The organism is Asticcacaulis sp. MM231 (assembly GCF_964186625.1).
Classification (GTDB): domain Bacteria; phylum Pseudomonadota; class Alphaproteobacteria; order Caulobacterales; family Caulobacteraceae; genus Asticcacaulis.
Window position 1 is genome coordinate 230,686 of record NZ_OZ075110.1, and the last position, 57,671, is coordinate 288,356.

Consider the following 57,671-nt stretch of genomic DNA (forward strand, 5'->3'; position numbering starts at 1 on the left):
GCCACACAAGATCCCGCCAAGGGTAATATCGGCCCCAATACCTACAGGCGCGTTTTCGAACTGATGTGGCGGCTGAAGGCCAATACGCTCTGGCCGGCTATGCACACCGTCTCGACGCCCTTTTACAGCGACCCTGCCAATCCGAAACTGGCCCATGACTATGCCATCGTCATGGGTACATCACACGCCGAACCAATGATGCGCAATAATTTGCGCGAGTGGGATGAATCCAAAAGCGGCGCTTTTGATTTCACACGCAATGGCAAAAAAATAGCCACCTACTGGAAAGACCGCATCAAGCAGAGCGCGCCCTATGAGAGCATCTACACTGTGGGGCTGCGCGGCATTCACGACGGGCCCATGCAGGGCGCCTCCACCACGCAGGAACGCAGTCAGGTTCTTGAACATGTCACCGACATCCAGCGCGACCTCCTGACCCAAACGCTCAGGCGTCCGGCCGCGACAACGCCCCAGGTCTATGTGGCCTATCATGAGCTTCAGGAAGCTTACGATTCCGGCCTTAAAATTCCGGACGATATCACCCTGATGTGGGCCGATGACAACTATGGCTATCTGAGACGCCTGTCCGGTCCGGCCGAACAGACAAGATCAGGCGGCGCCGGCGTATATTACCATCTCTCCTATTGGGGGCGCCCGCATGACTATCTCTGGCTCGGCACTACCCATCCCGGCCTGATCCGCGAGGAAATGGGGCGCGCCTTTGATACCAATGCCCGCAGGATGTGGATCGTCAATGTCGGCGATATCAAGCCGATCGAGTATCTGTCGCAGTATTTCCTCGACCTGGCCTTTGATGCCGACCTGCTCACCCAGCCGGCGGATGCGCATCTGCGTGAGTTTATGCGCGAACAGTTTGGCGAGACGCAGGCCAGGGCGTTGGCCAGCCTCATGAGGCGCTATTACGACCTGGCGTTCGAGCGCAAGCCGGAGTTCATGGGCTTCGGGCAGGCCGAGTGGGTCACGCCCAACCGCCCGACGGACTATGTCAGTTTCGATGGGCAGGAAGCCGAGGATCGCGTGAAGGCCTATCGTGATCTGACCGCAGAGGCCGAAGCGATCGGCGCCACCCTGCCTGCAGATCGGCAGGCGGCCTTTTATGAGCTTGTTCTCTATCCCGTCAGGGCGAGTGCCAACCTGAACGCGCGCATCCTCAACCTCGATCTCGCCGATCTTTATGCCCGCGAGCAACGCGCCTCTGTGAACAGCTACGTCGATAACGCCCGGACTGCCCACGCCGGTCTCGTCGAAGACACTGAGCGCTACAATGCGCTTTTAGGCGGCAAATGGCGGGGTATCATGGATATGGCGCCGCGACGCCTGCCGGTCTTTGACGAACCCGTTTGGCCTAACTGGAGCGTCTCACCCAAGACGGGCTGCGAGCTGTCGCTTTCCGGCCAATGGATCCATGATCACAACACCCTGACCTTTGTCGCAGGACGCCCCCAAACCCGACCGGTGACCCTGTTCTCGCATCAGCCCGTATCTCAGGACTGGTCGCTTCAGAGGCCCATGGCCGGCCTGACCCTTTCCAGCCAATACGGCACCTTGAACGCTCAAAACCATTATCAGACACAGCTGAGCCTCAGCTATGACGGCGCGTCGCCCCCCGGCGACAAAGAACTGAAGCTTATGTGCGGCGGGGCTGAGCACACAGTCTATGTGCGCATATTGCCGGCCATGTCGATGACGATGACGGCCGAAGATAACCGCCGTGTCACCCTGCGCCCGGATCTGGCCACGGTAAGCAATGACTGGGAACGCATCGATGAGCTGGGTAGCCTGGGCAGCGTGCTGCGCATCCGGCCGAACCTGACGTCCGCCGCCCCCGACGAGGCTTTGAAACGCGCGCCCCTCACCTATCGCTTCGCAACCTCTTCGGAATCGGGCGGGACGGTTAAACTCGTCGCCCTGCCCACCCATCCGGCGACGCCCGATCAAGCCCTAAGGGCGCTTGTCCGGCTTGACGACGGTCCCCTTCAAATGCTTGACGTTTCGACCGTCGGACGCAGCGATCCATGGCGGGCCAATGTGCTGTCGAACACGGCGATCAAAACGTTTGATTTCAGGCCTATGCTGGCGGGCGAACACACTTTGAGCGTATACGCCGTCGACCCAGGCCTGATGATTGATCGCATAGAGATTGACCTTGACGGCGCGCGCCCCCACTACGGCGTGATACGAACCGATCCCTCAGGTCCGTGAGCAAGGGCTCCCGCTCGCGTTGGCCTTAGCTTCCACCTTAGCAGAAAATCACTATGGATACGATCGCACCACCTTTGAATGAACCTGACCCGTCAGGCGGGGGAAAAGCAGCGAAAGAACGCAGGGCCTATCAGGATATCGGCCATCACCTTGTTCAAAGAATAAGAGCCGGTGAGTTTCGCACCACGGGGCGTCTGCCGCCGGAAAGAGACCTCGCCCTGTGGTACGATGTGGGGCGCACGGTGATCAGGGACGCCCTGGTCATGCTCGATGTCAAAGGCCTTGTTGAGCCGCGTCAGGGCTCAGGCATTTACATTACGCGGAAGGCCTATCAATCCGCGCTATCGGAAGAGACGCTTTTTGAAACCCAGGCTGAACTGGACTCAAAACCCGCCGCAGCGCCGTTCGAACTGCTCGAAGCCCGTCAGGTCATTGAAAGTCTTATCGCGAAAATAGCCGCCGAGAACGCCACTGACGCCGATCTCGTCGTCATTGAAGAGGCCTTGGCCAATCATCGCAATGCACGATACGGCGAACCAAAAGAGACCTTCGATATTCTGTTCCATATGGCCATAGCCCAGGCGACCCAGAACAAGGAACTGGCCCTGCTGGTCAATCAGTTGTGGCACAGACGCGACGACAATCCGATGTGGCGAACCCTGCACAAGCGCGTCAAAGACACCAACTATCGTGACAACTGGATCATCGATCACGAAATGATCCTGAAAGCCCTGAAGAGTCGCGACGGCAATGCCGCCTATGTGGCCATGTGGCAACATATCGAGAATGTCAAAACCTTCCTGGCGGAGCAAAATGCCGCGTTTGATGAGAAGGGATAAGGTCCAGCCCTCTCCGACCCGACCTGGCTTTCAAGGAAGATGGCTGTAGTGGAGTTGCGACCGTGAAACCGTCCGGCACGCCATGTCCGGCCTACACGACACGCACCTTATCAATACAACCCAGAAGATCAGTGACACCCTCGATTCAATCATGTAACGCTTCGCGACCAGGCCTCTTAACCGATGCCGAAATTGTAAATCCAGCTGCGCACAACGGCCCGACACCGGCCAATGAAAATTGCAGGCCAAGCCAGGTAGCCTGCGCGAGGAGTTCTTGGATGACGATCAAAAAAATCCTCTTCGCCATCCTGGGCTCACTCGGCCTTGTCCTGCTCCTCGCCTTAAGCATCATCCTGTTTACCAGCATCGCCCGCTTGCAGGAGGCGACCGTGGCAAAGCAGTCGAACCAGATCACCGATCTGATTTTATCCTCCGCCGGAACCTGGGCGCAGGAACGCGGTTTGACAAATCTTGAGCTCAACGCGCCGCTTCCCGCCTCCCCAGCCTCCCTCGCGCGCATCCGACGACTGCGTGCAAAAGCCGATGGTGATTTTCGCAAAGCCTTGGCCCTTATGCCGAAGAGCGGCCTGAAGGCCGATCCGGTCCAGCATATTGCCTTCGAGAGCGCCTTCGTCCACCTGGAGGCGTCGCGCGCGCAGGTTGACCAGGACCTCAGCCTGCCCTTGGGCCAGCGCGATCCCGCTCTGAGACGCGACTGGTTCCCGTCGATTTCCGCCGTGATCGAACGCTCCCAAATGTTCGCTCTGCACTATACCAGTCAGGCGCTCATCGCGACCTCCGCCATTTCCAAGGATTCCATAGCGCGCCATAATCTTTCGCTGATGAGCGAATATGCCGGGCGCGAACGCGGACTGATGGCCGGCATCATCGCTTCGGGTCGGCCCATCACCCGCGATCAGATGAACGCCCTGGCGGAATATCGTGCCTATGTCGTTGAAGGCTGGAGGGTTTTCACTAACCTCGAAATGCGTCCCGACGAAAAGGCGGTCTTCGGATCACCCATGGCCAGGGTACGGACCGGATTCTTCGGCACCTATGAAACGACACGGGCTCGACTGATAAGGGAAGGCATGGAGGGGCGCCCATACAGCCTGACCGCTCAGGCCTGGTTCGACGAAGCCACGTCCGCCATCAATGACATACTCGCCCTCGAAAAGGCCAGTACCACCTATGTTGACGATCGCCTCGAGCTCCAGACACATGCCCAGGTCATTGTGTTATGGCTTTGTGCTGCCTTTCTTGTTCTGGGCATTGTCGCCGTGGGCGGTGCTTTTTGGCTCGTAAACCGTCATGTCCTCTATACCGTTGCCAAGCTCGATGCGATCTTCGAGAACGCGGGCGAAGGGCTCATGACCATCGACAGCCATGGTACGATCACGAGTTTCAACCCCGCGTGTGAACGGATTTTTATGACCACAGCGCATGAGGCCGTCGGCAGCAACGTCAACGCCTTCATGCCCGAACCCTTTCAGAGCGAGCATGATAGCTACCTCGCACACTACGCCAAGACCGGCGAGGCTAAGCTCATCGGTGAGGCGGGTCGCGAATTTACCGGTGTGCGCCGCGGCGGGGAGTCGTTCCCTATGGCGCTGTCGGTCAGCCAGTTCGAACTGGAGGACGGTACGCACTTCTGCGGTGTGATACGTGACGTCACGACCACCAGGATGGCAGAGCAGGACCGCCAGGCACTTCTCAAAAAGCTCATAGAATCCAATACCGAACTTGAGCGCTTCGCCTATGTTGCCTCGCATGACATGCAAGAGCCGATCCGCATGGTGATGAACTTTAGTCAGGTTCTGGTGCACGACTACGGCGCTCAAATGGACGACAAGGGGCGGGAATATCTTCAGGTGCTCAGTGACTCATCTCACCGCATGCTGACCATGATCAGCGACTTGCTGCAATACGCCCGCCTGGGCGCGGACGGTATGACCTGGTCCGAAGTCGACATGATGGAGGAACTGAAACAGGTCAAACTCAACCTCGGAGAGCTCATAGCAGAAACGGCTGCAGTCATAGACAGCGTCCCTCTGCCAAAAGTATACGGCAATGCCATACAGTTACACCGCGTGTTGCAGAACCTGATTTCCAACGCCATAAAGTATAAGGCGCAAGGCCGCCACCCGCACATTTTCATTGGGGTGCAGGATGAGGGCACACACTGGCTGTTCTCGGTCACCGACAATGGAATGGGTATCGAAGAGGCCTACCTGCAACAGATCTTCGAACCCTTCCGCAGACTGCATACGCAAGATCAAATCAAAGGGGCCGGCTTTGGCCTGTCGATCGTGAAGAAAATCGTTGAAAGCCATGGCGGCGAGGTCCTGGTCACATCGACACCGGGTGACGGTACAACCTTTTCGTTCACCCTGCCGAAGAGGCGGCCGGATACGGCCTGAAGACGCCCTTTCCAGCGCTTGACGACCCACCATCCCAAAACCCGTCAACAACTTCACAACGCGACTCTCTGGTGCGATATCCATTTGTCTGGTTAATCTGTCGTCACTGGTGAGTCGGAGGCGAAAAAGAAACATGCCGTTCATGAAGGTCGACCGGAAAGATCACGCCCGACTTGTCTTTGACGCCTATGGATCTGTGCTACTTCGACGGCACGGGATAGTGACGCTGATCATCATCCGATGCGCCGGTTCGGTCGCGCTCGCGCCCTATCGGGTGGGGTAACCCATGGCTCCCAGAAAGACCGGCTTAGATGCCCTCTCCGACCGCCAAAAAGAAATCCTGATCCTGATTGCCCAGGGTTATCAGCAGAAAGAAATCGCTGGCCTGTTGGGGATCGAGCCGTCGACCATCCGCGGCCACACCGAAGAGGTGCGACAGAAGCTGAATGTGTCATCGACACGGGCCGCCGCGCGCCTGTACGCGACGTCTCTGGGGGTGGTTCCCCCCCGTCATTTTAACGGGGGGGAAGAAAGCCGGGTATCTCCCCCTCCCTCTGCTGCCCCAGTGTCAGGGCATGAGCATAACGTCCCACATCACGAACGAACCCACCCTGACCATCCTCAAGAGCGATCTGGAGGACGCCATCCGGACCTTAACACCTCCGGGGAAGCGTCAGAACATCTCAGCGACCCTGGACACCATCTTCCAGGTCAAGGAGACACAAGGGGAGGCAGCCGCCATCACCTTGCTGATGTTCGCGATGATCGAGTTCGCCGCTACCTAGCCGTCACCGGCTGGCTACGGTCGTTAAATCTCATACAATGGGCTGGTCTTACCCTCCTCACCACCCTGGCCGTGATCCTTCTTACCGGGAGCGCTGTCATCGTGTTGTTAGGAATTTTCCAGGCCATAACCCAAATCAGTGGCCAGACGGGATGACAGAGGTCACCGGTCGGTCTCAGCGGCCGGAAAGTCGGCCAGAAAGAAGGAGAAACCTTTTGAAACGTTCCGAAGTTGTTCTCGCCGGCGCCGAGAAAATGCGCGATACAGAAGTCGCCATCGATCTTGCGCTTTGCGAAGCCGGAGAACTGCTCTCCACCCTCACACGTTTGCGGGTCACAAGCGGCATGTCTGGCGTGTGGGGCCGAAACGAACTCGCCCTGCTTGGCCAGGGCATCAGCGGGATGATTGCCGCCCGCGAAAACATCATCGACTTTCATCACGGCCTGAAAAATATTCAGGGCCAGTGGGCGCCAAACGTCACCCTGACCGGCAACGACCTCGACAAGCCAGCGCCGAAGGCTCCGGGTGGCAGCGCCAGCGTGACGCAAACACCCCGTATGACGGCGTAATGCTACACACGCTCTGGGTTGGGTTTGGATATGTGCTGGTGGTCACCTTCGGTGGCCTGGCACTGTGGCGAGGCGGCTGGGCCGAAAGGTCCGCCGCTGCGCTCATTCTGTGCGCCTGGTTCCTGACGCCACACCTGCAGCGTGGCTTTGGTCCCGGTCTTTATCTGACTTTGCTCGATTGTACCGTAACGCTCAGCCTGTTTGTCATTTCCTATTACTCACGGCGTATCTGGACTTTATTGATCACGTCCTGTCACCTGGGCGGAACGTTGACGCATCTGGCCGCCATCATGGCCCTTCAATCGCAATCCTATGCCTACATCACGACCCTTGGCCTTCTCGGCGGCATCGGCGTTGCCCTGTCTCTGGGTTTCGGCGTTCTGGAGCATGAATTCATCCGTCGACATCTGCCACCAGAAGCGTCTTCCGAGTGAGTCTCGAACACCCGCTTGACGTTTCTCTTTTTAGACGTAAAACTCTGGTTGCATATCGCGTGCTGTCCGCCTAACATTTTCCTTCGGGTTCAAGGAGAACGAATTGAGGAACAGCACTGGGCTACCGCACGGCGTGGATGTACACGTGGGTATGCGTATACGGCAAAAACGCAAAGACCTGGGCCTGAGCCAGAGCGCTCTGGCGACCGCGCTCGACCTCACCTTCCAGCAGGTCCAGAAATACGAACGCGGCACCAACCGGGTCAGTGCGTCAAAACTCCACGACATTGCTCTTAAGTTCAACACGCCTATCGGCTACTTCTTTGCCGGCTATGGCGACGAGATATCTGCCGATCCATTCATAGAATCAGCGTCCGAGCGCACAGTCAACGGGTTCCTGACCACACGCGAAGGCCTTGAACTGGCAGAATGGTTTCCAAAGGTGAAGAACTCCAAACTCCGCCGCCGCGTTGTCGAACTCGCTAAAGCGCTTGCCGAGGAGCCGGACGAAGCAACTTGAGAGAAAGCGTGATTGCATAGGCCCAATAACGTGTTTAAATAAGGCTTACTTCCATCGTGAATGGCCCTACTTTTGTTGAACGAGGCGACGATGTCCAGATTGACAGAACAACTAGGTAGACTATTCCCGCCCGCCGACCCAATCCCTGTCAAGTTTTTTACCCGGCAGGAGGTTGTTGAGGCTTTCGAAGGCCGCCTTGCCCATGATAGTCGTTTCTGGAAATACGCCAGACAGTGGCACAAGGGGATGAAATGGCAAACCTCCGAACCCGATTGTGTGGAAAGCGCGCTCTTTCCTGAAACACCGTTTTGGAACGAGGTGCGCGGCTACTGGAAGACCATAGACGGTAAAATAATAAAATATCCCGAGATAAAAAAGTTGTTTGCGGAAGGCGTTTTCGAAGAACACTATATTTTGGAAGTGCAACTTTTGACCAGGAATCATGCGAGCTGGCACGAGGGCAAGTTTACCGACGCTGCGTGGAAACAGTTTCACAGCCTTTCCAAAACCTATTTAGCCCAGACTCTCAACAAACCCGGCATCACCACCTTGATGTCTAAGGTTCAGAGCCGCATTTTCAGTTTTGCCGGACGGCCTTAGGCGCCAAAACCACGTCGAGATCCTTGAGACACATCATACCCGTCCGAGGGGTGATGTCGCTTGGTGGGCTTGGCCTGCCTTGTGTTTGCAGGCAGGCCTCCCGGACAGGGCAAGCCGATCTTCAAGATTTTAGAAGGCTCCGCCCGCACCTATTTTGCAAAACGCGACGCGCGGAGGACTGTATCGCCATCTATGATCGCGCCGTGCATAAATTGACGCCCCCCGCAGCTATGGATTTGGCTGCTCTGCCCACGCTGTCAACGAGCCATTCCGAATTGGAAATCCAAGTGTTTCGGCTTTGATCTGGCGAAATACATAAAACACGATAGTCGAATTATATAAAACACCTTTTCTGATTTCAAACTGAAGCTACACCTTGGAAATCCATCCACCTTCAAGAGGCGACGCGTGAAAACCCTTGTCCTGCCATAGGGGCTGCTCTTGGTGAGGATATCCCCGATAAGGGCGGAATGATCCTTGCATATCCCTATTATCTCGGTTAGCAGGCGGCCGGGAAAACACCAAAATCAGCCATGGGCATTTTGGGAAACGGGGGAACAAGCACATGCCAAAAATTCTATTCGTCGGCAGATCTAACAGACCGTCCCTGTCCAGGCTGCCCCAGCGTGCCCGACCCGTATGCGGCAATCTGACGATTTTGTGTTCGAGAGGGGATTTTCTCGATTCTACCGGCTTCTTCGATCGCAAACTCTATTGGTTTGAAACCGAAAAGTACGGGAAATTGTTATGGCGTGCGACATCGTTGCTGAAACTATGTCTGGTTTTGATGGACCAGCGTCCGGAGGTCATCGTCTTTGGCGATGAAGCAAGTCTTAAACTCGCCAGCGTCATCAACACGCTAGGTTTAACCCATCTGTTACCCTTGCCACCCGGGACAAAGAAAGCGCTTAGGTTGGCGCTCCCTCCAAAAAAGCACTATCGTCAATATTTCAATCGGGTGGAAAACCACAGTCTTGTCGACTCTCTGGGCCTAAGGTGCCCCCGCGGCCGAGCTCTACATGCGGTCGAGGACGGGCTCTCCTTTCTTTCGGAGTCGCCATCCGGAATGGTTATAAAATTGGATAGCACGGTTGCAGGCGAAGGCGTCTATATGTGCCATTCTCCCGCTGATGTGGTGACCGTGTTTGAAACTCTGGACGTGGGCCATGGGCCCATCCTGGCGCAAGATTGGCTCAATGGTCCGTTAGGCTTTTATACGTTTTCTGCTTTCGAAGGGAAGCTCTTGAGCGGCCACGCTGCCATCAAACGTGAAGGGCATATGGGCTGCACAGGCCCCAGCTCACTCATAGAGATCATAAACTATCCTGAGATGAGCCTCGCCGCCGAAAGACTGGCCGAAGCGCTTCACCTGAGCGGCCTCTATGGCATTGATTTCATCCTGGACGAAACAACAAAGGCGGCGTTCGTCATTGAGTTCAATCCCCGCCCGACCCAGACAAGCCATCTGGATTCAGCCCTAACCGATTATGTAAGGGCCATGGTCAAGGGCTCATCAAAGGTGAGTGAGGCAGAGGCGGTGCCAGAACTGGAACCAGGTGCCAAGGTGGCGCTCTATCCGCAGGAATGGCAACGCTTGGGTCGAGCCCCGCAGGCGTGCGATATCATTCTCGATATTCCCTTAGAAGACCCAAGCTTAATTGCCGCCTTTGAAGATGTCTGGCGCGCAGGGGCGCCCGGCAAGCCCGCCTGGGGGCTGGGCGTATGAGACGTCAGGTCAAGACCTCAGGTCCGGCGTCGCTTGACTGGCAGGTCACAACCGCCCCTGAGGCGCTTGAGGTGATGCAACGGGAATGGGGAGATCTCTGGCGAAGAGCCCAACAACCCTATTTCAGCCAGAGCTTTGATTGGTGTAAACTGGCCTGGGACTCTCTGGCGCAGGCGCGTGGCCGTAAACTCTTGCTCGTGAGCTATCGTCATGCCGGTCGGCTGGATTTCATTTGGCCACTTGTAACCTATGAGCTTAAAGGGTTCCGCCTCATTCGACCGCTAGGGCCGGAGGGAAGTGAGTACGCGCTACCGCTCTGTAACCCTGGCATCGACGTGGAGCGGGTGTCAAATCAGGTAATCGAGGCTATCAGACGGGACCGAAACGTCGATATCATTCGACTACCCTTCCTTCTGAAAAGCCAGGCGATCAATCAGAACCTGCTCGAGCGTCGTTTCCGGTTCGATGAAACCCTAACCGCCAGCTCTGTAGATTGGGCCTCAGTCCAAGATTGGAGCAGCTATTTTCGAAACAGGGTCAGTTCGAAGCACAGAAAAAACCACGAGAGGTTAAGGCGTCTCTTAGCGACGGGGGGCAGGCTCCAGTTCAGGCTCATCGATGATATCGCCGAACGTCAGGAAAAATTCGACTGGCTCATGCAGACCAAGCTGGCATGGATGAAGACGACAGGTCACTCAAATGCCTGGCTTATCCAAGCGGGCTATCGTGATTTCTTGCGGCATTTGCTCAGCTGTGACACCCATATGGGGCGACTTGCCATCGTAGACCTTGAGCTCGACGGCAAGATCGTGTCCGGCCTGCTTGTCGCTCTAACCGGCAGCCGTATGGAAGTCCTGATAACCGCCTTCGATCCGGCTTTTGCTAAATATTCCCCAGGTCAGCTTCTTTGGGAAGACGCTTTGCGGTTCGCCTATGAGCGCAAACTTGAATTTGATCTGCGTATCGGCGACGATCCGTACAAAAAGGCCTGGTGCAACCAATATGGTGAAGTTGTTTGCAGCGACATCGCCGTCTCCCTGCGCGGGGCCTTGTTCGTGCTGGCACGAAAGGCCCAGGCGACCTTGCGAGGCTTACGTCCCCAAAACCGGCGCTAAGGCGGCGCCGACACACAATCTGCTGGCCCCAGGCGCCCACCTTGCAAGCCAAGCAGGCATTTAACGAGCACAAGACCCGAAAGACTAAAGGTCAGCGCAAATGATTGCACCGTGTTCGCCATCTTGTGGTCTTACGACGCAGACCCGTCCACCCTTGCCCGCCCGACACCAGGCCCCCGACAATGCAGCAAGGCTGTGACGATAGCAAAGGACCATCAACGTCCTCGCGCGCCCAAACCCTGCCCTTCTGAATCACCCAAACCCTGCCCTTCTGAATCAAGTGTGTAGCGATGATCTCGGCGACCTGCTGGCGCGCGTGGTATCTCGGCGTAAGCTTGGTGCTTTTATCGATGACATCGCCTACGAAGAAAGACTTTTGTTTCAAAACTTGACTGCTGATCATCACGACACCTAACCCTCCACCTAAGACACAGACACTTACAAGAGTATCATAGATATAGGCCTGATACCCGCACAGGGCCTTTGTCACTCTAAGCCATGAACGTGCTCATCAAGCCAAGGCAATGGTTCGGGTGACACGATGAAGGTTTCGCCTTTGCTGCCTTGCTGCCACACGAAGGCATAGCCGAAGTCGTTTTCCATCGGGAGCCAGAAAACACGGGTCGCCTCGGTCATGTCGCCGTCGCAGCCGCAAGCGACGGCAAGTTTCAGCGCGTCCAGATATCCGACGAGGAAGTCATTCACCGGGTTCGACATGGCGTCCTGGGACTCATACCCCCCCATGACGCGCTCTGCATGGAGGCCTGCAATGCGAGCGGCGGTTTCCTTAAGGTCGGGCAGCGCGTCCCACCCAAAGTCGGCAGGGTCGATGGGGTATACCTTCCATTGGATCATGGTGGGTCTCCTATATGCCCGAAAGGGTATTTTGATGCCAACGCGTTGAGGGGGCACAAGGGGATCGCCTCAGCACAGCTCTTTCACCCTGCGGTCAAGGGACAGGCATAACCCACCGGCGTCGCTGAACGTCAGAACGATGCCAGCATCGCGAATGGCCAAAAGAAAGGTCGCAACGCTCTTAGCTTTGAAAATACCAGACAAGGGCGCGACCGTACTGGCGAAGCGCGATATCGTGACTTTGGAGAGCCCAGAGTGGTGTGCGGCCTCCCGGTGAGACCAGCCAAGCAGCCCGCACGCTGCGCGGACCTCTGCGCCTGTCAAGTTCGGTAGAATCGCCGCGACCGTGTCTCCTTCATGCCCCCGCTCTGATTTGGAAATTTTTGTCATCGCGCCGCACCATTCGACGGTCTTGCCGGAGGCCCCCTTAACCGGAATAGCCGACAGATTATAGGGTCGAACGACGGTATCGGAACAGATAATATTGACTCGCACGGAAAACCGTGAATTGGTCTCTATCAATGCATCGAGCGATTTATGTAGCCCGGCGCGATCGTCTGCGGGCACATGATCTATCCAGCTTAACCCCTGCTCGGCACCTGCAAAGTTTAGCCGCCCTCTCCCGACAGAATCAAACGTCGCGCCTTTAAGATCACCGCGCCAGAGGCACTCCACATCCAAGGTCTCCATGGCAACATCCAGCCGACGCCCAGCATCGGCGAACGCCTGTGAAACGGCGTGTTCCGCCGTCACGTCACGCGCAAATAGAAGATAGATGGGGTGCCCGCCGCTATCGGTCAGTTCCTGATAATGAAACAGCGCCCGACCGTTCCCCCTGATGCGCCGTGCAATGCGGAATGTCTGCGCTGGCGGCATTATGCCTCGGAACATCAGGGCAAGGCATTCTTTAAAGCGCGATCGATCCTCTGAATGGATCGATCGCAAAACGAGCGCCTGCGAACCAGGATGGCTGGCGGGAGCATCCAGAAGTCGCAACATCCCCTGCGACAGACGCCAGTCTTCGGTCTCAGAAGACACAGTGATCCATCCAATGTTCAGCGCAAGCTCTACCGCACTCAAAAGGTGAAGTGAGGAAAGGCGTTTCTTCGAAAACATACTCATAACCTGATACTCACGCGCCTTCCCACGCGACGACATAGACAGTGTTAAACGCTCTCCCCGCCCCGTTAAAGCGTCGCGAAACAGGAGGGGTGTCGAAGCCCAAGACCTGGGCCACCCAGTTAACAGACGACACACGCCGGACCTCACAAGACATTGCTGGGGGATCGTTCTGACCCGAAAATCAAGATTTCCGACAAGGCGCCCCGTGACATTTCAAAGTGACTTTGTCGTCATCTTCAACGTGATGATGCCATATCAAGGGAGGCAAGGCCTGGTCGCTGCGGGGCTATTCTCCAGACGTCTTCGCCTCATGAACGCATGGCATAGAACTTTCGAACAACCAGACACGCGCACCACGCTTAGGAACCCGACTTTCAAACTGCGGCGATTATTCCCGTTGCCGGCTAACAAAACGATAACAAATTACCTTACCAAAAGCGTTGCAATAGGCAACTTTGAGGATAGTTTTCAAACGCTTAGCTTCGTTCTTCCAGGTCCAGATCAGCGTCCGTGCGGATGAGGCGGTGCCGCCGTCAAACCCCCGGCAGCAGGGGGCCTGCCTTACAGCCTGCATCGCGGGAACGCTCAGGATAAGACCTGTCACGCGCGGCGGCGCAAGACGAGACCACGGGCCTGCACCAGGAGCGAGACGATCAGCGCCGGCGGCCTATGAACGGGCGCCGCGCGGTAAAGGCGGCACGACCCTCCCCCCATTTAGCCAAGCGACTTTTGTCTCCATTTCTCGCGGCTCGGCGCCGGAAATGATAAAAAAGGCATAAAAAAGCGTTAAAACATTTCATGAATTAACTGTTGCTGTTGAATGGCCGTTCACGCTGATTTTTTAGTCTTTGGCCCGATCCACCGAGCGGATACCGCGCCAGGGACAAGGGAATTTCGACCATGCATTTTTATGAAAATCAGTTACGCGAGGCACTGCGATTTCAAGATCCGATACGACAGGTCCTGCGACAAGCCGCGCAAGCCGCAATTGAAGCCGATGACATCCGCGCGCAAAAACGGCGACGGCGTCTCATGCTCATCGCAACGCTTTACAGTCTTTCAGCCTGCGTCTGTGTGGCCAGTCTGATGAGCCTATGGATCGCAGGGTCCCAGTCACTCACATGTACGACGAAACGCGCAGATCGGCCCCACATGGTCACACGCCCTTAATTCGGCGCCGCAGCCATGCGGCGAAAGGCCCCCGGCCGTCTAGCACCTAACCTTTAACCACAAAAGAGGATGACATGAGAACGCGACGCGACCGCCGTCACACTCGAGCCTGGCTAGGGAATGGTCTCGCCCTCCTGGCAGGCTTGAGCATTCTTTTGCTCATGCTACCGCTGTCGCCGCTCTATTTCACAGTCGTTTGGCTGGCCCGTTCGAAGGAGGATAAACCCTCGCGTTCGGGAGGGCCACCTGTGGAAAGCTGAACAGTTTACCTATCTCGCGGTCAGCGGATATCATCGACAGAAACCGTCTTAACAAAATCTCTTGGTACGTTAAGACAATAGCGGCGCCACTTGTTGGATCGTCTTGGGTCCAGAAGTCCCACCTTCACAAGCCCCGCCAGATCTCGCGTGGCCGTGGGGACGGTCGTTTTACAGACCCGGATATGGTCCGCTGCACTGGATCCCTGCCAAGCGCCTTGCCGCTCGGCCTCGAACATCCGGCCCAGCGTTAGGAGTTGCCGGGAATTCAACCGCGTTCTTACGGTGCTCAGACGCGCAAAGACCGCGATCTGAAACTCAACCTTTGCCAGGTGTCGCTTTTGTGCTTCGATAAGCTTGGCGCAAAACCACAGCAGTGCCTCAGTGACGTCGCGACCCGCAGGCCCCGCCCGCATCTGATGCATAAACTCATCCCGACACCCCATAAAGACCGTGGCGAGTCCTGTTTGAAGGCAATCCCCCCCCCTGCCCGGTCAAAATCTGCAGGGCGGCCATATGCGCGACGCCCCTGCGCGCGCGCCCCAAAGGCAGGTAATTGAGAATCCATAGGTAAGCTAGTCCCGCACGCGTGACGACGGGCAGGATGAGTTCGCCGCGTGTGTCGCAAGCGTGAAGCTCTGCAAAGACGCGGGCAAGGGCATGGATAGGGAGATCGTAAGCCCGGCTTGCCGCCGTCTCGGCCGGTGAGGCGCTTAAGTCCTGGTCGTCGTCCGGAGGGGCAGATGAAACTCCATCTGTGGCGTAGCCGCCCGTTTCAAGCCCAAAGCGCCAAAAGTCATAGGCGGAGTCATGCGAGGAAAACATCATCTCGGTCCGGCAATCTGCCAGGCGGTCAGCCATGCTGCGGACGGCGGCATGGCGCTCGTCACGCGCCGTATCGTTTAGCGTTTTCCGCCCAGAACCCACAGGGTTTGACGCCCTGACATGCCCATCGTCAAGAAGGTTCAAAAGATCAACACCCTCGACCGCAAGGCGCGTCATTTCGTGGTAAAAACGCTCGGCCCCGCTCAGCGTTGTCAGGGTGTGGAGGAGCGTCTGACGGCCCTTTACAAACAGCCCCTCCCCCCTGGCATGAGATGCTGGCTCCCACCTAAAACCAATGGCCAGGCCCTCCCTCGTGCTCTCAGTCATACCATCAATGTTACTTTCGCAAAGCCAAACCCAATCGTTCACAAAAAAAGGACAAGGCCTGTAAACTATAAACTTGGACGCCGGAGAAAACGGCCGGCGTCTCATCAGGGATGAGACAGGCATTTGACGCCCCAGGAAGCGGACGCAGCCAGACGCCGCAAATCGCATGTGCGAAGGAAAAATTTTGAACCTTGAAGACATCCGGTTTGCGCAAATAATATATAAATCAATTGCTTGTCGAATTTCTTAAATTGCCCTTTGCGAGGAGGCACCTGGAAATCATTGCTATGCACAAAACTTGTGATACGACTGTGGCATCCGTATTGCAGGACGGCGGGCGCGCAGAGAACTGATGCGTGGTCGTGACGTCACCGGTCTATTTGTGTCGAATAGAAACGAAATATGAAGACATTTAGACAATAGAAGAAGGGTGACGCACACACTTGCTTTATTTTGGGAATAAAACATGAGCCTTGTTGGCCAGATCTACGGTAGCGCTAAGAAGGTCTTCAAGGACCGGGAGCGTCAGTCGAACCTTCGCGACACGTACAAATTTGTCGATCGCAAAAAGGACAGCGACACCGTGGTCATTGTCCTGGCCGGCTATAAGCAACCGCTCTACCCTTTTGTTTTCCCCAGGCTGCACGCGGCCATGCCCGAAGGCGTTGATGTGTGCGTGATGTCAGCGGGAAAGCACGACCCTGATCTCGAAGACCTTTGCCAGAGACATAGCTGGAGCTACCTCGCCACCTCGACCAATGACGTATCTCTTGTGCAGAACGTCGCGACCTCCCTGCACCCCAAGGCCACCCAGATCGTAAAAATTGACGAAGATATGTTCGTCACACGAGACACGATACGCGACTGCATAGCCTATTATGCTGAGGTCAAAGCCTCCGGTATCGCCAATCCCGCCTTTGTGGCCCCCATGATCAACATCAATGGTGTGTGCTATCGCCCCCTGTTGAAGCAGCTAGGTTTGCTCGAAGAGTTTGAGGCCAAGTTCGGTGTCGCACGCATCACCACGCTGGGGGCCCCCCTGACCGACAGTGCCGAGGCGGCGCGATGGATGTGGGAAAAAACAGCACCGCTTGAAAAGACGGTGCAAAGGCTCAAACATACCGCTGAGCCCGAGCTGATGGCGCCCGTCCAGTTTAGTATTGGCATGATCGTTATGGAGCGCGCCTTCTGGGAAGAGATTGGCTTCTATCCGGTCAGGCGTCATATGCTGATGATGAAAAAATCGACCCTCGGCGCTGACGAAGAATATTTGTGCCGGATGGCGACGTTCCACGCTCGCCCCGTTGTCATCTGTCAGCATGCCTTGGCCGGTCACTTCTCGTTTGGCCGTCAGTACGCTGGCATGCTCGACCTCCTCACCGAACACCCTGAATATTTCTAACACCGGAGACCATCCGTCGATGGACAAGACAATACTGATCGTAGGCGCGGGCTTCGCTGGCGCCTGTTACGCACGCGTCCTGGCCGAAGCGGGCTTTCGGGTCGAGGTTATAGACCAGCGCGACCATATTGCGGGAAATGCGTTCGACTTTGTCGACGAGAACGGGGTGCGCCGCCATCGCTACGGCCCCCATCTTTTTCATACCAGCAATGAGCGCGTCACCACATGGCTTCAGGGTTTCGGGGAATGGGTCCCTTACGATCACCGTGTCCGCGGGCGCCTGGACGACGGCCGTTTCGTGCCTATCCCGGTCAATCTGGAGACCATCAACACGATTTTCGGCAAGAGCTTCACCACGGCTGAAGAGGTTCAGGCGCACCTGGCCTCGATCGCCATCCAGATTGAAGAGCCAAAGAATGCTGCAGAGCATCTGTACTCGCAAATCGGCACACAACTGACCGACCTCTTCTTCCGCCCCTATACCAAGAAGATGTGGGCGATGGATTTGGAAGATATGGATGCTGCCGTCGTCAAGCGCATTCCTTTGCGTTTTGACCTAGAGGACCGCTACTTCCCAAACGACGCCTTCCAACTCATGCCTCGGGACGGTTATACCGCGATCTTCACCCGAATTTTCGATCACAAGAACATAACGGTGCGTCTGGGTGTCGTGTTCGACAAGGCGATGGAAGCCGAGTACCGCCACGTCTTCAATTCCATGCCGATTGATGAGTATTACGATTTTAAGTTGGGCGAACTGCCTTACCGTTCGATCCGGTTTCACCATCGCACGGAGACAACCCGGGTTGACTATCCGTGGGCAACAACCAATTTTACAGATACCGGCCCGTTCACGCGCGAAACCTATTGGCATCTCTTGCCAAACCACCTCGTCAACGACAGCGGTCGCTACACCTATACCATGGAAGAGCCTTGCGATTACCGCGACAACAACCTCGAGCGCTATTATCCTGTCAAAACGGCCGACGGCCGCTACGACAAAATCTATAATGAGTACAAGGCGCTGGCTGGCAAGGAGGCCCGTACCACCTTTATTGGTCGATGCGGCACCTACCAGTATCTCGATATGCACCAGGTAATCAATCAGTCCCTTATGGGGGCTGAAGCATGGCTAAAGGAAAGCCTCGATCGAGAGACGCTGAGGTAACCAGAAGCACGGGGGATGGTTTCAGGCGCCGGCCAAGGGGGGAATAGGCGCTATAGAGTTTAGGTTTGGGCCAGGCAGAGCTGTGCAAGGCCAAGGAATTTTACAATGATTTGGTCAATGTTTAAGTCGCGCAAAGTGTCAGCGCCAAAGGCCATGGACCCCGCGGCCGCGTCTAAAATTGACCGCCTGACCTATGCCATCGGCGACATCCATGGTCGACATGACCTTTTCACGACCTTAATTGACGCCATTCGTAAGGACGCCAGCGCGCTCCAGCAGAGGCCGCAGATTGTTCTGCTGGGCGACTACATTGATCGAGGCCCCGATTCCGCCAAGGTCCTCACCTCAATTATTGAGCTCACCGAAGAAAGCTGGTGTGACACCGAAGTCCTGCTTGGCAATCATGAGCTCTTCATGATCAAATTTATTCTCGATATCGCCGATGGGCCGCCATGGCTCAACTTCGGTGGTATAGCGACCCTGTCCTCCTATGGCATTGCCTCACCCGGCAATCGGACGGACGCCCAGGATTGGCAGGATCTGCAGGACGAACTTCTTGAAAAGATCCCAAGATCGCACCTACAAATGCTGTCGCATGCCAAAATTTTTTATGTCTCAGGGGACTATCTCTTTGTGCATGGCGGCGTGGCGCCAGGCGTTCCGATCGAAGATCAGACGGTCGATACGATGCTTTGGATACGTGACGCGTTTCTGATGTCGCCAAAGGCCAGCGACTATGTGGTTGTGCATGGCCATTCCGCAAAGGCGACAGCCGATAACCTGCCATGGCGCATCGGCATCGATACGGGGGCCTATGCGACAGGTATTCTTTCGGCAATAAGGCTTCACAAGGCCGAACGCAGGATCCTTCAGGTCAGAACGAGCGGTCTGATAGACGCTGATGCCGTTAACCTGTCCTGACTGTACCCAGGTCAAGGTCGAATCCTTCGCGTGACGGACGCGGCGCTTGCCAACGTAAGTCAGCCCCAATAGCGGATAAACCTTCGTCCGCCGCGCAAAAGCGCCTCGTCGACTCGACAGACTAAAGGAGCAACGCCAGCAGGCCGTACCAAACGGTTGCAGAAAACGCGCTTGCGCCCAGAATGACAAGCCCGAGCGGGTATTTTTCAGTACAGAGCGACGCAGACGGAGCGTGCGGTTGGCAGATGATGACCCGTCCGTGGATCTCACGCAGATGGGAACCGCCGCTTATGAAAGGGTCAAGGTTGTGATGGGACATGAAACCTGTAACGTTCATAGTTTCCTCCTATTACGTACAAGCGCCTATTAGGCCCGAAACCTCGTCAAAAAGAAGCAGGTTAGGAGGCGCAGGATATAAAAAGACCATGGGCGCGACGCCAGGTGTAGGGAGAGCCAAGGCGTCCCAAGGCGCTCATTCATAGAATCTCATGATCGTGGTAAAGGGTTATGCCTATGCTTGGACAGCCATCTGCCCGAATACGGTATGCAATGGAACATCTCAAGCGTCCTCCTGCTCAGCCGAAAGCGTCATAGAAATGGCCGTCTGAACAAAGCTGAGACACGTGTTGCCGGCTCAGCAAGTCTTTCGTGATGGTAAAAGGTAGAGGGCACATCACTTAATAGCCGTAATTCCGTATATTGCACCACAGCATACGGAATATCGCATACCCCTTGACTGACGTTAAAATATCCTACATTCCGTATATTTATAAGAATTATACGGAATTACGCATGAAATATGACATATTTCCCAGCTTGGGCGCTCAGTTGCGCCAGGCTCGTAAGAACCGAAAGATGACCCAGCCCGATCTGGCCTTGCGTCTTGGACGTACACAGGCTCGAATCTCGGAGTTGGAGCGAGATCTGCTTAACAATCGCCTCGGGCGTGATCGGCTGACATTACTGGTTGAAGTTTTAGATGCCCTTGATTTGGTCCCGGTCCTGGTGCCTCGGTCTGCCGCTAGCACGATGTCTATTCCCAACCCTGACAGGCCCGTTACCCGGTTGGCGTCAAAAGGTACAGTCTTTGACGAGGTTTTCGTTGATCTGTCTGACGACGAGGATAAGTGATGTCGCCCAAAGCTGCCATTCTTGGCGTTCATCTCTTAGGTCCAGATCAAGAGGTCACACGGTTAGGTACGCTGACCCGCGATGCAGAGGCCGCCACTGCTTTTGTGGTTGACGAGGCCTATTTGCGTGATCCCCATCGCCCGCTGTTGAGTTTAAGCTGGTTCCTGCCAGACGACGATGTACAAACAAAAGCCAGACTCGCGGCCAGAGGCGATTAGATCGGGCTACATGGATACCTCCGGCCATGGTTCGCCGGCTTACTCCCCGAGGGGGCCCTACGCGACCTGGTCATTGCTGAGATGGGAACCGGCAATCACGACCAGTTCGACCTGATCGCAAGGCTCGGGGCCGATTTGCCGGGGGCCATCATGATCGTACCGGAAACGGAAGTGCCGGAATCAGCTGGGCCTTTGCACTTTGAACAGATACGGGGCTTTCGTGCGGCGGTACCGGATGGACGGGTGAAGTTCTCCTTGGCGGGCGTTCAGCTCAAGTTCACGGCACATACGACCGGTGATTGCCTGACCGTTCCCGGACATGCCGGCGAGAGCCGTTCCATTCTCAAGCTTGCCTCAGAGCGCTATCCGGGCTTACCCGAAGCAGAATTCGCCGCCATGACCGTGGCGCGACTGTCGGGCGTCAACGCTGCGGCTTGTCAACTCATCTCGACAGATCGCATCGATGGCATACCGGCAGAGTTTCTGAGCCACGGCGCCACCGCGCTGGCCGTCGAACGGTTCGACCGCGCCAAAGGCGGTCAACGCATTCAGATCGAAGATTTGGCGCAAGTGATAGGGGCGGTGGGCGAGCGAAAATACACCATGGCGAATTACGAAAGTATCCTCAATACCGTTAAGCGCTTCAGTACAGACTGGCATCTGGATGTCATCGAAGGGTTTCGCCGTTGCGTTATTGATGTTCTAATCGGCAATGGGGACAACCATCTTAAGAACTGGTCGTTCATCTTTCCCGAAACCGGCTCTATACGTTTGTCACCCGCCTACGACCTTGTCCCCACGGTTCTATACGTTCCTGACGACACCCTCGCGCTGGAGTTCGCGGGAACCCGTTCCTTTCAGAACGTAAACTTCAGGCGTATCGGCCGTATTGCCCGGTTCCTTAAAATTGATGCGGATCGTATCGAGGCTGAATTGAAACTCATGGTCCGGGAAGCGGTTGCCGTTTGGCCCGGGCAGTTGGAAACCCTCCTCGGGACTGAAAAGGCAAAGCGGCTCGTACAGAGATTTGATACACTTGGTCTTGTCGAAGAGGCTTTGGCCTGACCTCGCCCACCACCATCATTTTTCTACACCCTCCCGACAATCCCCGTCCGGCGACAGCTTAAGAGTGTCCTCAATCCAGGCGAAGGCCGCGACAATGAAGGTGACAATGATGGACTCCACATCGTCGTAGCGCTCTAAGGATGCGATACTTCCCCGTAGCGTGCGGTCAGGAAAAGGCCAGTCGACCTCTCCGGCCTGCCCCAAAGCCACGTCTCCAAGCCAAGTCCCTTGGCCGGCATGCGAGGTTCGGGCCACAGAGCGCATGGTCCGATCTTATTAATTTTTATACGTGGTGCCTTTGCGGCGACGTCGTCCATTACCCGGTGGTTTCAGGTAAAAGAGCCATGCCAAAGCGCGACCAAATGGTCGCGCGATCAATTGTATTACTTTCATGATCCAACCCTGTTTTGGCGATTATACCGTCCGCCTTTGGGCGGCGACTATATCATAAAAAACTGTCGACCCTGAGTTGTATTTTTTTGGCATGTCCTGCGTTTGATGGGGACGACACCGTCTGCCAGATGGGAATGGTAGAGCTTTCAGACCTTGACATGCCGTCTGTGCGTTGGCCTTGAGACACGAAGAGTTGTGTTAAAGGGCAGATTTTTTGCGAATATCTGTGGATTCAAACCCTTTCAGGGCCATCAATATCAGTGGTCATCGGTGGTTCTTTTGTCTCTGGTGTGAATGTAGGACCCCAAACCATATCCGAACATCATGGAGGGCCACCCGCTACGCTTAAGGCTCGCTCTGCCCTTTGGAAGGGGCAGCGAGCCCGGCGCTACGCCCTTGCCCAATGACACCACGCCCTGGGATACGACCCTCAAAGTCTCGGCTCTCAACATCTGAATGAAATCGGTAGATTGAGGGGCGCGGCTTAACTGGCCCGCATGCCGTCGTGCCATAGCCAGCAGGCGCGTCCTATCCCGTAACGAACCCGCGCTCAGGACAGTCTGTCAGCGTCCCACATCAGTTAGTCACAGAAAACTTGTCCTCTCAGCCGTCCCAAGACGAATTTTGGTTTGGTCCTTGCACGTAACGCTGAGAGGCAAGGTGCTGGGGGCCGCCCCCCCCCCCCCGCCCCTCGGACGAACTAGGGATGAAGGAACATTGAACCATGGAAATTAGACAATTTCAAAGTGAGGGGGTGGGCACAATTCTCCTGGGGCTCCTGATCATCGTCTTGGTCCCCGTCTTCCTGCCCCGGTTGCTCATAAGTGCGGTGATCGACATATGTTACCGGCCCAAGCCCTGGAAGGGGCCGCCGGTAAAACCGACGACGAGCAAACCACGAAAGCCACGCCACCGGAAGGTTCGCGCCGCCACGTGGATGTAGGCGCCGAGCGCCCTTAAGCTCCTGACAGCGAGGCTTCAGTGATGCCCGTTTGCCGCAACCGTGATGGATTTTGCTAAGCGACCTCATCGAGACTTGGCATGAGCGTGCGCACATAGTTAAATCGACCATGGCCTTGGAGGGGGAGAAAATGATGGCTTTTGAAAGCACAAAAGAGGTAGCCATGTCCCTGCTCTACGTCGCGCTATGTCTGCTGCATGCGGTATTATTTATACCCAGAGTTACCGTGCAAGGCCTCCTGTACGTGATCAGATGGGTTGCGACGCGCCTCAAGACTACGAAGAAAACCAAGACCATAAAACCGCGTCGGATCCGGGCTGCGGTCTGGATGTAGCCGATAGCCAATGGGTTGGCCGGGAGGTCTGTGTCAAAATGGGACCAAGCCAGGGTATCGCAGGGGCCCTTGTCGTCCGGCACGTCGTCAACGCCCAGAACGTCTGACGACGCGCAGGCCTGAGGGATGTGACGATAATTGACCACTGCGACCGAAATCCCTATGGTTAGATGTCGAGCCGGCAGAAAAAGGGGTTCGCGCGCTATGCCACGGCGAAGCGTTCAGCGTCGGCTCGATTCCCAAGCGAACTAAACTCAGACCTGTCTGTGCGCGTCATGCGGCTTGACCGTTGCGTCCCCTTAATGCCCCCTGTCTTGTTGACGTTCTCCTTCACTCAAGCGAGAAGACGTTCGTGAAAGAAGGGGATGACCTTAATGGTGGACGGCCTTGGGCCATTCAGCACCGGCTTGTCAGCACAACGCAACGTGGCCTCGATGCCCTTTGATTATTCGCGCGCGTCGTCGTAGCGACGGCCTGGAGGGTCCGTGGTGCGCCCTGGGTAAAAAGCCCGCGTCCTGGCAAGTCAGTGGCCTGGTCGTCTGGCACGCGAACCGAACACAAAAGAGGCGCCGTGCAGAGGGTGACCGAGGCGATTGGCGAGGGCTTAAGTCCTCGACGCCCCCTTCTCCTCATCGGCAATCCTCACCCGGCGGGATCACTTTCTGCCCGGAATGCCCGGGCGCTTCTGCCAGGACCTCACAACCGGACAATGGGACGCTGAACCCCTTAATCCGGGCCTTAGAAAAGACGAGAACGCCCTTTGCAAAGCGCCAGGGCGCGAAAGCTGCAGAGCCGGCGGGGCATCGACTATCCTCAGAAAATTTGTCTCCTGGGCGGTGAATTCGGGTTACATTGCGACGCCACATGTCGTAGGTTTGGCTGTAAGGGTGTATCCCTCTACCGCCAGCGAGGGAGTTGCTTTTTGGGACAGAAGTCCAAAGATCTGATCAAAAAACTGGAAAGAAAGATCGCCAGGCTCCAACGCAAGCAGGCGCTCAGTGAGGCCCTTTTGTTGCTGTTGGCCGCGCGCGCCATTGAGAGCCATAAGGATCTGCAGTCAGCTCCTTCAGACCAGGCGCCGCCTTCGCCTAACCAGGGCAAAGAGGCCAGTGATCGACGCCGGGAAGCGCGGGAGATAGTGGATGAGATCGCACAAAAAATGCAACTTCATGCGACAAACGGGGTTAAACACCCGGTCTGAGGGATCACCTTGCGCGAGGAATTAACCTTGGGTGTAAGCGGTGCCGCGACGCGCAAAATTTATCTCAAATATTTCGGAAGCGTGACTAGATTTTTTTACCAGACTCGGCGCACAAACGAAAAAAAGTGATTTGGGGATCCTGGAATGGAAAATCGTATGATGAAGGAGACGACAGCTCCTTTGGGCGCCTCCGAACGCGCCGAAGAAACGAAAAGTCTACGTCGCCTTATTACTCAAAACATGCTTTTGCGGCGGTTCATCGCAAAATATATTGACCGAACAGAACCCGCTCCCGTCGCTCAGGAGACTTTTGAGGACATCCTCAACCGCCTCGAAAAGCTGATCCATTCGAATCCGCCCTCGGGTCACCGTGACGGGAGATGAGCGAATCCGGGCCGGCTCTCTCCAGAGCGACGCGGGCCCCTCTGCAAGGGCACGCAGCCTTGACCCGGCGAGCGGCCTCCAAAGACAAGAAGAGCCGCTGAACCCCATGGCTGACCGCTGGGGGGATAGCAAAGCACAACCCACCCCGATCCCGCGGGTCCGCCATAACACCCCAAAGCAGTAGGCTCGGCGCTTATCCGGGACGTCGCTCTGCAGACCTAAGGCACGCAGGCCCTGCTAAATTCGCATGGACAAAGGTACGAACTTCTCAAAATCATCCGCTTTACACGCTTCAGGGTATTCACGTTGTGCCCTGCTTTCATTTGTCTTACACGTGATCGCGCCAAGGAGGCACGATGACGGAAGATAAGGTCGCTAACCTGATTAGCAGGATTGAGCATGTCGTTACCCTAAAAACGCCACCGTCAGATCCAGACGCTTCGCTGATCATTCTGTGCGGCGTCCTGATCATGATTGTCCTCGGCGCCTCAACAATCCGCTGGGTTATAGTGCCTCTGCTTTTCAAGTTGAAAATCATCCGTAGACGGCATGTGCATAAAATATTCTGGAACTGACGCGTCGCAAAGCTAGATCCAGGCACCAGCGTGAGCGCCCAGGCCACAGGCTCGACCGGCAGTGGCTCGAAATAGGTATAGGCCCGCGAACCCTCCAGGATTTTGGCCAGGGCGCTCAGGCGATCAAACTCGCCTACAATGGCCGGCGCCGAATGCGCGGCCGCAACCTTATAGGGAAACAGGATTTGTACGTCGGCCTGGCGCGAGAAGCCATTCAGGACTTAGCTGTGTTCTGGGCTGGAATATTGACGCTACAACCCGTCGTGTTCAAAGCCGTCGTGAGCGCGCTTGCCGTGCCGGCGCCGAACTGGCACAGATCAACAAGGTCGTTCCTGTGCGCCATCTGAGCCACTGTCATCAGATCTGACATCTTGCCGTAAGCATCGCCGGACGCCGCCCGCCGGGTGTCACCCAATCGGCGGATTGGTGTTAAAATATCTGCAAAAGCACAGAAAGTTAAATCTCTAGAAATCTAAAACGTGTTTACTCCCTCCCTAGGAGACGACACATGACACCGCATGATCAACCCAAGGGCCATCCGATCGTGGAGGCCTTAGCCTTTGTGAGATGGCGCCTCGCCTGTGCTTTCGCCTGGGTTTTCTGTCTTCGCATGCCGCCTCGCCATAGAATACGCAGGCCGACCTACTTCAACTGAGCCTCGATGCGCGTTCACGCCGCTAGGTTTAGGGGGGTGTGATCACGCCCGAAAGTTTGGCCTGGATCAGGCGTCGTTCGGGCCCATTCAATCGCATGACGGACAAAACGCCTGTAGCATAGGCACCTGTGTCCACGCCGATACGCCAACGATGATTGTCGGCCGTGGCCTTGGCAGAATGACCGTGAACGACAACATACTCCGAAGCGCGCGGCGACTTTAAAAAGGCCTCGCGTATCCAAAGCAGGGTGTCGACGGTCTGCTCCTCGACGGGAACCCCCGGCGCAACGCCCCCATGCACAAACAGATAATCGCCGGCGATAAAGTAAATATGGGCATGGGACAAAAGCTGGAGATGGGCGCGCGGGATCTTGACGAGCAGTTCATCCTGTAAAGCCTGCCACGCGTCTGGGTCGTTTCGGTCGGCCGGAGGGGTTATGCCATACGACGCAAGGGTGGACAGGCCGCCATAGTTAAGCCAGGGAGCACCGCTTTGCGTATCAAGGGCAAACTTGATCATAAACAGTTCGTGGTTGCCCAATAAGACTTCCGTATCACACCAGTCCTGTGCGCGCAGATCAATAATGGCGCTGAGCACCTGCGCCGAATCCGGCCCCCGATCGATATAATCGCCCAATAAGACAATCCTTGGCCGCTCGTTGAGGGCTCTGGCATCGTGACGGATATATTCTATGGCAAGGGCGAACAGATCATACCGCCCATGGATATCGCCAATGGCGTAGGTCAGACGGTCAATTGTCGAGGGCTTGGACAAGACCTCAGGCGGGTTTTGCGGTTGGTGAGCGTCAGCAACCCCTTGGCGTGGCCGGAAAAGGGCCTTCACGAAGGGTAAAACCCAACCCTCGGAAGTCGATTTTGGTGAGGTGTCCACGGAATGATCGTGCCAATAGCCGGTCAGCGGCCCAAGGCCGCGTCGCGATGCACCAATAACAGGCAGGCTTTCGGCCTTAGACACCCGCCCTGCGGGCGGCCACTCTTCGATCAAACGCATATTCATCTCTCGTGTCCAACGCTCCCAGTCTTTACGCCTGTCTCAATCTCTGATCCCCTGCCCCAGTGGCCGACCCGGCCTACAGGCCTCAACCCAGACCATCTGGCACCACAAGCCTACAGACGTAAGGCTTCGCCAAGCGACCGTAAACGGGACTGCGCGCGGACATCGCGATCACGAGTTTTATGCCCACCATTTCATCAGGTTGCAACGCGGGAAATTACCACGCAAAATGAAAAATTGATGTTGAAGCCTTGGTTGTATTGCTGGGTAAAGTTGGTCGAAGAGGCCTTGCTTGTAACAATTTGAGACAGATTGAAACGTCTTGTGCGGCCGAAGCAAATGTGAGTCCACGGACGTGCAAATCATTGTGCGTTGCAAAATGTCTTCATCGCGCTAGTGAAGTTCTGGGTTGCGAAAGTCTGACCTCTGGGCCTAACCTGCCCAAGGTGAACCGACGTACAAAGCCCGTAGTGAGATTAGGAGCCCGCCGAATATGAGCCAGAAACCCGCGTCTCCCGGTGATCGCCCGCGGTCTGAACCGATCACTCAACCCAATGAAGGGCCGCGGCTATCAAGGCGCCGTGCGCTTTTGGGGCTTGGCACGCTGTCTGTCTCCGCGAGCAGTCTTCTGGCCGCCTGCGGCGGCGGTTCGGGTGGAGGCTCAAGCGGAGGCGGGACGTCGTCAAGTGCGGCCACCTCGTCTTCCGTCACAGTCTCGTCAGACGCGGCCGCCTCGTCCAGCGGGTCAGCGTCGTCCTCTACATCCTCTGCGTCATCTTCTGCGTCATCTTCTTCATCTTCTTCGTCATCTTCGTCATCTTCGTCATCTTCGTCATCTTCTTCCTCATCTTCCTCATCTTCCTCATCTTCATCGTCTTCCTCGTCGTCATCGTCTTCGGACTCTTCAGCGTCAAACGGTGCGTCGGCAGGCGCGCAGAGTAACCCGCTGCCCTCCGTGAGCGCGGCTTTTGCCGCCGTCTTTGGCACGTCGCGCCTGATTTCGGCCTATACGGGGCCCTGCCTGGATATCCTCGTCAGCGGGGCAAAGCGTAGTGTTGGGTTTAGCGGCAACGGCCTGGATACGTCGGGGATTGGCAACGGTCTCTACCCCATCCAGACATGGTACGATCAGTCCGGGCGTGGGCGCCACCTAACCCCTGGAACCGCGTCAGTACCCAAGCTCCTGATCCGCACGGGCGCCTTGCCATGTATCATCTTTTTGGAAAACGATTTTCTCAATCTGCCGTCGGCGCTCTCCGCCGACCGCGCCAATTCGGCGGTGTTCCATGCCGCACGCTACACGTGGCAAAGTCGGGCCGTCGACGTCATTAACTGGGGAACGGGCACGACCAGCGCCATGCGCTTCGGGTCTTTCGTCGATGGTGGACATACACCGTCCATGCAGGTGATCTCCGGAGGCATGACATCATTTCCGAGCTCGACACGCTTTTTGTCAACCTGTACGCCATGCCTGACGGCCTATAACAGTCGCGCCGGCAGCCTCACCATCCGCCGGGATGGCTATGTTGAGAGCTTAAACGCCTTATCTCCACTTCTTCTGTCCGGCGGTCGCATAGGGGCAAGCGGAAACGCGACGAGCTATGGACGTCAGGATATGTTCGCGCTCGTCATTTACGCGTCCGGTCTGACGACGAGTGAAGAACTGAGCGTGGCACAGGCTATCAAAGCCATCTATAACCTGAACAGCTGGAAGCCGGACAAACATATTGTCATTCTCGGGGACAGCAAAACCCAGGGTGATGCGGCCGCGAGCAATCTCAACATCACACGCGTCCTCCACGATCTTTACGGCAAAAGTCCCGATGTCTGGATACGTAATATGGGGATGAACGGGTCCGACATCGCTTCGCGTTACGCCACATTCTGGTTTACCTATGGTCGCCCCTATAACTATGTCGAGCCGGACTGCAACAAGAACGCCTTCGTATGCTGGCTCGGCGTCAACGACGTGTCCTTAGGACAAACGGCCGACCAGATTCTCGCCAACTACGTTAAGCTCTTCAACGTCCCCAGTGACAAAGGCACCAGCGTCACGACGCAAGGATGGAAGGGGCGCGTCTTGTCGACCATCATGCCGGCGCGCCCTCAAAACGCCGCTAAGGACAGCGTCCGTCGGGCGGTGAACGCGGCGATCAAGACGGTTGCCAACGTGAATGCCATCTGGGACGTGAGCAGCCTGTGTGACACAGGTGGCGTTCTGGCTGGCTTTACGACCGATGTCACCCTGTCACAAGACGGCACACATGAGAGTGAAAAGGCGTACGCGCTTGAAGGCCCCTCCCTCAAGGCCGCGATTGACGCATCACTTGCCTGACGTAAGAGCCTGAGGCCGGTGCCATGGCCCCTATTCCGCCGCGCTCGCGCAAAACAGGCAATCTGGCGCCGCAGTTGGTGGTATTTTGTAAATTCTTGGTGTTATACATGTCTTTTCGCACCTGCGAGACTGTTAAAGTGAGGAAACCTTTAGTAGTTTGTGAGACAAATCCGAACCCCTACAACTTCGGCCAGGCACCTGAATGCGCGTTTCGGTAATCATCCCAACCTATAATGCGGCGCGAACGATATTGGCGACGCTGCAGTCTGCCCGCCAGCAGACCCATCAAAACCTCGAAATCATCGTGGTTGACGATGGCTGCACGGACAAGACCATGGAGATTGTCGAACAACAACGCCGGGAAGACGGTCGCATTCGCATTGTTCAGCAGGTCAATAGTGGCGTCTGTGTGGCCAGGCACCGGGCCCTGTACGAAGCCAGCGGGGATTTCATCGCCACCCTCGACGCCGATGATATCTGGCATCCGACGAAAATCGAAAAGCAGCTCATCCGTCTGATCGAAGCACCGGCCGACGTTATGGCGGTGTATTGCTGGTCTCGACGCATCGACGAAGACGATAACATATTATCCACCTTGCCAGCCGTACGTGCAGAAGGCTTCATTTTGTGCCAGCATGTCTACGACAATGTCATTGGCAACGGCAGCAATCTGATGGTTCGGCGTGAGGCCGCCATCCGCGTCGGTGGCTACCGCGATGACCAGCGCGAACCCAAAACTCAAAGTGCCGATGATCACCTGCTGCAGCTCAGGCTGGCAACACAATTCAGGTATGTGGTCGTGCCTGAATATCTTGTCGGATACAGGGTTGTTGGCGGATCTGTGTCCAGCAACAAGGAACAGCTCCACCTGTCAATCATGCGTAATCTCGAGATTATCAAGTCTATGACGCCCCATGTCCCCGACTGGGTCTACAGATGGAGCCGGGCGGCATCCCTATTTGACCAGCTCGGATTCAATTGGCGCCAACGTAACTTTTCCGCAATGCTGCGTACCGCCGTGACAGCGTTTTGCCTCGACCCAACCATGTGTGTGGACAGACTGCGGTTGGGGATCATCAAGGCCGTCCATGCCGATCGGCACCCCCAGAGCCGGCAGGTCAGAAAATATTATGACGTGAGCCCGACGGCCAATATTGTTGAGGACAATGGCCTGCATAGACGGCGCATGCGACAGCTCTCCGAACTGGATCAGGAGATATTTCGAACGCACCGCAAGAAGTTCGTCTACCCAGCCTCGGTTTAGGCGCAGGCGTCGGAACGTGGCGGCAAGGCGCGGATTAAAAAAGCGTGAGGCACGTTTAGGATCAAAAAGGCGCGCAAAATCTAAAACCTAAGGCGCTGATCTGATGCAATCGCTTCGGAAAACACGCGCTTATCATAGTCGACACGACATAGGGACGGATGGGACATGCCATCTCCGTGCCTTGGCACGGCGTGCGCTAGCCCTGTCGGCAAAGATGTAAGGACGGCCTAAGCCGCCCTATTGCCGTGCGCGGTCTGCGTATGAACCAGCGCATCCAGGCGCACAAGAATGTCGATAAGGGGTTCTTCGGGATTGTATTTACGCTCAGGCCCGGATCTTGGCGAGCAATGTCGCGATACGAAGGCCGTCAAGAGAGCGTTTTGGGTTGTCAGGCGTTTCAGTCCGGCAAACTCGGCGACATGTTTTGACGCGAAGCGTGTATTGGTAAGGGCATGTGTCATAGCATTTCTGTCCCAAAGTGTTCACGTGGGAAGGACACTCGCAAAAGCTGTGCCACCCGCCTGTTCAACAGGCCTGAGGTGACCATCAATAGAATAAATAAATTAATAAATACAATATAGTAGATTAAAAACTGCGATGTGTGGAGCCATCGATGCCTGAGCCATGTTCTGAAGGCCACCCACACATGCTTACACCTGTGAAGGCCTTTGCGCGCGTTGAGCGGTAAAAATAGCAACGGCTGCCGCCGTAAACGAAGCTGCGTCGGCGGACGTTTCGTATCGAGGCAGGGGCATGGTCTTTGACGTCTGCCGCTTCACCCTAGTCCAAACCGCTTGGCCGCCAAGGGATCGGAGTGATCGACCATGTGTAACAGGCGCCGCTGTCAAGAAGGGGCTTGCCCTGCGTCAACAGATCGGGAGCGCCATGCCCGTGCATAGGCCGCGTTCTGAACCCACGCCGCCTTATCGTTTTCAATGTACGCATCCCTCGCGACGGCTCAGAAGCCGCGAGATGTCCTCCGTCCGCCCAAGTCTGTTGCGCGTCTAAGGTGTGCTTTTCGAGCGACGTTTATCCAAAATACGAAACCTTTCGCTATCCCAGATTGACTCCACAGCGACAGCGTTAACTATTGTTAACCTAAAATTGGGCGGGGGACTTCCATGTTTGATGGGCAATACGAAAGCTCGCTTCAGGGCGCGAAGAACGAGACAACCGTGACGCCGCCGCCTACATCGGGAAACACCAAGGCCGCGTTGACCTTGCAACTGATCGTGATGGTCTGTTTCGCCGTGCTGGCCTGGTACACGAGCTATAATGTCATTATCGACCAGGTCGCGCGTTGCGCGCCGACGCGTGATGCCAGGGTGGCGACAGAGTGTGCTCCGCTTGGCAACAAAGACGCAATACGCGCGCGATTGACCGTACACGACGTGGAGAGGTTTGCCATGACCCCGCTCCACGACAGCCAAGACCCTGTTTTCGTCCAGCACAACAAGGCCAGGCACTACTACGACTGGTACACTAAGTGGTACCTGGTCATCGCCCTCGTCTTTGTGGCGTCGTTTGTCGCCTTGTTCGTCGGCGACGCCGTCTCCAAACTGACAAAACCAGACGACGACGATAGGGCCGACGCGCTATCCGGCGACGCAACGGGGAAGGGGCATAGCAAACAGTCCCTTACGGCCAACGAGAAACCCTTCCTGGTACGGATGCTGGCGCTTTTTAACCCGTCCAGCAATCTGGCAAACTTCTCCATTTCGCTCAGTGCCGTTTCTGCCATCGCCGCCTTCGCGGTTAGCGAATATTACAAACTCATTGACCTGACCGTCATCAAGTCGTTCGCACCGTTCGGCACAAATGTCATCAGCGATGCCCTATGGCTTGAGGATAAGACCCTGATACGGGTGCTCTTTGACCTGGCCAGTCTCGATCACAAATACTATTTCTGCCTGTTCAATTTTCTCATTCTCCTGATATCAACCATACCGCTCGCGCTAGGTTATCGACTGGCCAAGAACGGCTTCCTATTCACCCGTCTTGTGACGCTGCTAAAGACCATCGTCATTGGCTCGGTCGAAGTGGCAAAACGCATTCTGGGTAAGATCGATGAGGTGAAGGCCGAGCTCGCTGGCGCACAGGATGGGTACGCCCGCAAAACGGCCGACCTGCAGGGTCTGACCCGTGATCTGGACGCCAAAGAGCAAAGTCTGACCGACCTCCACACACAGCGGGTGGCCTGCCTTGTCCGGGTTGCCCATGTTACAGATCAGATCAAGGTGCTGGAGGAATACCAAGCCGAGCTCAAGATGAAATGCGCCGAGATTAAGGACAAGGCCAACGGTGGCCTGGTCAACCCTCTCCGACCCGATCAGCGAGCCGCACTCGAAGCAGCCGCTCAGGCGCTTGACAACAGCCTCGGTAACCTGTTGACCGCGATCGACGCGTCGAAGACGGAACAGGCGGACCTTGACAGCCAACGCGTGGCGTTAGACGACCGTATTCGCGCGCTTGCGGACGAAATTGCCGGTCTTAAGGGGCTTATAGGCCAGGCTAATGCGGCCCTCGCCAAATTGCGTGACGTCATCGCCAGATCGCAGGCGCAACTCGACCTTATGACGGAACAATTAGCGGACTTGCAGACGGATGAAGCCCATCATGCCCGGACGTCTGAACCCCTGAAGGTGATTGAAGACAAAATTCTGCCTGGGGCGCCTCTTCCCATATCCCCTTCGACGAAAAAGCTCTTGCCCGCCTGGCTCACCTACACCGGCGTTCTGATCGTAACCTTCTTACTGTTCGTGATTGGAAACTGGGCGGTTGCCCCTGAGTTGCCCAGGTTGGGACGTCCGGAGCTTATCCTATCGTTCGCGGGCCAAGTCTTCGCCATCATCAATGGCATACTTGCCCTCGCCCTGCTCGCGAATGGGCTCATGATTAGCCTCTCGGGCGATGCCTTCTTCCGGAACAGAGATCTTACAGGATTCACGCGCTTTTGCATGTTTAGCGGCGCGGCCCTGGTTGGCTCACTGCTGTTTTGGGGCCTGCCCCACCTCGTCCCAAGCTGGCAGATCAAAACCCTGTCCTTACCCGACAATCTCGGTGTCGCTCAACTGAAGTGCGACGTTAGCAACAACGACTGGGTCCCGACGGGCGCGGCGGCCAGCAGTTGGGTATTTGACAACGACAAGTTTGTTGCGGTGAACGCCATCAGCCAATGCCGCCTCGCGCAGACCCCTGATCTCGACGCCAATTATTATATTGTTGTCGGTACCGCGTCCGAAGAAGGCGCCGCGGCTTGGAACAACGACCTTGCGGCAGACCGGGCCGCGATGTTGGCGTCGATGATCAAGGGTGATTTGGGCAACGACGCGCACGTCTATTCGCTGAATCTCGGGAAATTTGATCCGGCATCGGTCGACGCACAGATTAAGGAGCTCAACGAGCAGCTTGCCATCGAAAGCGCGCCCCAGGCGAAGGAGGCCATGGAACTCCGCCTGACGGATCTGTCTGCCTATCAGGTTCAGAAGGCGAAGGTCACAGACTTGCAACGCCAGTTGGGACAGACCCGCGACCCAGCGGCCGCAGAGCGCCTACACGTCCAATTGCGAGACGCGACCGCTTACCAGCGCAAGATTGTGGTGGTTTCCGGTTATAGCCATAAGCTTGCCGATGCTGACAAAGCCAGGGCCCTGGTGGTGGCGCGCAAAACGGACACTTTGGCTGCTAAAAAGGCAGTGCCCGACTATGATCTTGCCGGCGAACTGAGTTCAAGCGTTTGCGCTGATGTGGCACAAGCCCAGACCTTCAGATCGTTGTTCAAAATAGATCCGAGTGTGTATGCGACAGGCCCCTTGGTTTGCTCGGCCGAGGGGCGTCTGCCGTTATTGCCACAGCCATAGGATGCGGCATCCTTGGACTTGGAGACGCGTTCTTTGTTAAGATTACGAAGCAAGGTTGGAGGGCGGCGGCTAATAATGCACTCTGATTTAATTTCGTTTTTACGTCCTTCAGGGGACTGAAAGTGCTTTCGGTGCGCCCTTAATAGTCAGTAGCGTTTAGATTGGGACTGGGGACACTGCGGGATTTGTTACAAGAGGTCCTTATATTCCGACAAAAAGTCGGCAGTCTCTGACATTCCCAGTGTTTCGATTTTCAAGATTAAGCCTTCGGCGGTTATCTCGGGGTTATTGAACCTTTCTCGCATGATCCGCAAAGCTGCTACTGCTTCGGGCCCAGCCAGGTCGAGAATGTCTGCAACAAACTGATCTAAAGTTAGGATTTCGATATCGTGGAGCGCCAACTCACCATCAGGAAAATCCTTGACGTTTTCGGTAACGATCACTTCCGCCTTTGCTTTAATAGCTGCCGCCAGGACATGACAATCTTCCGGGTCTGGCAGGTTTAAGCTGTCTTCGATGGTTTTCAATCCGGTGACAATAGCTTCCGGAAAAGCCGCCTCAATGCGATCACGTTGTCGCTTCGCATTTTCCGCGCTCTCAGTACCATCCGCGCAATATCTCTCAAATTCATCGAGTATACGAGACGACCAGTAGGGCCGAAAGAATCCGGCCTCCTACCAAGGAGAGGATGATATTGCGCGTCAGGGCACCAGCGAGCACATTGGCATCAACGACAATTGAAAACGGATCCGCTCTTTCGCTCATAGATATCCGTTCTCTGAATCTTCGCGCGCCATCTCGGATAGGATGCGCGCACGTTCAGAGTCACGCTTCTCCTTATAAGCAAAGAGATCTTCTGCTTTTATCCGGCGATGGCGACCTGTTTTTGTAAAATTAATCTCGTCGCTTTCGAGCAATTTGACGAGATAGGGCCGCGAGACATTGAGCATGTCGGCGGCCTGCTGTGTGGTCAGTTCGGCATTAACCGGCATAATGCTGAAGCTTTTTCCACTGGAGATCAAACGTGAAATATCGAGGAACGTCTGAGCCAACAAAGGTGACAGAGTCACTTCCGCTATCTGACCTTTCTCCAGGGCCAGCTTCATTGAAACCGGCGTGTCTTCGGACATCAATTCGGCAAGAATTTGGCGCAGTTGATTGGCTCGCTCACGGTCGATTTCCGTAGGCATCCGATCAGCGAAATTTTCAGCGTGCAGTGCAGCCATGATCAATTCCCACATTTCTTTGTCTTGTCATTTTCCCTCATATAGTCTCTATGAGGACAAGTCGCAATATTCGAAATATTCGAAACGAATTAAGATTTTGTAATTGACGTCGGGTGTCAGCCGTTTGCGGCGCCTAATTAATTCTGGTACGTGGTCACTCGGGAAACGCGCTCTCAGGTAATTGTACTAAACGAAGGTTGTCGAGATAATCAGACCACCATTGTGCCATGCGTACTCGTTCATCCCAAGGCCGCCCCCCGGTGGTAAATTGCCCTGACGGTGTCACTGCCTTGGTGTGCAAGCGCGCGTTCGATTGCGTCGGCAGACCAAAGGCCAGCCTCGTTCAACAACGTGCTAGCCGTGCTTCGGAAGCCATGGGAGGTCATTTCGCCGGAACCAAACCCCATTCGGCGTAAAGCGGCATTCAACGTGTTTGGGCGATTGGCTTTTGCCAATCGCTCACCGCTGGAAATACGAACTTGCTTCTGCTTCGATATTTCTCTGCCTCGGCCAAGATTTACAACACTTGGGTAGACAGTGGGACGGCGTGGTCGTCCCTCATTTTCATCTTTGGCCCAGGAATTCGCCAAACGGCCTTCTTCAGATCGAATTCATCCCATTCCGCGTGTCGTAGCTCTCCAGGTCTTACAAAAACATGAGGGAGCCCCCGCATGTGTCCGTTGGCACCCAGGGACGTCCCCGGCTTGATGTAAGGGATCTGGGTTTCGTTATCCCAGGCCATGGCGTGGGCGCATCCGGATCACACCCACGCGCTGATGGGTCATTTTTTCTTGATCACGGATGACAAAGTTATGGTAAAGGCCCCGAAATGGGGGACTGATATGAAACTGCGTGTATTTTCGAAGACCTGGGGCCGGCTATCTCTCGGTATGGCCGCCCTGCTTTCCATCGTGATCGCCGCGCCCGCCTGGAGCGGAAACTTTGCCCCCCTGAAAGCGCTGTTCGTTTTTGGCGCTTTCACGGCCTGGGTCATGGCCGAGCTTGCCTCTGATTCAGACACAAAGGCGCCCAACCCCAATGACGTTGTCCTGTTCGGGCAAGTCAACGACCTGTTCAATCACCGCGCCTTGCAGTTCCTGAGGGAGCATGAATTCGGCGGTGCCTTCAGTGATAGGGACGTCTTGTTCTGTTACACCTTCGACTCCACCTGGATCGGGGCGATCTACGCCTTTCAGGACAAGAGTCTCAACACGCAACTCATGAAATGTAAGGCTGCGTGCTCAGACTTCATTGAATTTATAGAGGTCAATACGTTTTACACGTCAGCCGGTTTGCGGTCGGCAAGGCATGACACGCTGTCCATGACGGACGAACGGGGACGCACCCTGTTTGAGAAGCGCCGCAAAAAGTTAAATGAGCTGAGCAGCGCGTTATACGCACAGATTGACGCCCTGCAATACGAGGCGCGTCGCAAAGGCCTCACCCCTGAATAATCCGCGCAAGCGGGCTCATCCTGTCAAAGGGTAGCCCCTCCGTAAGACCTCAGGTCGCCGTAAGATCAGGCGTGAGCGAGGGGCTGGACGCCCCCACTCGACGGCATCAAAGTGCCAGAATGGTCATTGGGGACCAAGCAAGAGAGGAAGCGTCCGTGGCCCCAAAGCCCCCCCTAATAGGAGCCGCGCTGGAAGAGGACGGCCGGAACGGTGGCAAACAGGATCATCAGGTACAGACGCAAGGAGCGCTTGCGCGCAAACATTCGGTCCATGGCCACCCGGCGATTATAGGTGACGTCATTGCGACCCATAACTTGCCACAGCCCGGTGATGCCCGGCAACACGGACGCATAGTGCCGGAACGAAGAACCGTATTTGACGACCTCCGCACGAATGATCGGACGCGGCCCGACAAGGCTCATTTCCCCACGCAACACATTGATCAGTTGAGGGAATTCGTCAACGCTGGTCTTGCGCAGGAACTTGCCCAGGGGCGTGATGCGCGGGTCATTGCGCAGCTTATGATCCGCACGCCACTCCGCGAGGGCGACCGGATCAGATTGCAGGATTTTCCGCAGGATATCGTCAGACTTTACGTACATGCTGCGAAATTTGAGGCAATTGAATTCTTTGCCATTCAGACCGATGCGACCATGACTGAAGAAGATCGGTCCGTCATCCTGCACCTTCACAAGAACCGCAACCACGACAAAGACGGGCAAGAGAAAAAGGATAGCCATCAGGCTAATAACGACGTCAAGGATCCGGATCAAGATATTCTGCTTGTAGTTCTTAAGGGGGTTAGATGGCTTGTCGCGGTCTCGACCGGCAAGTTCACGGCTCATCTCAGGTGTAAAAACGGAAAGGGACTTCATGAACTTGCCTCTAAATGAAACATAAGTGCGCTTGTTTCCCATCCATCGCAAATATCGTTCCACGCACATCTGGCATGGCGACACTTATCGTTTAACGCGTATACGGCCGGCTCGTCGTCAAGCCAACAGCGTATATCAGGCCAAATCCACAGCGGGGCCCCAAAAGGCCCCATTCCCGCCGGAAAGGTTTAATGGCTTGAATTTACAACACAACCTTTAAAAATACCCTAGTAAGCGCCGCGATAATTTTAGCGTAGACCTGCCATCCTATTAACCTTTTTAACCGCGGCGTCCAGAAAAACTACGTGCCTTATCCGCGTCCCCTCCAAAAATTCGCACACGGTGTGTCTTCAACACGTCACAAAAAATCCATATTGCGAAAACCTGAACGCGGAGGAATGCATCATCTTACCAGGTAAGGGGTTTTGCCCATAGGGCGGGCGCTGCAGGGGCCATCCTTGACCTCGTTTTTCAGGTTAAGGGCCGCCCGTCCCCGGCCGTCCGTTAAGGCATGAGCTCGAGAAGGACGGGGTGATCGGGCACGGGGATAACAAGTTCGCCCTTATCCATCACGGCATCGGTGGGCGCTTCTGACAGCAGGGGATCATAAAGGCGTGCTGACGTCACGCCTGCAGGTAAGGTCACCCGCACTGGGGTCACCTTTGTCGCCTTGGGCGTCTTCTCGACGTGGTCCCAAAACACCTGCTCGCTCCACAAGGCGACCAGGTAGCGTCGATCGGCTTTCTGCAGGACCACGATGTGGGCCTTCTCAGGCAGGCCTGACAGTTTCAGATCGAGGGGCTGGGTGACGAAAGATCTGGCATCGGGACGGGCGTCGGCCAGAAGGGTGGTTAAGTTGTGCAAGGCGACAGCGCTTATCTTCTTGCGATATTGGACGTCATAAAGCCCGAAGTGCCATTCCCGGTCAGCGTTGTTCGGGTCAGGCTTCTCATCAAAAAGTTGATAGAGATAGGTGCGGGCAAAGCCATTCTCAATCCCGGAAAAAATCCCGCTGAGAATACCCTTGGCCTGTCCGGCCTCATCGACGCCCACCACCAGCCATCCCCTCTCAGGCATGGAGGCATAGCCAAATTCTGTCACCACCATCGGCAACTTACTGGCGCTGGCCAGGTCTTTCATGCCGCGAAACCAGCCGTCGGGCGGATATCCGTTTTGCGGATAAAGGTGGGCATTGCCGTAATCGGCGCGGCCGGCCAGCGAGGTCGGTAAAGGCATGACGCCGGTCAGGTCATAGACCGGAATGTCCTTCAAAACCTCATGCGATCGCACGATCGAGAACAGTTGTTTTTGCGCCGCGACCGCAGCGCCGGGACCTGTTTCGCCGCCAAACGTGACCGGCGCATGATCGACCTCATTGAAGCCTTCGATCGCCGAGATCTTGCCCGGCCTGCCCTTGGCCAGGTCGATCACCGGCAGGATAGACTTTACCAGATCGACCTTGCCGCCTGGCACGACAAAATCGATGTTCAGGCCCGCCCGCATCAATTGGTCATAATACCCAAGGGGCGCCGCCCCGGAAAGCCAGGGCATCGGCGTGAGTTCGCGGATATGATCAACGCCGACATAATCGAGCGCCCGCAAAACCGCCGGAAAGTCCGCATAGGTGGTGTCGAGGTAGTTCACATGGGTGTTGATGCCGATGGTCGCGCGCGCGTCTTCGCTGCGCATGGCGGGATAGACCTCGGCCTTTACCTGTACCGCCTGGCAAGCCAACAGGGCGGCGAAAACGACGCTAAGCGCCCGTGCCTTAAGCAAAGAGAGGGGGTTAAGCATGGAAGACGCTCCTGTACATACCTATACAGTAGCACCCTTAAAGCCTTGATACGACGACAATAAGGCCCTGACCCAGAGCCCGCTTAGAGCGCGCTGACCAGACCGATGATCGCCGCCCAGCACGCAGCGCTGAAAGCCACAGCCCCGATAACCGTGACAACGAACGGAATTTTCTTTGAATTAAACTCAATGCTCTGGCTGGCCGAGTAGGCGCGTTCGATCTCGGTCTGGAAATCGTGAACGGGCGAGCCTTGACCCGTGTGCGAAAGGGCGTCCGCAACGGAAACTTTTCTGGCTGATTTCGGCGCACCCGTCGAGACAGGCGACGCATGAGGCAGCTTCAATTTTGTGGCGCGTAAGGACATGGGACAACTCCGTTCGAAACTCAACCTACCAAACTAGAGTTAAATGCAAGTTTCCAATCTAGGTTAATTTAGTGTTATATTTCACGAAGTGACCAAATTTCTCGTATTTGTTAACTATATTAAACATTTGAACCAAAATGAGACACGTGTACTTAAACATATAACAAAACATATTAAGGTTGCTTAATAGATGGAACGGCGACCCCTGTGGCAGGACAATCGCGCACCTGGCGTCATTTGCGCACCTGCGAAAAGAAATCTTGCTATGTGTCCGCATGTTCCTTAGCAGCAAGAGACTTGCCGGGCGAAGGCCAGGTGCCGTTGTTATGGCCAAGGGCGGACCCCTCCCCCGCCACGGCCGCCGACGCAGGTTATGTACCCCTAAGACGTGAGATGGACACCCTTTTATGAAAGTCGCTTTAGTTCACTACTGGCTGGTAGGCATGCGCGGCGGGGAGAAGGTCCTCGAGGCCTTCTGCGACCTCTATCCCGACGCCGACATCTTCGCCCTCGTCGCCGACGTCGATAAATTATCGCCCAAGATCAGGCGACATAAGATCACCACCTCGTTCCTGCAGAAACTGGGCGGGGTCAAATATTATCAAAAAATGCTGCCGCTCATGCCGATGGCGCTCGAGTTGTTCGACCTGACCGGGTACGACCTGGTCATATCCTCTGAAGCGGGGCCGGCCAAAGGCGTGATTACGCGTCCGGATGCGGTGCATGTCTGTTACTGCCACTCGCCCATGCGTTATATCTGGGACCTCTATCCGCAATATTACGCCAATGCCGGCACGCTGACCCGGCTGGCCATGTCGCTCACCTCGCCCGGCTTACGCACCTGGGATGTGACGACGGCGGCGCGCGTCGACCATTTTATCGCCAATTCCGCCTATATCGCCAAGCGCATAAAAAAGTTCTACCGGCGCGACTCGGTTGTGATCAACCCACCGGTCGATATCGCAAGATTTGAGGCGAGCCCGTCGCCCGGTGACTACTATATCTGCGCCGGTCAGATCACCCCCTATAAGAAGATCGACATCGCGGTGGAGGCCTTTACGCGGCTCAACAAGAAACTGGTCGTCATCGGATCGGGCGCAACCGACGCACTTCGCAAAGCGGCCGGCCCAAGCGTGACCTTCCTGGGCGCTGTCGACGATGCCACCATGGCGCACCACTTCGCCAACTGCCGCGCGCTGATCTTCCCGGGCGTTGAAGATTTTGGCATCGTGCCGCTCGAAGTTCTGGCCTGCGGCCGCCCCGTCATTGCCTTCGCCCGCGGCGGCGCGCTGGAGACTGTCATCGACGGCGAAACCGGCATCCTGTTCCACGAGCAAACGAGTGAAGCCTTGATGGAAGCCGTCGTGAAGATGGATGCGCAGCATCAGACCTTCAGCCCCGTTGATCTGCGCTGTTTTGCCATGGGCTTTGACAGATCGGTTTTTGTTGAAAAACTGAGGCAGTTTATGGAAAAAGTAACCTTAAGCTAGTCTTTGTATGACACTATGATACGCGCTAAGCGCCGCAAGAGAGATAACTCACCCTACACCTACGGAATCTGTTTCTATGGCAAGCGTCCGGCGTCTCGCCGCCAATATCTTTACGACCTGGTTCGCCAATATCTTTAAGGTCGCTACGCAACTGGTGATGTTGCCGCTTATGGCGCGTCTGTTGGGACCAGCGGATATGGGCCTGTACGCGCTGGCCCTGCCGATCCTGACCTTCGTATCGCTCCTCTCCGACGGCGGACTGGGGGATTCCCTGGCGCGCGAAAAAGAAATGGATCACCGCGTCTGGTCGAGCGCCTTCTGGGGTCTGCTTGGGTCTGGCATCCTGTTGTCCGGCTTCGTGTTTGGCGCCTCCTTCGTCATTGGCGCCTTTGCGGGGCAACCCAAGCTGCCGATGATCATGCTGCCGCTGGCCAGCACGCTTCTGATGGTGGCGGCGACCGTCATTCCCAGCGCCCTGATGCTGCGCGCCGGACGTTCGGGCTTCGGGTCGCTGGGCGACCTGATTGGCTATGTGATCGGCGCAGGCCTCGCCATTGTGATGGCCTTTAACGGCTTTGGTGTCTGGTCGATGGTGGCGCAGTATTTTACCACCTTCTTCATCCGGATGGTGATGTTCAATATCTTTTCCCCCTTTCGCCCCAAGCTACGCTTTGACTTTAAGGCCCTGATCGATCACTGGGGCATCGGCGGGTCGATCCTTGGCGGACGCCTGGCCGATCTCGCCGGCCGCACCATGGAAAATACCCTGGCGTCGAGAAGTCTGGGCGCGGCCCTCCTTGGCAACTATTCCTACGCCAATCAAATCCCCCGCTTCCTGTCCGAGGCCGTCAGCAACCCGATCTGGCACAATCTCTATTATCTCAGCTTCAGCGGCGACAAAGAGGCCATACCGTCTCACTATGTGCGCCACAGCCGGATGATTTCGCTGATCGTCTTTCCGGCCGCCATCATGCTGGCCGTCGCCCTGCCTGACGTCGTCCCCCTGCTGCTGGGCCCGCAATGGACCTCCACCATCTATCCGATGACCCTGCTTCTGGTAACCTACCCCTTCGTCACCCTGGCGGCGCAGACCGGTGCCGTTCTCTATGCCAAGGGCATTGCCCGCCCGCCCCTGATCGCCTCGATCCTGATGGCCGTGGCCCGGGTCGCCGTCCTGGCCTGCCTGCCCTGGATCGGCATGCATGGCGTGGCCTGGGGCCTGGCGGTGATCAATATCGTGTATTGGCTGGGCCTGACACTCTATTGCCAGCCCATCATCGGCAACACCTTCTCCGCTATGCTCCTGGCGATCGCCGGTCCCATTGGATGCGCCGCGCTCGCCGGCGCCGCACTTTATGTCATGTTGCATGGAAAGGCCGGTATCGCGTGGCTCTTGGGTTGCGGTTTTGCGGCGGGTCTGGTCTATATCGGCGCCCTGTTCACCCTGGACCGCAAGCGCGTCCTGATGGATGTGGCGGTCATAAAAACCATGGTGTCCAAACGTCGCCCGGTTGAGGAGCTAGGATGAAAATCGCCATCGCTATAGCGACCGCCGGACGGCGCGCGGGCTTGTCGGACACCTTGGGCTATCTGCGCCAGCAGACCCGCATGGCCGACAGTCTGTACCTGTGCCCCGCGGCAAGCACCGATCTCGACCTCGACGCCCTGACCGATTATCCCTGCCCCTCCAAGGTCGTTCAGGGTGAGCGCGGTCTGCCGGCGCAACGCAACGCCATCCTGCGCGCCTTGGGCGACGAGGACATTGTTGTCTTTTTCGACGATGACTACCTGCCTGAGCCCGGCTTCCTGGCCGAGCTCGAAACCTTGTTCGCCCGTCACCCGGATCTGGTGATCGCCACCGGTCACGTCCTCGCCGACGGCGCGCAGGGGCCGGGCATACTCTACGATGACGCGGTCAGGCTGATTCAGGCCCTGCCGCCGCTGACGACGGATCGTTTGGAAACCACCTTTGGCGGCTACGGCTGCAATATGGCGGTCCGCGTCTGCGTCATGCGCGAGGCCAGGGTTGAGTTCGATGAACGCCTGCCGCTCTACGCCTGGTGGGAAGATATCGATTTTTCCCGCCGGCTGGCGCCGTTTGGCCAGATCAAACAAAGTTTTCGTCTGCGCGGCGTTCACCTCGGCTCGAAGACGGGCCGCTCACCGGGCAAACGCCTGGGCTACAGCCAGGTGGCCAATCTCCTCTATATGGTCAAGAAGGGCAGTATCCCGCGGGGCGTGGCCTATGGTCAGATATCAAAGCACCTGGTCGCCAACCTGGTCAAATCCCTCCGCCCGGAGCCCTGGGTCGACCGCCCCGGACGTGTCGCCGGTAATTTTCTCGCCCTCACAGACGCCCTGCGCGGCGTGGTCGATCCGGGCAAGATCCTAAAATTATAGTTTCTGGCCTGATTTTAAAACGAAATTTCAACCTGATGGCCTCATAGTCCCTATGAGGAGTGGTAATCATGACAAACACCGAGACAAGCGCGACACACACAACAGGGCCCCGGCCAGGCCGGCGCCATGACTGAGCTGCCCGCGAAACGACAGCATTTTCTGGCGCTCGACCTGTTGCGCGGCATCGCGGCGCTTGCGGTGATTTTCCTGCACTGGCTGGAAGGCAACGGCAACCCCTGGTTCCACAACTCGCATCTGGCGGTCGATTTCTTCTTCATCCTGAGCGGCTTTGTCATGGCCTATTCCTATACGGATCGCCTCAAGGCCGGGTTGGGCCTGGGGCGTTTCCTGATCCTGCGCCTGATCCGGCTCTATCCCTTGATCATCATCGGCATTCTTCTGGGATTCGTGCGCTTTGCCCTGAAAACCATGGCCACCCACGACCCCTCCATGCCCATGTCCTGGCTCGTGGTAAAAATGGTCCAGAACCTGTTCATGATCCCCAACTTCCAGGACGGGCTCAGCGCCGACATGTTCATTCTGAACCTGGCCCTGTGGTCCCTCTTCTTTGAATTCCTGGCCTACATCCTGTTTGGCCTGTTCATGTACCGCAGCAGCCTCGTCGTGCTCCTGGCCATTGCGATCGTCGGCGGTATCGGCGTCTGGGGCTGGATGGTCCAGGAGTTTGGACCGGTCAAGGCCACCCTGCCCTGGCTGGAATTTGAAAAGCTGGGCTATGTCTCAGGGTTCTCCCGGGTCATGTTGTCGTTTACCATGGGGCTTCTGACGTTTGAGGTGTTTAAACGCATGCCGCGCACCCTGAAGGTCAACGGCTGGATCTACGCCGCCGTCCTGTTTGTATTCCTGAGCCTGCCCGTGGGCGCCCTGCCCGTCAATCTCGTCTTCCTCATTCTGGTCCTGGGCTTCCCGGCCCTGATCGTCCTGGCCGCCATGGCCTATATACCGGACAGGGGCCAGAAGCTGGCCACCTTGTTCGGTGACCTGTCCTATCCGCTCTATGTGGTCCACACACCGATCCTGTGGACGCTGTCCGGTCTGTTCAAGATCCTCCACCTCAACGTCCCTTTCAGCGAAATAGGCTATGGTGTGGTGATCCTGCCTTGCGCCATCCTGGCAAGTTACCTCGCCTTCAAGTTCTACGATGAGCCGGTCCGCGCCTATCTGACCAAACTCTATAAACAGGCCAACCCTCAGGTCGCCAAAACATGACGCGCAAGATCATCTTTAATGGCAAGTTTCTCATGGCACCGCCCACCGGGGTCCACCGAGTTGCAGAGGAACTGATCTGCGCGCTGGACGACCTGTCCGCCGAGGATCCCAGCATCCGTGAGCGCTTCGATTTCGAAGTCTTCGCGCCGCGTAAACTGCACCATGTCCTTAGCCTGAAGACCATAGGCTTCACCCAGGGCGGTATCTTCAGCTGGATTCCCTGGGAGCAGTTCGACTTGCCGCGGTACGCCCCCAGGGCAACACGCGTAAGCCTGTGCAATCTGGGCCCCGCCGTCAGCCGTAACGCCGTGACCATGGTCCACGACGCGCAGGTCTACCTGTCGCCGGCCTCCTACTCCAAGCCCTTCCGGATCTGGTACAAGTTTATCCAGCCCCTTATCGGCCGGCGCCACAAGACCATCCTCACCGTATCGCACTATTCCAAAGAGCAACTCGTAACCTACGGCGTGGCGCCCGCCGATAAGATCCACGTCATCCATAATGGCGTCGATCATATCCTGCGCACGACGTCCGACCCGGCGGCGCCCGGCCGGCTCGGTTTGTCCCCGCGCGGCTATGTCCTGTCGCTCGCCAATGCCCAGGCGCACAAGAACATCAAGGTCCTGCTGCGCGCCTTCGCCGACCCGCGCCTTTCCAGCCTTCACCTCGTCCTGTTTGGCGCCGCCTCACGCAGCGATCTGGAAGCCCTGATCGATGGTCCCTTGCCGGACAATGTCCGGCTCGTCGGCAAGATTAGCGATCCGGAGTTGCGCGGCCTCTACGAACAGGCCCTGTGCCTGGCGTTTCCGTCCACAACCGAAGGCTTTGGCCTGCCGCCGCTCGAGGCCATGCTGCTGGGCTGCCCGGCCATCGTGGCGCCCTGTGGGTCCCTGCCCGAAGTTTGCGGCGACGCAACAATTTACGCCGATCCGGACGATCCCGCGGATTGGGTGGTGAAAATCAAAAATCTTTGTGATAACGAGGAGGCATGGATGAGCTTGCGTAAAAAAGCTCAGGTGCATGCCGGGCAGTTCACCTGGAAACGCGCCGCTCAGAACTTGCTTCAACTCTTGTAATCCGTTTGGACATCGTCACAGATGGTTTTGATCCGGATTGTGAATCGATAAGGCCAAATGATGCTGAATATCCCCTCCTTACTGTGTCTGGCCTTTCTTGGATTTGCCCTGTTCAAACCGACCAAGTGGCTTCTGATCGCCGCCTTTGCCCTGCCGGCCTTTGGCTCGCTCGCCATCCTGCCGCCGGCCCTGACCGGAGGCATCAGTCTTTTGGTTGGCGCAGCCGCCTTCATGTTCCTTCTGGCCAAGGTCATGATGACGCCCGGCGGGTTTTCAGGCGTCGTGCGCAACGCCATGACGCTCAAATATATGGGACTGCTCACCCTGTTCACGATCGTGGCGGTCATCGGCGCCTTTACCCTGCCGAAGATCTTCATCGGGGACGTCTACGTCATTCCCTTGCGTCCCTCCGGCCGTTTCCTGATCGCCGAGCCCTTGCAACCCACCAGCGGTAACCTGACGCAAAGCGCCTACCTCGTCATTTCGTTCCTGACAGCGGCCGTCTTCGCCCACCTGACAAAAACGAAGGATTTCGCCAGGGATTTCAGCTGGGCGATCATCGCCGGTGGCGCAGTTACCGCCGCCACAGGCCTGATGGACCTCGTCACCAGCATGGTCGGCATGGGCGATATGCTCGACATCTTCCGCAACGCCTCCTATGCCTTTATGACCGAGGGGGAAATCTCCGGGGTCCGCCGCGTCGTCGGCCTGATGCCCGAAGCCTCGGCCTTCGGAACCGTCGCCGTCACCAATTTTGCCCTCCTTCTGTTTGGCCGTAACCTGTTCTCGCAGGAGATGCGCAACAAGGTGGTAATGCCCCTTGCCCTTCTGTGCGGCGCGCTCGCCGGGCTCTCCACCTCATCGACGGCCTATGTCGCCCTGATGGTCGTGGTCGCGGTCTATTTCTGGACCAATTTCCGCCGCCTCAACATCGGCACGACCGAGGAGAAGCGCCAGGCTCTGGGGGAGTTCACGGCGCTCGCCGGCTTTGCCCTCCTGGGCCTCATCCTGATCCTGTCGTTTGAAGAAACGCGCAACACGCTCTTCAGTCTCGTCGACACCATGATCCTCAAAAAAACGCAATCGGCCTCCTTTACGGAACGATCGTCGTGGAACGAATGGGCGATGAACGCGTTTTATGGCACCTACGGCATGGGCGTCGGCGTCGGCGGCGTGCGGACATCGGACTTCTTCATCAACATTCTGGCCTCGACCGGGGTGATCGGCGCCTTCTTCTTCGGTTGCTTCCTGATCAAGATCGTCTTCGCCAAGACGCGGATGGCCGATCCTCAACTGCTGGAACTTATTCGCACCAGTAAGCTGACCCTCATCCCGATCCTGGTGATGCAGTTGTTGGTCGGCACCATTCCCGATTATGGCGTTGTGACCGGGGCCCTGTTTGGCGTCATCATCGGCGCGGCCTATGCGGTCAAACGCAAGCCCGCGCCTCAACCCGCCAGCCCACCTGCGAGCCCGACCAGGGTGCGCCGTTCCCCAAAGACTGAGCCAATCCCGAAGGCCTGATCTCCGTCGGGGATTGGCCCAAAGTTTGCACGTCTAAGGGCGCAGGGATCGCTCATGCGGTTCGTCACGATACAGGAATAGGTATGTCTGAACAAAAACCGCAACGCGTCACCTGGGTGGACCTCGCACGAGGCGTGGGCATCCTGCTGGTCGTCATCGGCCATGCCGCCGGCGGCATCATCGATTCCCCGCTAGGGGCGCAGGCCTCGGGCATCCGGTACGTGTTCCTGACCATCTACACCTTCCACATGCCTCTCTTCTTTATCCTGTCAGGTCTGTTTATCGCCGAGCGCCTGAAAGCCGATCCGAAGAAGTTCGTCACCAACACCTTCACCAAGATCGCGCGCGCCTATTTCACCTGGGCGATTATCCAGTTCACCGTAATCTATATGATGGGCAGCCTGCTCAACCATCCGGCCACCGGCGGCTATCTGCAAAACCTGGTGGCTATCATCTGGGCGCCCGTTTCACAGTTCTGGTTCCTATACGCCCTGTTCTTCATGCAGATCGCCGCCTGGATGATCGTGCCGCGCACCGGCGCCACCGGGTTCTTTGCGCTGGCGACCGTCGTCTACCTCGCCTTTGAAACCTTTGGCGTGCCTGAAGCCATGAACTACCCGCCCGTAGGCCAGTTCTGCACCTTCATCATCAGTTTCGGGATAGGCGTCGCCGTCGGGCCCCATCTCAGCCGGATCAAGGTCCTGCACAACACCTCGCCCGTCCTGCCCGCTCTGGCCTTCATCGCATGGCTTGGCCTCTACTATCTCGGCTATGTCCTCGCCAGCCAGAAGCTGGGCGCGGACTGGGTACTGCGTTCCCAAGGCGCCGAGATCGCCTACAGCGTAAACAAGATCATGTTCTATCCCGCCGGACTGGCCGGCACGGCCATGGTCATCCTGGCCTGTTGCGCCAACATCATCCCCCTTCGTCCGGTGTTTGAGTATCTGGGCAAGCACTCGATGCCGATTTTCCTCACCCATATTCTCTTCATTGCCGGCACGCGTATCGTGCTGCTCAAGATCTTCGGCACCCTTGACGCCACCCTTTTGCTGGTTATTATCTCCATCGTCGGCACGGTGGGGTCGCTGGTCTTCTTTGAGATCATGAAGCGACTCAAATTAACCAAAGCCCTGGCGTTAATTTAGCCAATCGGTCGGCGAAGCGAGAATATCACAGCCCTGCGTTGTCGCCCGTTTGCATCACACAAATGTTATTGTGCGGTGCGGCATCGCTTGTCCGGGGAAAGATTGTTTTAAAATCGGCCTTTGCGGTGTTGCTGCCGCCTATTGTGTCACAATTAGGCGTTAAAATATTTGCATTGCGGCACGTATCGTTTAGATTAACTTTTGACCAAAAGCGCCGAGCCGGAATGGTGACATTATGAATACCAAGTCCTCGATTGGCCTGTCCATGCGTGATGAGCCAAGATTTGCACAGCCGAGAAGGCCAGAGCGCGCGGCGTCCACGCGCCAGGGCGGCGCGGTAAGTCTTAACCGCTTTCTTGTGCGCGCGTGTGACCTGATCCTGTGCACCCTGCTCATCCTGTTCCTGTTGCCGGTGTTTCTCACCGTTGCGCTGCTGATCTACCTTCAGGACCGCGGCCCCGTCTTTTTCGTGCAAAACCGCGTCGGCCGGCATGGCAGAGACTTCAAGTGCATGAAATTCCGCAGCATGAGCTGCAACGCCGACGTCGTCTTCCAGCGCTACCTCGATGCCCACCCCCATGAAGCCGCCAACTGGCATGAGTATCGTAAGCTCGACCGCGATCCGCGTATTACCCCCATCGGTCGCTTTATCCGCAAGACAAGCATCGACGAGTTTCCGCAACTCATTAACGTCCTGAAGGGCGAGATGAGCCTCGTAGGCCCTCGACCCATCATGCGGGATGAGGTTGAAAAGTATGGCCCGTCCTATAAAGTCTATAAGTCGATGTTACCTGGCATCACGGGGCTCTGGCAGGTCATGGGCCGTAACAACCTGACCTATAGAAAGCGCGTGGTCCTTGACCGCGTCTTTGCCGGCAAAATATCTATCACCTACTACCTAACGATCCTGGTCATGACGGTGCCCGCTGTTCTTTTGCAGCGCGGCTCAAAATAGGCTAAACGGTGTAGCGCCTTGCGCGTCCCCACTGAACACTACGCAACACCACCCAGAGCGCCACAAACATCATGAGTTCATCGAAACGGACGCGCAAGGGACGAGGAACCTCACGCAAAAGGTTTAAGGTCGCCGATATTTACAAGCGATACTTCAGTACCGGTGCTACGGTTTATGGTCTGGCGATTGCCGTCATCTTCATTCTGCCGTCGTATGTCGTGTTCGAGCGAAACCTCAACAACCTGACCTTTTTTTACCCCTACCTTTACCCGGCGATTGTCGCTCTGAACCTCGGCCTGGCCGCCACGCTGAAAAAGTTCCGTGTCATGGCCGCCATCTTGACCCTGGCCTTGGCGATTGCGTTCTTCCAGGTGCCGTTACGCGATTACATAGACAACCAGGCAGCGCCCTCGTCTCCTGTGACAAGGTCTTTACAGGTCGTTACGTACAATTGGCTTCAAACGAACAAAAATTACGAAGGCTTTCAGCAATGGCTGATAGCGCAACAGCCTGACATTGTCGTCATAGAGGAAGTTCCAGCTGTATTCTGGAAAAACTATCCCGCTCTCTCTACGCTATACCCCTATACCAACGACAGCAAAGACAGCAATGACCTGGCGATACTTAGCCGTTACCCGATCGAAAATATTGAGTGGGTACCGATTGCCGATCGCAAAATCCTCTCGACCAAAATCAACATACATGGAAAGTCGATAACCGTTGTCGCCGTACATCCCCAAACCATCTTAGATGACCACATTTGGGAAAGACGGAACACCTACCTCGCGGCCGTGGCGCCTGTTGTGGGTACCGATGCCACCGATACGATCGTTCTGGGTGATTTCAACACCAGCCCATGGAATCCCGTGTACAAAAGCTTGCTTGAAGATGCAAACTTACATGCTGAGCCACGATTGCTTCCCCCCCTAACAAGGATATTATTCAAAAAGGACGGCATCGAATTTGGCGCCCCTATTGACCACATTATAGTCAGCGAAAACATGACAATAAGTGCGTGTCGGACTGGTGATGCTTTTGGCTCTGACCACCTTCCGCTTATTTGCACTGTAGGGAACTAGTCAGAACGCCGAAATATAACTCCAGATTAAGCAGTCAATTTAGCTTTAAACCTGTTATCTCTTTGAGACGCTGCACCTTAGCGGGCTTTTCTGGAATATTTTCTATCGCTCTATTAAGTTCGAGAACTTTCGCATCGACAAGGAAACGATACCAAAGACCTTGAAGTCCGTGATAGATTGCCCCCTCTTTGCCGTCCAAAATGCCTAGCTGGAAAATGTAACGGTAGAGAAAATATAGGATAGGTCCTAAGCCAAGAGGTAATTTATTATATAGTCTTTCCTTAAGCACACGCTTACGCTTAGCTTGTTCGGGTCCTTGAAACTGAAACGCTTCTGCCGTGTTGATTAACTGATATCGCTGCTTCAGAACCTCAACTGCCTCCAATGTGGCATATTTATTATGCTTGTTAGTGAAGAACGATAGGTCACCCAAATTTACATCGCTAAAACCACCATCGAAGGTCACTGCACGGCCGGAGTTCAGAATAATATGCTCATCCATCCAACGGTCTTCGACATGTGCAAGACCGGTACGCCAAATACGCAAGAGTGTCACAGGATAGCGACCGCCATGTTTTATCCAGCGGCCCATAAAAATGTGCTTGCGGTTTAGGTTTACACCCGTGACATCATCCGGTAGCTCGCTTAAAGCGCTGGTGAGCAATTGCGCCAAATCGTTCTCGATGATCTCGTCAGCGTCGAGGCGCATTATCCACTCGCCGGACACCGGTGCATTATCCAAGCCCCACTGAAATTGGGTTGCGTGATTCTTCCATGGATTATGAAGGATCCTTGCGCCTTTGGCTGCCGCTATGTCGATCGTCCCGTCGCTTGAGCCTGAATCAATGATGAAGACTTCCTTCGCGAACGGTTTAATGGAGTCGATCGCGCGCCCAATATGATGAGCTTCGTTATGGGTTAGGATGATGACTGAGACTATCCCAGGCGTTAGCCCATTTGGCTTTTCGACCACGGGGTTTTCCAAGTTTTGAAGTGCCATTTAAAACTCACTCCTGCCGCGAATAGCTACTGCCGGATTTCCGGAATAAATTGTCCAAGGATTGACGCTTCGCATAGCCACAGCCCGTGCGCCCAATACCGCACCATCCCCGACTTTTACACCAGGCCCAACAAAAGCTTCGGCGGCAATCCACACCTTCTCACCAATTTCAATGGGCTTAGCGAGCAACTGGAAGGCTGCGTTGTTCACGTCATGCGTTCCGCAACATAAATATGAACCTTGGGAGATGATAGCGCGCGCGCCAATCTTAATCATAGCCATATTGTAGACGGTTACGTTAGGCCCCACACAAGCCAAGTCACATATCTCCAGATTCGATGGCAACCAAATTCTGGCAGAGCTGTATATTATAGCTGTATTAGCAACCCGCGCCCCAAAGATACGCAAAATAGCGCGCCGCCATGCCTTAAATGCCGGCGGCGTCCATGATGCCAATACCGTCCACGCTATATTCCAAACTACTCTCTTCACACGATTTTTTAACGGAAAACTTGGCCCACCCAAAAATGGCGATCCGTCTGAAGCGTCTAATATTTCAGTCCCATCATTCCGCATAAAGGACCTCGTCATGCTGAATGATTTCGTCAGCCGTGAACCTCATTTTCAAAAGCCTCGCTGGGTTGCCTGCCACGACTGCATAGGGTGGTACATCTTTTGTAACAATACTTCCCGCACCGACAACGGCACCTCGTCCAATTCGAACACCTTGCCGTATAATAACCTGCTTACCTATCCAGCAGTCGCTTTCGAAGATTGTGACCGGAGCAGTCCTGTTAAACTCTAGGCGCGTCGCGCCCCCCAGAACATAGATTTTATGATCATTCCCGACGACTTTTACGTGCGTTGAAACCATGCACATATCACCAACCACCAAAGGGCCTGCACATTCGAAACCACCACCAAGGTATACGTAGCGCCCAACAACTGTCGAAGCACCCTTAATGAAGACATTAGGTCCACATTGAAATCCTTCACCAACGCCCCGGATACCCAATTTTATTTTCACTACCATGACCAAAATAAAACGTAGCGTACGTTTCAGGTTCGATTCAATTTCGTCACGACATCTAGCTAAAGTCCTTGTATTTATTTTAGGGCCGAATTCCGAAACTATCTTGGGGTCTATTGCGCTGAAGAGTTGCTCGCTCATCGACTAATTCCTAATACGTCATCGAGCGCCGTCTCAATAAATTGGCGTTGAGCCTCTGGTGTGTAACGTGCTCGAATTATCTCGCGGCAAGCAACACGGACGGACTCGCGTTGACTACCTGCCGCAAGGCCTCTCAAAATTGCGGAAGATAAACTCTCAACATTATCTTTTTCGAAGAAAAACCCCGTAACCCCCTCCGTTAGCGCTTCAACCTCCGGCATTTGCGCGTCTAAATCACTATGGGTGACTACGGGGGTACCGTAAGAAAGGCTATGCATTGCTGTCAGGCCCACCTTGCCGGGTGACACAGTTAGGTCGGAGGCATAAATTAAACGCGCTAAGAGCGCTTCATCATAAATCGAACCTAAAAAACGAACATCAACGTCTTCGGTCTTTGACAGCTTCTCAATATTGGATCTTTCAGGTCCATCCCCGACTAATAAAATCGTCAGGGAATAGCCTCGTCGGTTCAGAGACGAAACAGCGCTTAACAGAAGATCGAAACGACAAAGCGTTGTGATGCGAGCGGTGCAAATAAGTAATTTTTTTTCGCGGGAAATATCAAGTTCATTTCGAACACTGTGAGACGTTTCATCATCCAGTCTTTCATACAATGCTGTAGCTACCGTCCAGTCTAAAGAATTATAAATTGGAACAACGTGTCTATCATTAAATCCCGAAGCCATTGCTAGCGTCTTAGCTCGATCAGAATATACCAAGACGCAATTGGATAAACTATAGTATAAATTGCGCACCGCAGCCTTTAAGAGCGTTTCCTTCCTTAACCAACCATGCGTCCAAAACAGCACTTTTATATTTCTTAGTCGCCCCCATAGTGCGATTTTCCAAGTTGCAAGAATATTTGGATTTCCCAGTATAATCAGAGCCTTCAGATCACGATCAGCGAATACCCCATTGTATCCCTCGATCTTGATACGATCTTTAACGAACGTAGTGTGAAGCCTATTGATATAGACACTTTCATCTCCCGTAAAAGGCATAATGCCTTCTAATGGTTTCACGTCACCCCAAAAGCTAAAAGAGAACTTTTCACTCTTTGCTAAAGCTCTGAGCACTGGTGCCCTGTAATGAGGGAAAAAGTGATAGAGAACTGCAACCTTGGTGCTAGTAGAAAATTTTGTTACCGACATGTGTCCACCTGAATAGTCTAATGAAAGTGGTCGCCGCAAATGCGAAAAAACATATGATTAGCTGGCTCTACCGCCGTGCAGACAAATTGAGAGATAAAGTCCGTCCGTCTTTGTGAAGGCTTTTAGGATCACTCCTCATCATCAATCCAAGCAGGAGACCGGTACCTATCGCCATTCCGATTTGCGCGAAAGAATTTCCGCCAAAGGTCGCAAAATAAACTAATGCTGCAGCTAAACAGATCACCCTTCTGCTAACTTCAACCAGGCTTTCATTGAGAGAACTCTTTACAAACCTGAAAATAAGATAAAACAGTAATAAGCAAGTGATTATTATCCCAAAATGTGCAGCCAAGTACACGTATCCCCCATCAAGAGAGCTCCCGAAAATCTCGTCTCTGGGGTTCATCCAAAATGACCGCCAATGCGTTGATAGAACTGATTGTCCAAAACCTCCAGGCATCAAAAAATAGTAAATATTTTTCATAATATATTGTGGATATTGAGCTCTAATAGGATCGTCACTGTGGCCTGTGCGAATATTATCTACCAAAATCTGCAATTTGTAGATTGTTTGATTGTATCGCGTGGGATCGCTCGCAAGATATTCGTACCCAACAGAATATAATGCCGGAAAGAACAAAAATAGCGTCGCTATGACCAAGCCATATTGGATCAAAGTTTTGTAGTTTACCCCGCGTCGGGATCTATTAGCTAAAGTAAACAAAGCAAAAATTAAATAATACAGTATCATAATCACCATTACTGCCAGGTTTGTTCGAAACAAGGACATTACGCAGATCGATGAACCTGCTAAAATGACGGCAAACGAATACAAGGGGTTTCTATATTTTGTAGTTAAATAAATAGCTGCAACAAACATCAATACAGGGAAGGCCTTTTTTACAACCCCGTACTCTTCCGATTTAAAAAAGAGATAGTATATTAAATTTCCGACGATCGACGAAACGGAAAATACAATCAAAAAATCTATTAGCCTTGGATTTTCTTTACCACATTTCTGGGCGACGCAATAAAATATGCCTAACAATAGCGTTGCACGAAAATCAGAATATGCGGCAAAAAAATTGCCATGCATGAGTACTCCCTCAAAGAGTAGGAGAGCACATATTACGCCCCAAATGTATACTTTGGACGATCTAAAAAATGCAAACAACTCGTCGGCATAAAATTTTTGAACCGCGACGGCGAATGCGCAGGCGACAATCAACAATACTTCCGGATAATAATTCCCTCCAAATTTTAATAAAACACTCCAGCCAAAAGGCGTTGTCAGCAACAATGAAAGACATACGGCCGACAGTGATGGCAAAATTGGGGGCATTTTAAGAACCCAGGAATTTTTTCGTCGCCGTGCGTTAAAGGACATCAACTGGCACCTAAATTTACAGTTACGTTCAAGACAAGTTCACTGGCGGTTGCCGGCGCTTTTCGCATCCATTGCAAGGGCGAAAAATGTGAAATCAGCAAGACACTAAGCAACTGGATTACCTGATTATTTCGTCATCCACGCCTGAAAACGGACAAAACCAACACCTGCGCTATGCTAAGGTTGCACAGCGAAACAGTTGCGGTGAAGGGCTGGCATAGAGCGGCGCAACGGCGCATGAGATAGGTCAGAACTCGCGCGTAATGCCAAATTCGATGCGTTCGCGATGATAGGCATAGAGGCTGATGTTCGAACGATTGCGGCTGGCCTGCACTGCCACATAAGGGTGCGTGCCGAAGATCAGCAGATCACGCTTCGAAAGGCGAACGTCGAGCGTGGTCTCCGTGTCTTCGCGTCGTACGCCGAACGAGGCCGCTGCCTCATCGTAGCGACGCCCGACCAGCCCCATTTCAACATAGACAAAGCTAGCAAACGGCGCGGGATAAAGCCTTCCGGCTGTGATCTGCGCCGACAATGCTTCCGAGGCCGCGGCCGCGTCGCGCCTGACCCCAGCCAGTGACAGATTCCACAAGCTGGAAGTCCCGAGATACCGCGTGCGCGACCATTCAGCGCTATAGCTTTCGCCATCGCGTGCCGGATTGAGCCGAGAATCAATTCGTTCCGCGCTCAAACCCAAACTGCGCCGGCGATTGCGACCGTAGCTTTCGGTTTCAAAACGCAGGCCCGTACGCGTTTCAAACAGCTCGGCGCCGTACCAGCTTTGCGACGCCAGCGCCTGAAGCGATACAGTCGATTGCGGACCGGTGCGCCACTGTGGTCCGACGCGCCACTGAAGAGCTAGGAGATCGGTCTGGCTGCCCGGTGCATCAATGACATTGCCCGCTACTCGTGCCCGCAGGGACAAATTGGGCTTCAGGCGGATGTCGCGCTCAATGCCGCCGTAAGCCGTGAAGCCAATGCCGCTATGCCGCCGCGCGGCGTCATCAAGGCGAAACGGCAGTCCGAACAGATCGACCGTCGTCGATTCGTCGCAGAATTGAGGTTGCTGTCCGGCGAAATCGCGCCTCCGACCGAAAAGCGCCAGCGCTTTCGTGCTACAATCATATCAAGGCGTTTTAGCGCCATGTTGCGACGTAGATCATCCAGATTACCCGCCAAAGCGAGACGGTAGGCAAAGGCCGCAGCTTGATCCTGACGCAAACTGAAACGCACTTCACCCAACTGAAACCGCGCCAGCGCGTCATCCGGATGCGCCGACAGATAAAACTCTATGACGCTCAAGGCCTCTGACGCGCGGCCAAGCCTTAAGAGCAACTCGACACGCAAGCGCAGACCATCCGGCCGGTTATGGATGTCTGGCCACTTATCAGCAGCGCCAGTGCCTTCTCATAGTCACCATTTCGCGTAAACAACTGAATAGCCACGGCAAAGACCTGATCGGCATCAAGCGTACTGACAGATTGCACTTGAGGCACTGCCGTAGAAGATTGGGCGCAAACATGCCCAGCCCCCGCAAGCAAGCCTAAACTCAGTGCGAAACCAATAACGCGCCTTAAAATCAAGGCTTCTTCCCGAGCGCTGCGCCGCCCATCATGAATGGTCCATTTGTGGCCACCCCAAGACTGTAGGTAAAGCCGGCTTCTTCGGGGGATTGGCCCGG

The 57,671-nt window shown here is 55.5% G+C and carries 52 protein-coding genes and 1 pseudogene (2 of these 53 only partly in view); 32 read left to right on the top strand and 21 right to left on the bottom strand.

What is annotated here, in order from left to right:
- The 10 genes from ABQ278_RS20220 to ABQ278_RS20265 form a co-directional block, all read left to right on the top strand.
- Positions 1-2,223, top strand: the 3' portion of a protein-coding gene (locus ABQ278_RS20220; protein WP_349322824.1) for a glycosyl hydrolase 115 family protein. 495 nt of this gene lie to the left of the window's left edge; only the last 2,223 of its 2,718 coding nucleotides appear in the window; the start codon falls outside the window, past its left edge; the stop codon is at positions 2,221-2,223.
- A gap of 53 nt (positions 2,224-2,276) precedes the next feature.
- Positions 2,277-3,062: an FCD domain-containing protein gene (locus ABQ278_RS20225; protein ID WP_349322825.1), complete on the top strand. Its 786-nt coding sequence runs from the start codon at positions 2,277-2,279 to the stop codon at positions 3,060-3,062.
- A 278-nt stretch (positions 3,063-3,340) separates the two neighbouring features.
- Complete coding sequence (locus ABQ278_RS20230; RefSeq protein ID WP_349322826.1) at positions 3,341-5,482, top strand: ATP-binding protein; 2,142 nt, start codon at positions 3,341-3,343, stop codon at positions 5,480-5,482.
- Between the two features lie 575 nt (positions 5,483-6,057).
- On the top strand, positions 6,058-6,267 hold the full coding sequence (locus tag ABQ278_RS20235; protein ID WP_349322827.1) for a hypothetical protein: 210 nt from the start codon (positions 6,058-6,060) through the stop codon (positions 6,265-6,267).
- A 214-nt stretch (positions 6,268-6,481) separates the two neighbouring features.
- Complete coding sequence (locus ABQ278_RS20240; protein ID WP_349322828.1) at positions 6,482-6,835, top strand: hypothetical protein; 354 nt, start codon at positions 6,482-6,484, stop codon at positions 6,833-6,835.
- Positions 6,835-7,269, top strand: coding sequence for a hypothetical protein (locus ABQ278_RS20245; protein ID WP_349322829.1), 435 nt, complete (start codon positions 6,835-6,837; stop codon positions 7,267-7,269). The genes ABQ278_RS20240 and ABQ278_RS20245 overlap by 1 nt, the downstream gene beginning before the upstream one ends.
- A 151-nt stretch (positions 7,270-7,420) precedes the next feature.
- Positions 7,421-7,789, top strand: coding sequence for a helix-turn-helix transcriptional regulator (locus ABQ278_RS20250; RefSeq protein ID WP_349323056.1), 369 nt, complete (start codon positions 7,421-7,423; stop codon positions 7,787-7,789).
- A 90-nt stretch (positions 7,790-7,879) separates the two neighbouring features.
- The gene (locus ABQ278_RS20255) at positions 7,880-8,389 is read left to right on the top strand and encodes a hypothetical protein (RefSeq protein WP_349322830.1); all 510 of its coding nucleotides are present in this window, start codon (positions 7,880-7,882) and stop codon (positions 8,387-8,389) included.
- A gap of 565 nt (positions 8,390-8,954) precedes the next feature.
- Positions 8,955-10,115, top strand: a complete 1,161-nt coding sequence (locus tag ABQ278_RS20260; protein ID WP_349322831.1) for an ATP-grasp domain-containing protein — start codon at positions 8,955-8,957, stop codon at positions 10,113-10,115.
- Entirely contained in the window at positions 10,112-11,230 is a 1,119-nt protein-coding gene (locus tag ABQ278_RS20265) for a GNAT family N-acetyltransferase (RefSeq protein WP_349322832.1), read from the top strand. Before ABQ278_RS20260 ends, ABQ278_RS20265 begins: the two co-directional genes overlap by 4 nt.
- 486 nt (positions 11,231-11,716) lie before the next feature.
- Here ABQ278_RS20265 and ABQ278_RS20270 read toward each other — a convergent pair whose 3' ends face one another.
- The 3 genes from ABQ278_RS20270 to ABQ278_RS20280 form a co-directional block, all read right to left on the bottom strand.
- A complete protein-coding gene (locus tag ABQ278_RS20270; protein ID WP_349322833.1) occupies positions 11,717-12,085 on the bottom strand; it encodes a hypothetical protein in 369 nt (122 codons plus the stop codon).
- 69 nt (positions 12,086-12,154) lie between these two features.
- Positions 12,155-13,201, bottom strand: coding sequence for a hypothetical protein (locus ABQ278_RS20275; RefSeq protein ID WP_349322834.1), 1,047 nt, complete (start codon positions 13,199-13,201; stop codon positions 12,155-12,157).
- Positions 13,202-15,063: 1,862 nt separating this feature from the next.
- Positions 15,064-15,786, bottom strand: a complete 723-nt coding sequence (locus ABQ278_RS20280; RefSeq protein WP_349322835.1) for a hypothetical protein — start codon at positions 15,784-15,786, stop codon at positions 15,064-15,066.
- Between the two features lie 466 nt (positions 15,787-16,252).
- Here ABQ278_RS20280 and ABQ278_RS20285 point away from each other — a divergent pair, with 466 nt between their 5' ends.
- The 3 genes from ABQ278_RS20285 (at position 16,253) to ABQ278_RS20295 (ending at position 19,277) form a co-directional block, all read left to right on the top strand.
- Entirely contained in the window at positions 16,253-17,188 is a 936-nt protein-coding gene (locus tag ABQ278_RS20285; protein ID WP_349322836.1) for a hypothetical protein, read from the top strand.
- A 19-nt stretch (positions 17,189-17,207) separates the two neighbouring features.
- Positions 17,208-18,356: a UDP-galactopyranose mutase gene (locus tag ABQ278_RS20290; RefSeq protein WP_349322837.1), complete on the top strand. Its 1,149-nt coding sequence runs from the start codon at positions 17,208-17,210 to the stop codon at positions 18,354-18,356.
- Between the two features lie 153 nt (positions 18,357-18,509).
- Entirely contained in the window at positions 18,510-19,277 is a 768-nt protein-coding gene (locus ABQ278_RS20295; RefSeq protein WP_349322838.1) for a metallophosphoesterase, read from the top strand.
- 121 nt (positions 19,278-19,398) lie between these two features.
- Here ABQ278_RS20295 and ABQ278_RS20300 read toward each other — a convergent pair whose 3' ends face one another.
- Positions 19,399-19,614 (bottom strand): hypothetical protein, encoded by a 216-nt coding sequence (locus tag ABQ278_RS20300; protein WP_349322839.1) that lies wholly within the window; start codon positions 19,612-19,614, stop codon positions 19,399-19,401.
- Positions 19,615-20,069: 455 nt separating this feature from the next.
- Between ABQ278_RS20300 and ABQ278_RS20305 the strand changes: the two genes are divergently transcribed.
- From ABQ278_RS20305 to ABQ278_RS20330, 6 genes are all read left to right on the top strand, one after another.
- Positions 20,070-20,408: a helix-turn-helix transcriptional regulator gene (locus ABQ278_RS20305; protein ID WP_349322840.1), complete on the top strand. Its 339-nt coding sequence runs from the start codon at positions 20,070-20,072 to the stop codon at positions 20,406-20,408.
- Positions 20,408-20,626 (top strand): hypothetical protein, encoded by a 219-nt coding sequence (locus ABQ278_RS20310; protein ID WP_349322841.1) that lies wholly within the window; start codon positions 20,408-20,410, stop codon positions 20,624-20,626. Before ABQ278_RS20305 ends, ABQ278_RS20310 begins: the two co-directional genes overlap by 1 nt.
- A complete protein-coding gene (locus ABQ278_RS20315; protein ID WP_349323057.1) occupies positions 20,627-21,691 on the top strand; it encodes a type II toxin-antitoxin system HipA family toxin in 1,065 nt (354 codons plus the stop codon). It begins immediately after the preceding gene.
- A 2,610-nt stretch (positions 21,692-24,301) separates the two neighbouring features.
- Positions 24,302-24,580, top strand: a complete 279-nt coding sequence (locus ABQ278_RS20320; protein ID WP_349322842.1) for a hypothetical protein — start codon at positions 24,302-24,304, stop codon at positions 24,578-24,580.
- A 156-nt stretch (positions 24,581-24,736) separates the two neighbouring features.
- Entirely contained in the window at positions 24,737-24,964 is a 228-nt protein-coding gene (locus ABQ278_RS20325) for a hypothetical protein (protein ID WP_349322843.1), read from the top strand.
- A 356-nt stretch (positions 24,965-25,320) separates the two neighbouring features.
- Positions 25,321-25,539 (top strand): hypothetical protein, encoded by a 219-nt coding sequence (locus tag ABQ278_RS20330; protein ID WP_349322844.1) that lies wholly within the window; start codon positions 25,321-25,323, stop codon positions 25,537-25,539.
- Between the two features lie 683 nt (positions 25,540-26,222).
- Here the strand turns inward: ABQ278_RS20330 and ABQ278_RS20335 are convergent.
- Both ABQ278_RS20335 and ABQ278_RS20340 read right to left on the bottom strand, forming a co-directional pair.
- Positions 26,223-27,206, bottom strand: coding sequence for a metallophosphoesterase (locus ABQ278_RS20335; protein WP_349322845.1), 984 nt, complete (start codon positions 27,204-27,206; stop codon positions 26,223-26,225).
- 549 nt (positions 27,207-27,755) lie between these two features.
- On the bottom strand, positions 27,756-28,196 hold the full coding sequence (locus ABQ278_RS20340) for a hypothetical protein (protein WP_349322846.1): 441 nt from the start codon (positions 28,194-28,196) through the stop codon (positions 27,756-27,758).
- On the opposite strand from ABQ278_RS20340, the gene ABQ278_RS20345 reads away from it, so the two are divergent.
- Both ABQ278_RS20345 and ABQ278_RS20350 read left to right on the top strand, forming a co-directional pair.
- The gene (locus tag ABQ278_RS20345) at positions 28,165-29,544 is read left to right on the top strand and encodes an SGNH/GDSL hydrolase family protein (protein ID WP_349322847.1); all 1,380 of its coding nucleotides are present in this window, start codon (positions 28,165-28,167) and stop codon (positions 29,542-29,544) included. The genes ABQ278_RS20340 and ABQ278_RS20345 overlap by 32 nt on opposite strands.
- 202 nt (positions 29,545-29,746) lie before the next feature.
- Complete coding sequence (locus ABQ278_RS20350; RefSeq protein WP_349322848.1) at positions 29,747-30,808, top strand: glycosyltransferase family 2 protein; 1,062 nt, start codon at positions 29,747-29,749, stop codon at positions 30,806-30,808.
- Positions 30,809-31,035: 227 nt separating this feature from the next.
- On the opposite strand, the gene ABQ278_RS20355 is transcribed toward ABQ278_RS20350, so the two are convergent.
- Complete coding sequence (locus tag ABQ278_RS20355; protein WP_349322849.1) at positions 31,036-31,269, bottom strand: hypothetical protein; 234 nt, start codon at positions 31,267-31,269, stop codon at positions 31,036-31,038.
- Between the two features lie 660 nt (positions 31,270-31,929).
- Between ABQ278_RS20355 and ABQ278_RS20360 the strand changes: the two genes are divergently transcribed.
- Positions 31,930-34,668 carry a hypothetical protein gene (locus ABQ278_RS20360; protein WP_349322850.1) on the top strand — a complete coding sequence of 913 codons (2,739 nt, stop codon included), beginning with the start codon at positions 31,930-31,932 and terminating at the stop codon, positions 34,666-34,668.
- Between the two features lie 188 nt (positions 34,669-34,856).
- Here ABQ278_RS20360 and ABQ278_RS20365 read toward each other — a convergent pair whose 3' ends face one another.
- From ABQ278_RS20365 to ABQ278_RS20375, 3 genes and pseudogenes are all read right to left on the bottom strand, one after another.
- Positions 34,857-35,306 (bottom strand): PIN domain-containing protein, encoded by a 450-nt coding sequence (locus ABQ278_RS20365; protein ID WP_349323058.1) that lies wholly within the window; start codon positions 35,304-35,306, stop codon positions 34,857-34,859.
- Between the two features lie 123 nt (positions 35,307-35,429).
- The gene (locus ABQ278_RS20370) at positions 35,430-35,894 is read right to left on the bottom strand and encodes a helix-turn-helix domain-containing protein (protein WP_349322851.1); all 465 of its coding nucleotides are present in this window, start codon (positions 35,892-35,894) and stop codon (positions 35,430-35,432) included.
- A gap of 154 nt (positions 35,895-36,048) precedes the next feature.
- A pseudogene (locus ABQ278_RS20375) lies at positions 36,049-36,567 on the bottom strand (site-specific integrase); the annotation flags it as partial.
- Between the two features lie 169 nt (positions 36,568-36,736).
- Between ABQ278_RS20375 and ABQ278_RS20380 the strand changes: the two are divergent.
- Positions 36,737-37,348 carry a hypothetical protein gene (locus ABQ278_RS20380; RefSeq protein ID WP_349322852.1) on the top strand — a complete coding sequence of 204 codons (612 nt, stop codon included), beginning with the start codon at positions 36,737-36,739 and terminating at the stop codon, positions 37,346-37,348.
- A gap of 173 nt (positions 37,349-37,521) precedes the next feature.
- Here the strand turns inward: ABQ278_RS20380 and ABQ278_RS20385 are convergent, their stop codons facing one another.
- From ABQ278_RS20385 to ABQ278_RS20395, 3 genes are all read right to left on the bottom strand, one after another.
- Positions 37,522-38,223: a sugar transferase gene (locus ABQ278_RS20385; RefSeq protein WP_349322853.1), complete on the bottom strand. Its 702-nt coding sequence runs from the start codon at positions 38,221-38,223 to the stop codon at positions 37,522-37,524.
- 504 nt (positions 38,224-38,727) lie between these two features.
- A complete protein-coding gene (locus ABQ278_RS20390; RefSeq protein WP_349322854.1) occupies positions 38,728-40,017 on the bottom strand; it encodes a hypothetical protein in 1,290 nt (429 codons plus the stop codon).
- An 83-nt stretch (positions 40,018-40,100) separates the two neighbouring features.
- Positions 40,101-40,382, bottom strand: coding sequence for a hypothetical protein (locus tag ABQ278_RS20395; RefSeq protein ID WP_349322855.1), 282 nt, complete (start codon positions 40,380-40,382; stop codon positions 40,101-40,103).
- 407 nt (positions 40,383-40,789) lie between these two features.
- Here ABQ278_RS20395 and ABQ278_RS20400 point away from each other — a divergent pair, with 407 nt between their 5' ends.
- The 9 genes from ABQ278_RS20400 (at position 40,790) to ABQ278_RS20440 (ending at position 51,281) form a co-directional block, all read left to right on the top strand.
- Positions 40,790-41,872 (top strand): glycosyltransferase, encoded by a 1,083-nt coding sequence (locus ABQ278_RS20400; RefSeq protein ID WP_349322856.1) that lies wholly within the window; start codon positions 40,790-40,792, stop codon positions 41,870-41,872.
- A 76-nt stretch (positions 41,873-41,948) separates the two neighbouring features.
- Positions 41,949-43,400 carry an oligosaccharide flippase family protein gene (locus tag ABQ278_RS20405; protein WP_349322857.1) on the top strand — a complete coding sequence of 484 codons (1,452 nt, stop codon included), beginning with the start codon at positions 41,949-41,951 and terminating at the stop codon, positions 43,398-43,400.
- A complete protein-coding gene (locus ABQ278_RS20410; RefSeq protein ID WP_349322858.1) occupies positions 43,397-44,272 on the top strand; it encodes a glycosyltransferase in 876 nt (291 codons plus the stop codon). The genes ABQ278_RS20405 and ABQ278_RS20410 overlap by 4 nt, the downstream gene beginning before the upstream one ends.
- Positions 44,273-44,398: 126 nt before the next feature.
- The gene (locus ABQ278_RS20415; RefSeq protein WP_349322859.1) at positions 44,399-45,502 is read left to right on the top strand and encodes an acyltransferase; all 1,104 of its coding nucleotides are present in this window, start codon (positions 44,399-44,401) and stop codon (positions 45,500-45,502) included.
- Positions 45,499-46,578 carry a glycosyltransferase family 1 protein gene (locus ABQ278_RS20420; RefSeq protein ID WP_349322860.1) on the top strand — a complete coding sequence of 360 codons (1,080 nt, stop codon included), beginning with the start codon at positions 45,499-45,501 and terminating at the stop codon, positions 46,576-46,578. Before ABQ278_RS20415 ends, ABQ278_RS20420 begins: the two co-directional genes overlap by 4 nt.
- Before the next feature lie 57 nt (positions 46,579-46,635).
- Positions 46,636-48,102, top strand: a complete 1,467-nt coding sequence (locus tag ABQ278_RS20425) for a hypothetical protein (protein ID WP_349322861.1) — start codon at positions 46,636-46,638, stop codon at positions 48,100-48,102.
- A gap of 83 nt (positions 48,103-48,185) precedes the next feature.
- Entirely contained in the window at positions 48,186-49,247 is a 1,062-nt protein-coding gene (locus ABQ278_RS20430; RefSeq protein ID WP_349322862.1) for an acyltransferase family protein, read from the top strand.
- A gap of 265 nt (positions 49,248-49,512) precedes the next feature.
- Entirely contained in the window at positions 49,513-50,202 is a 690-nt protein-coding gene (locus tag ABQ278_RS20435) for a sugar transferase (RefSeq protein WP_349322863.1), read from the top strand.
- Between the two features lie 71 nt (positions 50,203-50,273).
- Positions 50,274-51,281 carry an endonuclease/exonuclease/phosphatase family protein gene (locus ABQ278_RS20440; RefSeq protein ID WP_349322864.1) on the top strand — a complete coding sequence of 336 codons (1,008 nt, stop codon included), beginning with the start codon at positions 50,274-50,276 and terminating at the stop codon, positions 51,279-51,281.
- Positions 51,282-51,315: 34 nt separating this feature from the next.
- Here the strand turns inward: ABQ278_RS20440 and ABQ278_RS20445 are convergent, their stop codons facing one another.
- From ABQ278_RS20445 to ABQ278_RS20480, 8 genes are all read right to left on the bottom strand, one after another.
- Positions 51,316-52,281, bottom strand: coding sequence for a glycosyltransferase family 2 protein (locus ABQ278_RS20445; protein ID WP_349322865.1), 966 nt, complete (start codon positions 52,279-52,281; stop codon positions 51,316-51,318).
- The gene (locus tag ABQ278_RS20450) at positions 52,282-52,491 is read right to left on the bottom strand and encodes a hypothetical protein (RefSeq protein ID WP_349322866.1); all 210 of its coding nucleotides are present in this window, start codon (positions 52,489-52,491) and stop codon (positions 52,282-52,284) included.
- 355 nt (positions 52,492-52,846) lie between these two features.
- Positions 52,847-53,452: a DapH/DapD/GlmU-related protein gene (locus ABQ278_RS20455; RefSeq protein ID WP_349322867.1), complete on the bottom strand. Its 606-nt coding sequence runs from the start codon at positions 53,450-53,452 to the stop codon at positions 52,847-52,849.
- The gene (locus tag ABQ278_RS20460; RefSeq protein WP_349322868.1) at positions 53,449-54,603 is read right to left on the bottom strand and encodes a glycosyltransferase family 4 protein; all 1,155 of its coding nucleotides are present in this window, start codon (positions 54,601-54,603) and stop codon (positions 53,449-53,451) included. The genes ABQ278_RS20455 and ABQ278_RS20460 overlap by 4 nt, the downstream gene beginning before the upstream one ends.
- 67 nt (positions 54,604-54,670) lie before the next feature.
- Positions 54,671-55,990 carry a hypothetical protein gene (locus ABQ278_RS20465; protein ID WP_349322869.1) on the bottom strand — a complete coding sequence of 440 codons (1,320 nt, stop codon included), beginning with the start codon at positions 55,988-55,990 and terminating at the stop codon, positions 54,671-54,673.
- A 247-nt stretch (positions 55,991-56,237) separates the two neighbouring features.
- Positions 56,238-56,915, bottom strand: coding sequence for a surface lipoprotein assembly modifier (locus ABQ278_RS20470; protein WP_349322870.1), 678 nt, complete (start codon positions 56,913-56,915; stop codon positions 56,238-56,240).
- An 8-nt stretch (positions 56,916-56,923) separates the two neighbouring features.
- Positions 56,924-57,337 (bottom strand): hypothetical protein, encoded by a 414-nt coding sequence (locus tag ABQ278_RS20475; RefSeq protein WP_349322871.1) that lies wholly within the window; start codon positions 57,335-57,337, stop codon positions 56,924-56,926.
- 232 nt (positions 57,338-57,569) lie between these two features.
- Positions 57,570-57,671, bottom strand: the final stretch of a protein-coding gene (locus ABQ278_RS20480; RefSeq protein WP_349322872.1) for a hypothetical protein. Its footprint extends 1,869 nt past the window's final position; the window shows 102 of its 1,971 coding nt (coding positions 1,870-1,971); its start codon lies beyond the right edge, outside the window — the gene reads right to left on this strand; its stop codon occupies positions 57,570-57,572.

Coding starts and splice junctions, on each gene's coding strand:
- ABQ278_RS20435 (WP_349322863.1), top strand. CDS start 49,513: ATGCGTGATGAGCCAAGATTTGCACAGCCGAGAAGGCCAGAGCGCGCG.
- ABQ278_RS20235 (WP_349322827.1), top strand. CDS start 6,058: ATGAGCATAACGTCCCACATCACGAACGAACCCACCCTGACCATCCTC.
- ABQ278_RS20415 (WP_349322859.1), top strand. CDS start 44,399: ATGACTGAGCTGCCCGCGAAACGACAGCATTTTCTGGCGCTCGACCTG.
- ABQ278_RS20370 (WP_349322851.1), bottom strand. CDS start 35,894: ATGGCTGCACTGCACGCTGAAAATTTCGCTGATCGGATGCCTACGGAA.
- ABQ278_RS20380 (WP_349322852.1), top strand. CDS start 36,737: ATGAAACTGCGTGTATTTTCGAAGACCTGGGGCCGGCTATCTCTCGGT.
- ABQ278_RS20440 (WP_349322864.1), top strand. CDS start 50,274: ATGAGTTCATCGAAACGGACGCGCAAGGGACGAGGAACCTCACGCAAA.
- ABQ278_RS20255 (WP_349322830.1), top strand. CDS start 7,880: ATGTCCAGATTGACAGAACAACTAGGTAGACTATTCCCGCCCGCCGAC.
- ABQ278_RS20295 (WP_349322838.1), top strand. CDS start 18,510: ATGGACCCCGCGGCCGCGTCTAAAATTGACCGCCTGACCTATGCCATC.
- ABQ278_RS20265 (WP_349322832.1), top strand. CDS start 10,112: ATGAGACGTCAGGTCAAGACCTCAGGTCCGGCGTCGCTTGACTGGCAG.
- ABQ278_RS20335 (WP_349322845.1), bottom strand. CDS start 27,206: ATGCGTTTGATCGAAGAGTGGCCGCCCGCAGGGCGGGTGTCTAAGGCC.
- ABQ278_RS20305 (WP_349322840.1), top strand. CDS start 20,070: ATGAAATATGACATATTTCCCAGCTTGGGCGCTCAGTTGCGCCAGGCT.
- ABQ278_RS20465 (WP_349322869.1), bottom strand. CDS start 55,990: ATGTCCTTTAACGCACGGCGACGAAAAAATTCCTGGGTTCTTAAAATG.
- ABQ278_RS20230 (WP_349322826.1), top strand. CDS start 3,341: ATGACGATCAAAAAAATCCTCTTCGCCATCCTGGGCTCACTCGGCCTT.
- ABQ278_RS20360 (WP_349322850.1), top strand. CDS start 31,930: ATGTTTGATGGGCAATACGAAAGCTCGCTTCAGGGCGCGAAGAACGAG.
- ABQ278_RS20355 (WP_349322849.1), bottom strand. CDS start 31,269: ATGACACATGCCCTTACCAATACACGCTTCGCGTCAAAACATGTCGCC.
- ABQ278_RS20405 (WP_349322857.1), top strand. CDS start 41,949: ATGGCAAGCGTCCGGCGTCTCGCCGCCAATATCTTTACGACCTGGTTC.
- ABQ278_RS20290 (WP_349322837.1), top strand. CDS start 17,208: ATGGACAAGACAATACTGATCGTAGGCGCGGGCTTCGCTGGCGCCTGT.
- ABQ278_RS20445 (WP_349322865.1), bottom strand. CDS start 52,281: ATGGCACTTCAAAACTTGGAAAACCCCGTGGTCGAAAAGCCAAATGGG.
- ABQ278_RS20310 (WP_349322841.1), top strand. CDS start 20,408: ATGTCGCCCAAAGCTGCCATTCTTGGCGTTCATCTCTTAGGTCCAGAT.
- ABQ278_RS20270 (WP_349322833.1), bottom strand. CDS start 12,085: ATGATCCAATGGAAGGTATACCCCATCGACCCTGCCGACTTTGGGTGG.
- ABQ278_RS20400 (WP_349322856.1), top strand. CDS start 40,790: ATGAAAGTCGCTTTAGTTCACTACTGGCTGGTAGGCATGCGCGGCGGG.
- ABQ278_RS20330 (WP_349322844.1), top strand. CDS start 25,321: ATGACGGAAGATAAGGTCGCTAACCTGATTAGCAGGATTGAGCATGTC.
- ABQ278_RS20250 (WP_349323056.1), top strand. CDS start 7,421: ATGCGTATACGGCAAAAACGCAAAGACCTGGGCCTGAGCCAGAGCGCT.
- ABQ278_RS20395 (WP_349322855.1), bottom strand. CDS start 40,382: ATGTCCTTACGCGCCACAAAATTGAAGCTGCCTCATGCGTCGCCTGTC.
- ABQ278_RS20410 (WP_349322858.1), top strand. CDS start 43,397: ATGAAAATCGCCATCGCTATAGCGACCGCCGGACGGCGCGCGGGCTTG.
- ABQ278_RS20420 (WP_349322860.1), top strand. CDS start 45,499: ATGACGCGCAAGATCATCTTTAATGGCAAGTTTCTCATGGCACCGCCC.
- ABQ278_RS20325 (WP_349322843.1), top strand. CDS start 24,737: ATGATGAAGGAGACGACAGCTCCTTTGGGCGCCTCCGAACGCGCCGAA.
- ABQ278_RS20430 (WP_349322862.1), top strand. CDS start 48,186: ATGTCTGAACAAAAACCGCAACGCGTCACCTGGGTGGACCTCGCACGA.
- ABQ278_RS20280 (WP_349322835.1), bottom strand. CDS start 15,786: ATGACTGAGAGCACGAGGGAGGGCCTGGCCATTGGTTTTAGGTGGGAG.
- ABQ278_RS20245 (WP_349322829.1), top strand. CDS start 6,835: ATGCTACACACGCTCTGGGTTGGGTTTGGATATGTGCTGGTGGTCACC.
- ABQ278_RS20390 (WP_349322854.1), bottom strand. CDS start 40,017: ATGCTTAACCCCCTCTCTTTGCTTAAGGCACGGGCGCTTAGCGTCGTT.
- ABQ278_RS20425 (WP_349322861.1), top strand. CDS start 46,636: ATGATGCTGAATATCCCCTCCTTACTGTGTCTGGCCTTTCTTGGATTT.
- ABQ278_RS20455 (WP_349322867.1), bottom strand. CDS start 53,452: ATGAGCGAGCAACTCTTCAGCGCAATAGACCCCAAGATAGTTTCGGAA.
- ABQ278_RS20260 (WP_349322831.1), top strand. CDS start 8,955: ATGCCAAAAATTCTATTCGTCGGCAGATCTAACAGACCGTCCCTGTCC.
- ABQ278_RS20225 (WP_349322825.1), top strand. CDS start 2,277: ATGGATACGATCGCACCACCTTTGAATGAACCTGACCCGTCAGGCGGG.
- ABQ278_RS20300 (WP_349322839.1), bottom strand. CDS start 19,614: ATGAACGTTACAGGTTTCATGTCCCATCACAACCTTGACCCTTTCATA.
- ABQ278_RS20275 (WP_349322834.1), bottom strand. CDS start 13,201: ATGTTTTCGAAGAAACGCCTTTCCTCACTTCACCTTTTGAGTGCGGTA.
- ABQ278_RS20350 (WP_349322848.1), top strand. CDS start 29,747: ATGCGCGTTTCGGTAATCATCCCAACCTATAATGCGGCGCGAACGATA.
- ABQ278_RS20460 (WP_349322868.1), bottom strand. CDS start 54,603: ATGTCGGTAACAAAATTTTCTACTAGCACCAAGGTTGCAGTTCTCTAT.
- ABQ278_RS20385 (WP_349322853.1), bottom strand. CDS start 38,223: ATGAAGTCCCTTTCCGTTTTTACACCTGAGATGAGCCGTGAACTTGCC.
- ABQ278_RS20285 (WP_349322836.1), top strand. CDS start 16,253: ATGAGCCTTGTTGGCCAGATCTACGGTAGCGCTAAGAAGGTCTTCAAG.